63 protein-coding genes and 1 pseudogene (2 of these 64 only partly in view) are annotated in these 53,594 nt (G+C 64.1%); 30 read left to right on the forward strand and 34 right to left on the reverse strand.

Going from position 1 to position 53,594, the window contains the following annotated elements; all coding sequences use genetic code 11:
• The 6 genes from KBZ14_RS07925 to KBZ14_RS07950 form a co-directional block, all read left to right on the forward strand.
• A protein-coding gene (locus KBZ14_RS07925) for a primase-helicase zinc-binding domain-containing protein (RefSeq protein WP_255117782.1) crosses the window boundary here: on the forward strand, positions 1 to 868 show its end. It extends 1,805 nt beyond the left edge of the window; only the last 868 of its 2,673 coding nucleotides appear in the window; its start codon lies beyond the left edge, outside the window; its stop codon occupies positions 866 to 868.
• A 287-nt stretch (positions 869 to 1,155) separates the two neighbouring features.
• The gene (locus tag KBZ14_RS07930) at positions 1,156 to 1,848 is read left to right on the forward strand and encodes a hypothetical protein (protein WP_255117783.1); all 693 of its coding nucleotides are present in this window, start codon (positions 1,156 to 1,158) and stop codon (positions 1,846 to 1,848) included.
• Between the two features lie 58 nt (positions 1,849 to 1,906).
• Positions 1,907 to 2,329 (forward strand): hypothetical protein, encoded by a 423-nt coding sequence (locus tag KBZ14_RS07935; RefSeq protein WP_255117784.1) that lies wholly within the window; start codon positions 1,907 to 1,909, stop codon positions 2,327 to 2,329.
• Positions 2,330 to 2,333: 4 nt separating this feature from the next.
• The gene (locus tag KBZ14_RS07940) at positions 2,334 to 2,855 is read left to right on the forward strand and encodes a hypothetical protein (protein WP_255117785.1); all 522 of its coding nucleotides are present in this window, start codon (positions 2,334 to 2,336) and stop codon (positions 2,853 to 2,855) included.
• Positions 2,852 to 4,495: a phage terminase large subunit family protein gene (locus KBZ14_RS07945; protein ID WP_255117786.1), complete on the forward strand. Its 1,644-nt coding sequence runs from the start codon at positions 2,852 to 2,854 to the stop codon at positions 4,493 to 4,495. Before KBZ14_RS07940 ends, KBZ14_RS07945 begins: the two co-directional genes overlap by 4 nt.
• On the forward strand, positions 4,492 to 5,190 hold the full coding sequence (locus KBZ14_RS07950) for a sigma-70 family RNA polymerase sigma factor (RefSeq protein WP_255117787.1): 699 nt from the start codon (positions 4,492 to 4,494) through the stop codon (positions 5,188 to 5,190). Before KBZ14_RS07945 ends, KBZ14_RS07950 begins: the two co-directional genes overlap by 4 nt.
• Positions 5,191 to 5,200: 10 nt before the next feature.
• Here the strand turns inward: KBZ14_RS07950 and KBZ14_RS07955 are convergent, their stop codons facing one another.
• On the reverse strand, positions 5,201 to 6,094 hold the full coding sequence (locus KBZ14_RS07955) for a hypothetical protein (RefSeq protein ID WP_255117788.1): 894 nt from the start codon (positions 6,092 to 6,094) through the stop codon (positions 5,201 to 5,203).
• Between the two features lie 235 nt (positions 6,095 to 6,329).
• Between KBZ14_RS07955 and KBZ14_RS07960 the strand changes: the two genes are divergently transcribed.
• From KBZ14_RS07960 to KBZ14_RS07985, 6 genes are all read left to right on the forward strand, one after another.
• Positions 6,330 to 7,940: a DUF4055 domain-containing protein gene (locus KBZ14_RS07960; RefSeq protein ID WP_255117789.1), complete on the forward strand. Its 1,611-nt coding sequence runs from the start codon at positions 6,330 to 6,332 to the stop codon at positions 7,938 to 7,940.
• Positions 7,941 to 7,956: 16 nt separating this feature from the next.
• Entirely contained in the window at positions 7,957 to 8,454 is a 498-nt protein-coding gene (locus tag KBZ14_RS07965) for a hypothetical protein (protein WP_255117790.1), read from the forward strand.
• A 3-nt stretch (positions 8,455 to 8,457) separates the two neighbouring features.
• Entirely contained in the window at positions 8,458 to 9,630 is a 1,173-nt protein-coding gene (locus KBZ14_RS15835; RefSeq protein ID WP_255117791.1) for a LysM peptidoglycan-binding domain-containing protein, read from the forward strand.
• Positions 9,631 to 9,733: 103 nt separating this feature from the next.
• Positions 9,734 to 9,877 carry a chlorophyll a/b-binding protein gene (locus KBZ14_RS07975; protein WP_255117792.1) on the forward strand — a complete coding sequence of 48 codons (144 nt, stop codon included), beginning with the start codon at positions 9,734 to 9,736 and terminating at the stop codon, positions 9,875 to 9,877.
• Between the two features lie 246 nt (positions 9,878 to 10,123).
• A complete protein-coding gene (locus KBZ14_RS07980; protein ID WP_255117793.1) occupies positions 10,124 to 10,360 on the forward strand; it encodes a chlorophyll a/b-binding protein in 237 nt (78 codons plus the stop codon).
• Positions 10,361 to 10,479: 119 nt separating this feature from the next.
• Complete coding sequence (locus KBZ14_RS07985) at positions 10,480 to 10,662, forward strand: hypothetical protein (RefSeq protein WP_255117794.1); 183 nt, start codon at positions 10,480 to 10,482, stop codon at positions 10,660 to 10,662.
• On the opposite strand, the gene KBZ14_RS07990 is transcribed toward KBZ14_RS07985, so the two are convergent.
• Positions 10,646 to 10,882 (reverse strand): hypothetical protein, encoded by a 237-nt coding sequence (locus tag KBZ14_RS07990; RefSeq protein WP_255117795.1) that lies wholly within the window; start codon positions 10,880 to 10,882, stop codon positions 10,646 to 10,648. The two genes, KBZ14_RS07985 and KBZ14_RS07990, sit on opposite strands and share 17 nt — an antisense overlap.
• Positions 10,883 to 10,905: 23 nt before the next feature.
• Positions 10,906 to 11,184: a cupin domain-containing protein gene (locus KBZ14_RS07995; protein WP_255117796.1), complete on the reverse strand. Its 279-nt coding sequence runs from the start codon at positions 11,182 to 11,184 to the stop codon at positions 10,906 to 10,908.
• Between the two features lie 107 nt (positions 11,185 to 11,291).
• On the opposite strand from KBZ14_RS07995, the gene KBZ14_RS08000 reads away from it, so the two are divergent.
• Positions 11,292 to 12,173, forward strand: a complete 882-nt coding sequence (locus KBZ14_RS08000) for a hypothetical protein (protein ID WP_255117797.1) — start codon at positions 11,292 to 11,294, stop codon at positions 12,171 to 12,173.
• Positions 12,174 to 12,184: 11 nt separating this feature from the next.
• Positions 12,185 to 12,460: a hypothetical protein gene (locus KBZ14_RS08005; RefSeq protein ID WP_255117798.1), complete on the forward strand. Its 276-nt coding sequence runs from the start codon at positions 12,185 to 12,187 to the stop codon at positions 12,458 to 12,460.
• Between the two features lie 52 nt (positions 12,461 to 12,512).
• Here KBZ14_RS08005 and KBZ14_RS08010 read toward each other — a convergent pair whose 3' ends face one another.
• The 9 genes from KBZ14_RS08010 to KBZ14_RS08050 all read right to left on the reverse strand — a co-directional run bounded on the left by KBZ14_RS08010 (position 12,513) and on the right by KBZ14_RS08050 (position 17,557).
• Positions 12,513 to 12,731 (reverse strand): hypothetical protein, encoded by a 219-nt coding sequence (locus KBZ14_RS08010; protein WP_255117799.1) that lies wholly within the window; start codon positions 12,729 to 12,731, stop codon positions 12,513 to 12,515.
• A gap of 470 nt (positions 12,732 to 13,201) precedes the next feature.
• A complete protein-coding gene (locus tag KBZ14_RS08015; protein ID WP_255117800.1) occupies positions 13,202 to 13,762 on the reverse strand; it encodes a sigma-70 family RNA polymerase sigma factor in 561 nt (186 codons plus the stop codon).
• A 209-nt stretch (positions 13,763 to 13,971) separates the two neighbouring features.
• A complete protein-coding gene (locus KBZ14_RS08020; RefSeq protein ID WP_255117801.1) occupies positions 13,972 to 14,301 on the reverse strand; it encodes a hypothetical protein in 330 nt (109 codons plus the stop codon).
• Positions 14,302 to 14,304: 3 nt separating this feature from the next.
• The gene (locus tag KBZ14_RS08025) at positions 14,305 to 15,036 is read right to left on the reverse strand and encodes a L,D-transpeptidase (protein ID WP_255117802.1); all 732 of its coding nucleotides are present in this window, start codon (positions 15,034 to 15,036) and stop codon (positions 14,305 to 14,307) included.
• Positions 15,037 to 15,147: 111 nt separating this feature from the next.
• Entirely contained in the window at positions 15,148 to 15,345 is a 198-nt protein-coding gene (locus KBZ14_RS08030) for a hypothetical protein (protein ID WP_255117803.1), read from the reverse strand.
• A gap of 827 nt (positions 15,346 to 16,172) precedes the next feature.
• Positions 16,173 to 16,424, reverse strand: a complete 252-nt coding sequence (locus KBZ14_RS08035; protein WP_255117804.1) for a DUF1651 domain-containing protein — start codon at positions 16,422 to 16,424, stop codon at positions 16,173 to 16,175.
• A 7-nt stretch (positions 16,425 to 16,431) separates the two neighbouring features.
• Positions 16,432 to 16,713, reverse strand: a complete 282-nt coding sequence (locus KBZ14_RS08040) for a galactose oxidase (protein ID WP_255117805.1) — start codon at positions 16,711 to 16,713, stop codon at positions 16,432 to 16,434.
• A gap of 80 nt (positions 16,714 to 16,793) precedes the next feature.
• Positions 16,794 to 17,252: a hypothetical protein gene (locus KBZ14_RS08045; RefSeq protein ID WP_255117806.1), complete on the reverse strand. Its 459-nt coding sequence runs from the start codon at positions 17,250 to 17,252 to the stop codon at positions 16,794 to 16,796.
• A complete protein-coding gene (locus KBZ14_RS08050) occupies positions 17,249 to 17,557 on the reverse strand; it encodes a hypothetical protein (protein WP_255117807.1) in 309 nt (102 codons plus the stop codon). Before KBZ14_RS08050 ends, KBZ14_RS08045 begins: the two co-directional genes overlap by 4 nt.
• A gap of 97 nt (positions 17,558 to 17,654) precedes the next feature.
• Between KBZ14_RS08050 and KBZ14_RS08055 the strand changes: the two genes are divergently transcribed.
• From KBZ14_RS08055 to KBZ14_RS08090, 8 genes are read left to right on the forward strand one after another with little or no spacing between them, the layout of a single operon-like run.
• Complete coding sequence (locus KBZ14_RS08055) at positions 17,655 to 17,810, forward strand: hypothetical protein (protein ID WP_255117808.1); 156 nt, start codon at positions 17,655 to 17,657, stop codon at positions 17,808 to 17,810.
• A 60-nt stretch (positions 17,811 to 17,870) separates the two neighbouring features.
• Entirely contained in the window at positions 17,871 to 18,779 is a 909-nt protein-coding gene (locus KBZ14_RS08060; RefSeq protein WP_255117809.1) for a major capsid protein, read from the forward strand.
• A gap of 58 nt (positions 18,780 to 18,837) precedes the next feature.
• A complete protein-coding gene (locus KBZ14_RS08065) occupies positions 18,838 to 19,272 on the forward strand; it encodes a hypothetical protein (RefSeq protein ID WP_255117810.1) in 435 nt (144 codons plus the stop codon).
• A gap of 9 nt (positions 19,273 to 19,281) precedes the next feature.
• Positions 19,282 to 19,896, forward strand: a complete 615-nt coding sequence (locus KBZ14_RS08070; RefSeq protein ID WP_255117811.1) for a hypothetical protein — start codon at positions 19,282 to 19,284, stop codon at positions 19,894 to 19,896.
• Positions 19,883 to 20,077, forward strand: coding sequence for a hypothetical protein (locus KBZ14_RS08075; RefSeq protein WP_255117812.1), 195 nt, complete (start codon positions 19,883 to 19,885; stop codon positions 20,075 to 20,077). The genes KBZ14_RS08070 and KBZ14_RS08075 overlap by 14 nt, the downstream gene beginning before the upstream one ends.
• A 57-nt stretch (positions 20,078 to 20,134) precedes the next feature.
• Positions 20,135 to 20,815 (forward strand): hypothetical protein, encoded by a 681-nt coding sequence (locus KBZ14_RS08080; RefSeq protein ID WP_255117813.1) that lies wholly within the window; start codon positions 20,135 to 20,137, stop codon positions 20,813 to 20,815.
• A gap of 11 nt (positions 20,816 to 20,826) precedes the next feature.
• A complete protein-coding gene (locus KBZ14_RS08085; RefSeq protein WP_255117814.1) occupies positions 20,827 to 21,876 on the forward strand; it encodes a hypothetical protein in 1,050 nt (349 codons plus the stop codon).
• Positions 21,877 to 21,879: 3 nt separating this feature from the next.
• Positions 21,880 to 22,071: a hypothetical protein gene (locus KBZ14_RS08090; RefSeq protein WP_255117815.1), complete on the forward strand. Its 192-nt coding sequence runs from the start codon at positions 21,880 to 21,882 to the stop codon at positions 22,069 to 22,071.
• A gap of 54 nt (positions 22,072 to 22,125) precedes the next feature.
• On the opposite strand, the gene KBZ14_RS08095 is transcribed toward KBZ14_RS08090, so the two are convergent.
• Positions 22,126 to 22,455: a hypothetical protein gene (locus tag KBZ14_RS08095; protein ID WP_255117816.1), complete on the reverse strand. Its 330-nt coding sequence runs from the start codon at positions 22,453 to 22,455 to the stop codon at positions 22,126 to 22,128.
• Positions 22,456 to 22,780: 325 nt separating this feature from the next.
• Here KBZ14_RS08095 and KBZ14_RS08100 point away from each other — a divergent pair, with 325 nt between their 5' ends.
• Positions 22,781 to 22,981, forward strand: a complete 201-nt coding sequence (locus KBZ14_RS08100; RefSeq protein ID WP_255117817.1) for a Nif11-like leader peptide family natural product precursor — start codon at positions 22,781 to 22,783, stop codon at positions 22,979 to 22,981.
• A gap of 19 nt (positions 22,982 to 23,000) precedes the next feature.
• Here the strand turns inward: KBZ14_RS08100 and KBZ14_RS08105 are convergent, their stop codons facing one another.
• On the reverse strand, positions 23,001 to 23,237 hold the full coding sequence (locus KBZ14_RS08105) for a hypothetical protein (protein WP_255117818.1): 237 nt from the start codon (positions 23,235 to 23,237) through the stop codon (positions 23,001 to 23,003).
• Between the two features lie 168 nt (positions 23,238 to 23,405).
• Between KBZ14_RS08105 and KBZ14_RS08110 the strand changes: the two genes are divergently transcribed.
• Positions 23,406 to 23,927 carry a hypothetical protein gene (locus tag KBZ14_RS08110; RefSeq protein WP_255117819.1) on the forward strand — a complete coding sequence of 174 codons (522 nt, stop codon included), beginning with the start codon at positions 23,406 to 23,408 and terminating at the stop codon, positions 23,925 to 23,927.
• Positions 23,928 to 23,995: 68 nt separating this feature from the next.
• Complete coding sequence (locus tag KBZ14_RS08115) at positions 23,996 to 24,604, forward strand: HNH endonuclease signature motif containing protein (protein ID WP_255117820.1); 609 nt, start codon at positions 23,996 to 23,998, stop codon at positions 24,602 to 24,604.
• Here KBZ14_RS08115 and KBZ14_RS08120 read toward each other — a convergent pair.
• The 9 genes from KBZ14_RS08120 to KBZ14_RS08160 form a co-directional block, all read right to left on the reverse strand.
• Positions 24,601 to 25,347, reverse strand: a complete 747-nt coding sequence (locus KBZ14_RS08120; protein ID WP_255117821.1) for a hypothetical protein — start codon at positions 25,345 to 25,347, stop codon at positions 24,601 to 24,603. The two genes, KBZ14_RS08115 and KBZ14_RS08120, sit on opposite strands and share 4 nt — an antisense overlap.
• A complete protein-coding gene (gene pglZ / locus KBZ14_RS08125) occupies positions 25,344 to 27,374 on the reverse strand; it encodes a BREX-3 system phosphatase PglZ (protein WP_255117822.1) in 2,031 nt (676 codons plus the stop codon). The genes KBZ14_RS08120 and pglZ overlap by 4 nt, the downstream gene beginning before the upstream one ends.
• Positions 27,374 to 30,199: a DEAD/DEAH box helicase gene (locus tag KBZ14_RS08130; RefSeq protein ID WP_255117823.1), complete on the reverse strand. Its 2,826-nt coding sequence runs from the start codon at positions 30,197 to 30,199 to the stop codon at positions 27,374 to 27,376. Before KBZ14_RS08130 ends, pglZ begins: the two co-directional genes overlap by 1 nt.
• Positions 30,196 to 33,003, reverse strand: coding sequence for a DNA methyltransferase (locus tag KBZ14_RS08135; RefSeq protein WP_255117824.1), 2,808 nt, complete (start codon positions 33,001 to 33,003; stop codon positions 30,196 to 30,198). The genes KBZ14_RS08130 and KBZ14_RS08135 overlap by 4 nt, the downstream gene beginning before the upstream one ends.
• Positions 33,004 to 33,190: 187 nt before the next feature.
• Positions 33,191 to 36,919: a DUF6079 family protein gene (locus KBZ14_RS08140; RefSeq protein ID WP_255117825.1), complete on the reverse strand. Its 3,729-nt coding sequence runs from the start codon at positions 36,917 to 36,919 to the stop codon at positions 33,191 to 33,193.
• On the reverse strand, positions 36,894 to 37,382 hold the full coding sequence (brxF, locus tag KBZ14_RS08145) for a BREX-3 system P-loop-containing protein BrxF (protein ID WP_255117826.1): 489 nt from the start codon (positions 37,380 to 37,382) through the stop codon (positions 36,894 to 36,896). Before brxF ends, KBZ14_RS08140 begins: the two co-directional genes overlap by 26 nt.
• A 160-nt stretch (positions 37,383 to 37,542) precedes the next feature.
• Complete coding sequence (locus tag KBZ14_RS08150) at positions 37,543 to 38,640, reverse strand: tetratricopeptide repeat protein (RefSeq protein ID WP_255117827.1); 1,098 nt, start codon at positions 38,638 to 38,640, stop codon at positions 37,543 to 37,545.
• Positions 38,640 to 39,404 (reverse strand): hypothetical protein, encoded by a 765-nt coding sequence (locus KBZ14_RS08155; protein ID WP_255117828.1) that lies wholly within the window; start codon positions 39,402 to 39,404, stop codon positions 38,640 to 38,642. Before KBZ14_RS08155 ends, KBZ14_RS08150 begins: the two co-directional genes overlap by 1 nt.
• Positions 39,405 to 39,475: 71 nt before the next feature.
• Complete coding sequence (locus KBZ14_RS08160) at positions 39,476 to 39,886, reverse strand: hypothetical protein (protein ID WP_255117829.1); 411 nt, start codon at positions 39,884 to 39,886, stop codon at positions 39,476 to 39,478.
• 42 nt (positions 39,887 to 39,928) lie between these two features.
• On the opposite strand from KBZ14_RS08160, the gene KBZ14_RS08165 reads away from it, so the two are divergent.
• Positions 39,929 to 40,186: a hypothetical protein gene (locus KBZ14_RS08165; protein ID WP_255117830.1), complete on the forward strand. Its 258-nt coding sequence runs from the start codon at positions 39,929 to 39,931 to the stop codon at positions 40,184 to 40,186.
• On the forward strand, positions 40,183 to 41,250 hold the full coding sequence (locus tag KBZ14_RS08170) for a hypothetical protein (protein WP_255117831.1): 1,068 nt from the start codon (positions 40,183 to 40,185) through the stop codon (positions 41,248 to 41,250). The genes KBZ14_RS08165 and KBZ14_RS08170 overlap by 4 nt, the downstream gene beginning before the upstream one ends.
• Here the strand turns inward: KBZ14_RS08170 and KBZ14_RS08175 are convergent.
• From KBZ14_RS08175 to KBZ14_RS08210, 8 genes are all read right to left on the reverse strand, one after another.
• Positions 41,226 to 41,438 (reverse strand): hypothetical protein, encoded by a 213-nt coding sequence (locus KBZ14_RS08175; RefSeq protein ID WP_255117832.1) that lies wholly within the window; start codon positions 41,436 to 41,438, stop codon positions 41,226 to 41,228. The genes KBZ14_RS08170 and KBZ14_RS08175 overlap by 25 nt on opposite strands.
• Positions 41,439 to 41,961: 523 nt before the next feature.
• The gene (locus tag KBZ14_RS08180; protein WP_255117833.1) at positions 41,962 to 43,056 is read right to left on the reverse strand and encodes a serine/threonine-protein kinase; all 1,095 of its coding nucleotides are present in this window, start codon (positions 43,054 to 43,056) and stop codon (positions 41,962 to 41,964) included.
• A complete protein-coding gene (locus KBZ14_RS08185) occupies positions 43,053 to 44,120 on the reverse strand; it encodes a serine/threonine protein kinase (RefSeq protein ID WP_255117834.1) in 1,068 nt (355 codons plus the stop codon). The genes KBZ14_RS08180 and KBZ14_RS08185 overlap by 4 nt, the downstream gene beginning before the upstream one ends.
• A 9-nt stretch (positions 44,121 to 44,129) precedes the next feature.
• Complete coding sequence (locus tag KBZ14_RS08190; RefSeq protein ID WP_255117835.1) at positions 44,130 to 45,293, reverse strand: PP2C family protein-serine/threonine phosphatase; 1,164 nt, start codon at positions 45,291 to 45,293, stop codon at positions 44,130 to 44,132.
• A 251-nt stretch (positions 45,294 to 45,544) separates the two neighbouring features.
• On the reverse strand, positions 45,545 to 46,417 hold the full coding sequence (locus KBZ14_RS08195) for an RAD52 family DNA repair protein (protein WP_255117836.1): 873 nt from the start codon (positions 46,415 to 46,417) through the stop codon (positions 45,545 to 45,547).
• A 35-nt stretch (positions 46,418 to 46,452) separates the two neighbouring features.
• Positions 46,453 to 46,665 carry a hypothetical protein gene (locus KBZ14_RS08200; RefSeq protein ID WP_255117837.1) on the reverse strand — a complete coding sequence of 71 codons (213 nt, stop codon included), beginning with the start codon at positions 46,663 to 46,665 and terminating at the stop codon, positions 46,453 to 46,455.
• A gap of 85 nt (positions 46,666 to 46,750) precedes the next feature.
• Entirely contained in the window at positions 46,751 to 47,374 is a 624-nt protein-coding gene (locus KBZ14_RS08205; RefSeq protein ID WP_255117838.1) for a siphovirus Gp157 family protein, read from the reverse strand.
• A 69-nt stretch (positions 47,375 to 47,443) separates the two neighbouring features.
• Positions 47,444 to 47,890 (reverse strand): SLOG family protein, encoded by a 447-nt coding sequence (locus KBZ14_RS08210; RefSeq protein WP_255117839.1) that lies wholly within the window; start codon positions 47,888 to 47,890, stop codon positions 47,444 to 47,446.
• 517 nt (positions 47,891 to 48,407) lie between these two features.
• Here KBZ14_RS08210 and KBZ14_RS08215 point away from each other — a divergent pair.
• Positions 48,408 to 50,020 (forward strand): annotated as a pseudogene (locus KBZ14_RS08215) (IS3 family transposase).
• Between the two features lie 929 nt (positions 50,021 to 50,949).
• On the opposite strand, the gene KBZ14_RS08225 reads toward KBZ14_RS08215, so the two are convergent.
• Together KBZ14_RS08225 and KBZ14_RS08230 are read right to left on the reverse strand one after the other, a co-directional pair.
• On the reverse strand, positions 50,950 to 51,165 hold the full coding sequence (locus KBZ14_RS08225) for a hypothetical protein (protein ID WP_255117841.1): 216 nt from the start codon (positions 51,163 to 51,165) through the stop codon (positions 50,950 to 50,952).
• A gap of 39 nt (positions 51,166 to 51,204) precedes the next feature.
• Positions 51,205 to 51,468: a hypothetical protein gene (locus KBZ14_RS08230; RefSeq protein WP_255117842.1), complete on the reverse strand. Its 264-nt coding sequence runs from the start codon at positions 51,466 to 51,468 to the stop codon at positions 51,205 to 51,207.
• Between the two features lie 95 nt (positions 51,469 to 51,563).
• Here KBZ14_RS08230 and KBZ14_RS08235 point away from each other — a divergent pair, with 95 nt between their 5' ends.
• Both KBZ14_RS08235 and KBZ14_RS08240 read left to right on the forward strand, forming a co-directional pair.
• Entirely contained in the window at positions 51,564 to 52,085 is a 522-nt protein-coding gene (locus KBZ14_RS08235) for an AbrB family transcriptional regulator (RefSeq protein WP_255117843.1), read from the forward strand.
• A gap of 106 nt (positions 52,086 to 52,191) precedes the next feature.
• Positions 52,192 to 52,596 (forward strand): DUF6554 family protein, encoded by a 405-nt coding sequence (locus KBZ14_RS08240; protein WP_255117882.1) that lies wholly within the window; start codon positions 52,192 to 52,194, stop codon positions 52,594 to 52,596.
• Positions 52,597 to 52,974: 378 nt separating this feature from the next.
• Here the strand turns inward: KBZ14_RS08240 and KBZ14_RS08245 are convergent, their stop codons facing one another.
• On the reverse strand, positions 52,975 to 53,594 hold the end of the coding sequence (locus tag KBZ14_RS08245) for an SNF2-related protein (RefSeq protein ID WP_255117844.1). It continues 955 nt past the right edge of the window; the window shows 620 of its 1,575 coding nt (coding positions 956-1,575); the start codon falls outside the window, past its right edge — the gene reads right to left on this strand; its stop codon occupies positions 52,975 to 52,977.

The raw sequence follows: 53,594 nt of genomic DNA on the forward strand, positions 1-53,594 counted from the left end.
GGCGATCCTCTCGTTGGCGCGAGTGGCCAGTAGCGAGAGCAGCGCCGAGATGCTCAAGGGTTCCCCCAGCGGTGATGTCAGCCGCTACAGGGTGCGCTCGATGTTCCTGATGTCATCGATCGCCACCGCCCTCAGGCAGGGCGCCGACAAGAGCCGCTTCGCGCAGTTGACCCTGCGCAGCCCCACTGAGATGGCCAAGGAGGAGCGAGAGGCCCACTGGCAGAGCCTCGATCGCGACCTCGAACGCCACATCACCCCGGAGCTGGCTCAACGGCTGATCGCCCGCACCGTGTCGCTGATCCCAGTGATTCGGCAGTCGGTCGTGGTGTTCTCCTCTGCTGCGGCCCGCCACTTTGACTCCCAGCGCCTCGGCGATCAGTACGGCACCTTGATGGCCGGCGCCTGGTCGCTGCTCAGTGATGCGGTGCCCACCCAGCAGGAGGCGGAGGAGTGCATCAATTACCACAACTGGGAGAGCTACAGCCAGAGCACTGAAGTTCCCGATGAGGCCCGCTGCATCCAGACGATCCTGCAGCGGCAGGTGCGGGTGGAGACCGATGACAAGCCCGTCACCCGCACCATCGGCGAACTGGTGGAGCTGGCCGCCTGCCACAGCAGCTGCATCGACGTAAGCCCTGGCCTGGCAGCCCAGACCCTGGGCCGCCATGGCCTGCGGGTGGATCAGGAGCGCCTGTTGGTGAGCAACACCGCCAAGGCCATCGAGCAATTCCTCGCCGAGACCGCCTGGCAGAACAGCTGGCCGGTGGTGCTGCTGCGCTTGGCCGGCGCGCAGCGGGCTGGACCGGTGCGCTTCTGCGGCGCTGGCATGGTCAGCCGTGCGGTCGCCATTCCCCTGAGCGTGGTGTAACCAGCAGCCGTTACAAAACGGCCAGACATAACAGCAGCGGTCACGCCCAAATCCGCTGCCCCGCAGTCGCTTTTAGCCGCTGTAACGATGTAACGCTTTTTGGAGCACATAGAGCCTCTTAGATATTTACAGACGAATGCACACGCTCTTGGTTTGGTACTGCTGCTTGCTAATGCTTCTATATCTGAAAAAGGGTTACATCGTTACAGGCACCCCCAGAAACCACTGCCGGCCGGCCATCTCGGCTGTTACGTCCACCGTCACACCACGTCACAACTGAAACGGCCATGCTCACCACCACATCCACCTGGCTCGATCCCATCCCCGGCCTCTGGCGGGATGAGGAGGCCCATCGCTACTGGCTGGGGGATCACCTGTTCCCGGTGTCGATCACTGGAGTGCTGGCCCATGGCCTCAGCGAGACCGCCAAACGGGCGATCGAGGCCAAACGGCCGATCTGGGAGCCGCGTGGCACCACCGTGCACGCGGCCCTGGAGCACTACAGCCAGGCCCGCTTCCTGGTGGGCCACAGCACCGGCGATGCCCTGCTGGCAGTGGAGGAGCTCCCCGGGCATCACCAGTACCGGGACTGGATCCTGCCGCTGCTGCAGCTGCCGCTCTGGGAGGAGGTGCAGGTGATCGCCAGCGAACGGCTCACCTGCTGCCTCACCCGCAACGTGGCCGGCGCCTTTGACGGCGCCTACATCTCGCCGGCCCTGAGCGAGCGCCATGGCCATCAGGTGCGGGTGCTCTATGACCTCAAGACCATCTCGGCCCACGGGCGGCCCTACTCCACCGCCGCCCAGCTCGGCGGCTACATGGTGCTGGAGGCAGCCCAGGGGAACCGCTACGACCTGGGCCAGACGATCTGGAGCAAGCCCGGCGAAGCGTTCACCAGCACCTTCTACAGCCGTGAGCAGTGCCTGGCCGCCTGGGCCGCGGCCTGGAGCCGCTACTGCCTCGCCCACAGACCCTTCTGAGAGCCCCGGCGCAAGCGAGGCAAGCGAGAGGAATGGCTAGCAATCCTGAGCCGCTAGATTGACCTGGCTCGGATTCATCCGGCTTCATCGCTTCTGTTTCCTGATGGCGGACCTTCTTCTCGTTGCTGCGCCCCAGGAGCCGGCCATTGATGCTGCGGCCGATGTCGACGCCCTGCTCGATGCCATCACCGCGATCAAGGCCCAGCAGAAGCAGCTGGAGCAGCAGCTCGAACCGCTGCTCGACGTCCTCAGCGAGGCGATGGCCACCGGTGAGCTGGACCCGTCTTTCTCCCACAACGACTGGGCGTTCAGCCACAGCCTCGGCCGCTTGAGCTACGACTTCCCGCCGGCGGTGCAGCAGATCGAGCAGCAGCTCAAAGCCGCCCGCGATGCGGCGATCCAGCAAGGCAGCGCGACGGAGAAGCGCGGCAAGCCCTTCTGGACCATCCGAGCGCCCAAGGCACAGGAGCTGCCGTTCTGAGCTCATGTCCCAGCGTTCCCAGGCACAGGCCCCGTCTGATCCGGTGGAGGAGCTGCGCTCCGCACCGGCGCAGCAGGATGACGACGGCCATGGCGTCTGGACGCCAGTGGCGGTGGATCCCACCCGCCCGATCAGCCAGACCAACCCACCCCGCCGGGCACCCCATCACGCCCAGACCCCCAGAGCCACCGCCGGAGAGGTGGAGCGCCGCATCGCCGAGGCCCAGCTCTGGATCGCCCAGCGGCTTCCCCTGCTGCAGATCAGGGCAAATGCAGGCGAGAGCTGGGGGGTGAGCAATATCAAGACGGTCAATCGCTACCTCGACCTGGCGCGGATGCGCATGGTTGAGGAACTGATCACCGACCGCCGCCGCCATCAGGCCGAGCAGATTTTTGCCCTCAATGAGTGCGCCCGTCGGGCGATGGATGCCGATCAGTTTTCAGCAGCTGTCGGTGCCTTCCGGGTGATCGCCGAAATCGGCGGGCTGCTGCGGGCCCCGATCAAGCCCCCGGAGCCACAGGCATGACGGTGATGGCCACGGCAGAGACCATGCCAGCGCACGTGCTCGATCCCGCAGCCAGCGATGGGGGCGGACTGCTGTTGCCTGAGCTCGACCCCTGGGGCGACGCCGGCCTGCTGCACCTCCCCAGGACCACCACAGCTGCGCCATCCGAACCCCAGACCCTGCGCAGCTTCATCGCCGAGGCCTACCCCCGCTATGGCTTCCACCGCTGGGCTGAGCTGCTGATCGAGCTGCTGCAGCAGGTGGCCGATGGCGAGCTGAGCCGGCTGATCGTGACCTGTCCGCCGCGGCTGGGCAAAAGCCTGCTGGTCTCGAAGCTGTTCCCGGCCTACTTCCTGCAGCGCTACCCGCATCTGTTCGCGGCGATTGCGTCGTACTCGGCGGAGCTGGCCTATGCCCACAGCCGCGAGGCGCGCCACTTCTATCGAGTGACCGGCCACCTGCTGGCCCGCGACTCAGCGGCGGTGGGCAACTGGCTGACCCGCCAGCGGGGTGGCTGCATTGCCGCCGGTGTGGATGGGCCGTTCACGGGCAAGGGCTACAGCCTGGGGATCATCGACGACCCCTACAAGGGGCCGGGCGATGCGGCGAGCCCGGCACTGCGGGAGAAGTTGATCGACTGGCTGCGCTCGGTGTGGCTGACGCGGGCCGAACCCGCCTCGGTGCTCGGGTCTGACGGCCAGGAGCACCCAAACCTCTCGGCCCAGGTGGTGGTGCTCACCCGCTGGGATCACCAGGACGTGATCGCCTGGCTGCTGGAGCAGGAGCAGGGCGAGGCGCCGCAGGACTGGACCGTGCTCGACCTGCCCGCCATCGCCGAGGAGCCGGCCGAGCGCCCCCGGGTGCCGCCCACCTGCACCTTGATCCCCGACTGGCGCGAGCCAGGGGAAGCACTGTGCCCGGAGCGGTTCCCCCTGCCGGAACTGCTCAAGATCCGGGCCCGTCTCGGTGCCTACTGGTGGGCGGCGCTCTATCAGCAGCGGCCCAGCCCAGCCTCGGGCTCAATCTTCCTGCGCCAGTGGATTAGGCCGCCCTTCCCCCGCGAACATGGCAGCCAGCGGCAGTACGCCCTGCTGGCACTGGCCTGTGACCTGAGCTTCAAGGGGGAGGCGGAGAGCGATTACTGCGGCTTCTGCCTGGCCGGGCTGCTGGCACCGCCGGCCCGCTCTGCCATCCCCCGATCGGGTGATTCTCAGGGCCCATCGGGGCCAAAGGAGCTGGAGATCGAGGTGCTCTGGGCCGCCCGGCACCGCTTTGGCCTGCCGGAGGTGATCCGCTTCCTGCTCGACTGCCTGCAGGCGCTGGAGCAGCAGGGCCTGCGCCCCAACGCCCTGCTGATCGAGGACGCCGCCAACGGCCCGGCCGTGCTGCAAACCCTCCGGCGGCGCGTACCGGGGATGCTGCCGATCACTGCGCGGGGATCCAAAGAAACCCGAGCCCATGCCGTCGCCCCCCTGGTGGAGGCCGGCCAGATCCGTTTCCACCACCGCGCCCAGCCCCTGGTGGAGGAAGCGATCCGCTTTCCCAAGGGCAGCAAGGACCTGGTGGATGCCTTCTGCCACGGTGCCCTCTGGCTGGAGGGCCGCTACTGGAAGGCCCAGGGCATCCAGCCGGTGGTGACGCCACTGCTGGTGAGCCGGTGAGCAAGCCGCTGGTGTCCGCGGTGCGGGAACGTTCAGCGCCATCGCTGCTCGAGAGCCCTGCACCAGAAGCGCTGGCGCCGGTGGTTGTGCAGCTCAGCCTGCCGCTCACGGTGGTGCTGGTGGGTGATGCCGCCGAGGCGGAGCGGATGCTGCGACAACGGCGCTACCGGCGGCCGGCATGCCATGTCCGAGCGCAGCAGCTGGAGATCAACCTGCACGCTCCAGTGCGTCACCACCCCAGAGCCCAGGTCCAGCATCCGCGCTGCAGATCCCGGCGGCAGCGGCCAGTGCGGCCCCACGCCGCTGCCGACGCACTGGCGCTGGAGCATATGGATCTGGCGGAGAAGATCGCAGGCAACTTCGCTCGGCGCACTGTCCACCAGAAGGAGGACTTGTTGCAGCTGGCGATGATCGGCCTCATCAAAGCGGCACGTCGCTACGACCCTTCACGGGGGCCGTTTCGTCCCTACGGGCGCACCTATGCCAACGGGGAGATCACGCACTTTTTGCGGGACAATGGCTTCCTGCTCAAGGTGCCGCCCACGTGGCGAGAGTTACATGCGCGGGGGCAGCGATTGCTTACTTCGGGAGTTGGCGTGGGCGAGATGCTGGAGCGAATAGGGATCAACCGCGAGCAGTGGATTCAGATCGTCGATGCATGCACAGTACGAGTGGTTGCCTATCAGGCTGAGTGAATGATTGGGCCTAAACTGCAGGCTTACAAGAAGTAATACCATCGACTTGATTCCCTTGCTCGACGTCAAGACTCTCTTGCTCGACACCAGATTGCGAGTCTGACGGCCACTCGGTTTCACTCACGTCAAAACTGTCAGGATCAAAAGCAAGAAACCTATTTCTCTCATAAGCCAGTAATTGACGGCCACCAAACGCTATTTGGCCAGCCGCCCTTGACGGCCAGTAGACATTGTATGGAAGCGTATTCAAGTGCTTATAGATCTTGTATATCTGAGGCGATCCGCCAATGGACGGCCTCTTGTCGTCTCGAATGAACTCAACCAATACTTCAAATGGTTCCATTACAAGACCAGCACTTTTGATTCTCTTCCTTTCTCTAAGGATTTCGTATACGCGCTCATTGGCCAACCCGGAATCATCTCCAATAAACATAAAATACTTATTGCCGCCTCCCTTCTTTACTTGCGACGAAGCTTCTTTGAATCGAAATTCGTTTACCTGTTTTTGGAAGGAGATAGACCATATCTTAAAAGACTCACAGCGCCATGAGTACCCAGCAAGAATGAAGCGTGCCCCCGCGGGGTCAGGAACTTTCTGGCCCCGTGGAAGTGAGGAGATGCTCCGCCACATTGCATTGAAGATGCGAAGAACGTGCCCTTTTAAGTCAGTTAAGTCATACGCTCTGGACGCAAGTTTGGGGTGCATTATTACGGCGGATTGAAGCTGTAGCATTAGAGGATATGCGTCGGCCGTAGCGCCTGCAAAGGCAATAACTGAATCACCCCGCCCAAGATCGAGAACCTTGGTTCCGATATCCCATGCGCGACCGCCATTTAGCCTTGAATCACTAGCAACATAAAGCTCCGACGTAGCCCTGTGATGCCTTACCCAGGCTGCGACCAAGGTCATAGCAAAAGTTTATCCAGCATTGGTCAAGGTTAATTGGGCGAAGCCTCGCCACAAGGCAGCAAATCGGGAGAAAGAAGACCTTCTGCCCTGCATTTTCAGAGTGCCCTGACGAGGCCCGACATGTGTAGGGCCCGAAATCGTTATTAGATACCACGCTTTCACCAGGTCTTATGCAGGCTTTCGTACTGCATATGGTTGTCTCGTCACAATTCCTGGCCCCTGGCAACTGTTGGAACGCCACCAGCAGCCAGTGCCCACCAACCGCCGCCGCAGGACAACCACCCCCAGTGGACCCTTCTCCCCACCAGAGACGGAGCCTCAAGCTCCTGCCCAGTCCCCCTGGCTGGAACACCCCACCCTCTCTGGCCTGAGGGACCGCATGCAGCTGGTCTACGACTGCTGGACCCTGCTGGAGCTGCCTGACGGAACCAGCCGCCGGCCGGTGTATCTTCCCCGCGGCATCGAGGAACCCGAGACCTGCTACACCAAGCGGCTGGAAGCGGCTCGCCCCACGGGCTTCTACCGCGATGCCCTGCGCACCTACGCGGGGATGCTGTCGCGCTTGAGCTGGCAGGAGCTACCCGACTCCCTGACCCGGGTAGCCACCGATGTGGATAGCCAGGGCACCGACCTGGGGGTGTTCCTGTTCCTGGCCGATCTGCTCACCCTGCGGGATGGCGGCTGCCTGATCCTGCAGCTACCGCCCCAGCACCGTTGGCCCTCAGAAGGCGACCGGCTGGAAGCCCTCGCCAAGGGGGACCGGCTCTCGCTGCCGCGGTTGCAGCTGGTCCCCCGAGGCGACCTGCTCAACTGGCGCCTGCCCACCGGTGCAAACAGCGCCGCGCCGGTATCGGGACCGGTGGAGATCGTCTGGCGCGAACCGCGCCGCCAGGCCTTGCCGCCCCGGTTCGCCAGCGGCAACGCCGCGGTGCTCACCGTGGTGCTCGACGCCCACGGCGGCCTGGTGCCTGATCCACAGGCCTGGCTCTACCGCAGCCTCTCGGTGACGGATGACGGCCTGGTGCTGCGCAGCTGGCAGGCCAACCCCAACCCTGCTGCGGTTGATGGTTACGACGTGGTGCCGGTTGGTGAGCCGGAGCGTATGGCGCAGCGCTTTGACCTGCCGGCCCTCTGGTACTCGGTGGATGGCACCGCCTTTGGCGAGGGCGATCTACCCCATCTGGGCCTGGCCCATCAGTACCTCAACCACTACCGCTGCCGCAGCGAATACGAAGACCTGCTCTCTCGCACCGCCCTGCCGGTGGGTGTGCGCACCGGCCTGGTGGATGCCTACGGCTTCCGCCGCAGTGATTGCGCCCTCGGTTCAGGTGCTGCCACCGGGGGGGCAGAAGGCCAGCGTCCGCAGCGGCTGGTGCTCTCGACCTCCTCCTTCATAGACTTGCCCGAGGGCGCCAAGTTCCAGTGGGTCGAGATCGAGGCCCGTTCGCTGGCGGAGCACCGTGCCTACCTGCAGCAGCTGGAGGAAGCGATGCGCCGCGACGCCCTGATCCCTGCTGGTGGTCACGGTCCAGCCCGCACCGAGCTGGAGATTTCCCTGACTGCCGGCCAGAGCTTTGCGGTGCTGCAGTCGCTGGCAGGCCAGAAGAGCTCGATGCTCAACACCCTGCTGCGCCAGTGGACCCGCCTCACTGGCGAAAAGCTGGCGGATCTACCGGCCTGCAGCGTGGAGATCTGCCCGCTGGTGCCCCCGCAGCCACCACGCAAACCCCAGCCCTCGGTGCAGGAGTGGCTGGTGCTGCATGAGCGGGGGGTAATCGACGTGGCCGAGCTGCGCAAGCAGCTGGGGCTGGGCGAGGCCAACGGGACCAGTGGCGGCTGAGCTGGCAAGGGATGGCATGCCCCAGCCCGCCCCACCCACCTGCACCTGGCGCCCCGATGATGCCGAGGCCCTACGCATCGCTCTTTCCATCCCGGTCACCGCTGCAGCCCTGGCGGCCCTGAACCGGGAGATGGCCCAGCTGCAGACCCACTACCCAACAGGGGTGTGCACGGCCCAGGGCCATCTCGATGCCATCGCGGCGCTGAATGAGCAGCTGGCCGCACTGACGCCGGCAGAGGTGAACAGCCCGGTGCGCAGCCGGCGCAAAGGCGTGGCCGGTGGCGTGGTGCCGAACCCGCTGCCTTTGAGCAAGTTAGCGGTCGTGGAGTACGCCACCGAGCTGCTGGTCGAGGAAACCGAAAGCGAGTGGAATCCTGCGGGGCCGTCACCGGCGGTGGTGCTGAACAAGCAGAGGAGCCAGCACATCGGCCAGCTGGCGCTGCTGCTGCCGCGGCTGCAGAACTGGCGCCAGTGCAACCCGGACCCCTTCCGCGGATCACTGGTTCGGAGTTGAGCGGTGGAGCAGCCCCTCTCACCGCTCAACCAGGGCCTCAATCCCCTGCGCGCTGCGCCGCTTTGGGGTCAGCTGGTGTCTTTTCCTGCTGCAGCCCCTGCGATCGACAGCCGGGTGGCTCAGCCCGCGGTGGCCGCGCCTCTCTGGCTGGCGCTGCAGCCCTACGCCAATGCCCGCCTCTGCCTGTTCGAGGTGGACCGGCCCGAGAGCCGCAACCCCATTCTGATCCGCCGCCATGTGATCGACTGCTTCCTGGAGCAGAGCGGCATTGTCAGCGGCTACAACGACACCGCCCTCACCGACCCCGGCGATGTGCTGCTGCGCGGCTACCTGTGCCGGGCAGCGATCCTGCCGGTGAGCCCCAGCAACACCTTCGACTGGCTGGCCGCCGAGCTCGATTGGGCCACCCCCGGCTTCCGCGATGAAGCGCCGCTGCCCTGGGACCCAACGCTGCTGGGCACAGTGCAGGCGCCCTGCCAGGGGGCGATGTGGCTGGGGGATCTGGCCCTGCTGTCGCCTCAGGGCGGTCTGCCATCAGGTGGGCGGGCCCAGTTCGCCGGTTGCCAGGTGCAGCATTTCGGGGCGGACTATGGCCCAGGCGGCATCGGGCTGCTGCTGCAGCCGCTGCTGGGGGAAGCGATCCAGCTGGTGCTCAGACCCCACAGCGTGCTGGTGCTCAGAGCTGGTGACACCTTGAACCTGATCGCCGAGCGCTACGGCACCACCGTGGCCACCTTGAGGCGGATCAACCCCCAGCTGGAGAGCACCCAGACCATCACCTCCATTGATGGGGATTCGCTGGCGGTGCTGGCTGGCCGCCATGGCACTACCGAAACCAAGCTGCGCAGCCTCAACCCGCTGCTGCAGCAGAGCGAGGCTTATGTCACCGGTGAGGGCGAGACCTTGAGCAGCGTGGCGGCTGGGCAGAACCTCAGCCTCTCCCTACTGCGCCAGTTCAACCCGGAGCTGAGCAGTTGGCCCAGCGAGGAACCGCTGCCGGCTGGCACCACCCTGCTGCTGCCCGCGTACCGGTCCACCACCCCGATTCCTGCAGGGTTGGAGCTGCTGGTTCCGGGTTATCTGCCATCGACGCCGCTGCCGGCAGGGGAGTGGATCTATCTGCCGTCCCGGCGCTCGGCGCCGTCGTTGGAAGAGGTGGTGGAGACCCTGGACTGACGGCTGGTGCAGGGCCCCCGCCACTCAGGCACCCATGCGGGAACCCGCCATGGCCCAGTCGCTTCACATGCCGTTACAGTTCTCGTAACGGACTGAAACATTCATGGCTGATCCCACTCCCCGCTTCGGGTTTGTTGAATTCGCCGAGACCTGGAACGGCCGTCTGGCCATGCTCGGCTTCGTGATCGGCCTCGCCACCGAGCTGCTCACCGGCCAGGGCATCCTTCAGCAGATCGGGCTCGGTTGATCCCATGAGCACCGACTACACCCCTGCCATCACAGCCGTCGTCGCCCTCGTGGTGCTGCTCACCGGCATGACCGTCTTCGTGCTGAGCCGCCCCAGCGACCTCGCCCCCACCACCAACCGATGACCGGCCTTCTCGCCCTGATGCTGATCGGCGCCTGGATCACCGGCGCCCTGCTGCAGCCCCGACCGGCCGCCTGAACCGTTCGCCCACGACCACGGCCCCATTCCCACCGCTCCGGAGCTTCCATGACCAACACCCCCGCCAACGGCCAGTGGGTCCAGCACCGGGCTGAGCAGCTCATCCACATGGAGCAGCTCAAGCGCGTTGAACTGTTCAACGGCCGTGCCGCCATGCTCGGGATCGTGATCGGCATCGTTGTGGAAGGCCTCACTGGCGCCGGCATTGCTCACCAGATCGGTCTCGGCGCCCTGGTGGATGGCTATGCCGCCTGCCGCACCCAGTTCCTGCCTTTCTGCTTCTGAGCCCCCGCTCAGCTAAAGCACCCATCACCCCCGGCAACCCCGGGGGTTTTTGATGGCCACCGCTGCATCTCCGCTCCCATTAGGGCAACCTCCAGGCCATCGGCTTCCTGTTCAGCTGGGTGCTGTGCTGGGGGATCGGCGGCTCGCTCATCGATGCCGGCCTGATCAACGCCGGGGTCTATTCGCTGGAGGGCGGCCAGCTCGGCACCGCCGCCACCTTCAGCCTCTGGAGCCTGCTGTGGGGCGGCGGCGGGGTCTGGCTCTACCGGCGCTGGACCCGGCCCGTCACTCCGGAGCGTTGATGCGCTGCGGCCGCCGGGCTGTGTCGATCAGCAGGTTATGGAGCAGCTCCTTGCTGCAGATCAGCAGGTGGGCCATCCAGGTGCCCGTCAGCTTCGGCTCGGCGACGAGATCGCCCCGGCACCGTCCCATGGCCTGCTCGATGTCCACCAGCTCCCGGCCGATGTTGCGCACCATCGCCTCGGTGGTCTCACGGGGCGTGGGGCGAGGCGGTGTCTGCATCAGCTCCACTCTGGCGGCAACGCTCAACCAAAGCGGTAGTGCTTGCGTACCGGGGCGTGCACGTCCCAGGTGCAGCTCAGCCCGGCGTCCAACACCACCAGATCCCCGGCCCCAAAGCGCACCGGCTCCCCACCATTCGGGGTGACAGTGACATCACCCTCCAGCAGCAGGCAGGTTTCCTGCTCGTCGTAGGTCCAGGGGAAGGTGCTCACCTCACAGCCCCAGGTGGGCCAGCCCGTCACGCCCAGGCTCTCCAGCTGCGCTCGATCCGGGTTGGAGGTGACCTTGATGCCGGAGGCCATGGCTGTCTGCGTGAAACCCAGGCGCCATTGTCTGCTCCCAGCCTGGCAACAGGGAGAGCGAGCGCAGCCCGGACGGGGCGCCCGCAGCACCACAGCCGTGATGGGTGATGCCCTCTTCCTCTCTCCACCGATTCGGCGCCGACACCGGCGCCTTCCAGCCCCAGCTCCAGCAGCAGCCCAACCAAGGCCCCGCCGCTGCACCGCCCCAGGAGCCCGAAATGGCTCCCCTGGAGGACGACGAGCTCGACGAGGCTCCACTGGCCACCGATGACCCCGAGCCCCCCGGCAGCAGCGACAGCGACGATCCCCCGGCTGGCACGGCTCCGATCCCCGGGGCGGATCCGCTGCGGGCCGAGCGACGCCGCAGCAACCAGCTCGAGAAAGAGCTGCGCAAAGCCCGCGCCCAGCTGGCCCGCTTCTCGGAGATCAACCCCGATGAGTACGCCCGTCTGCAGGAGGGCGAACGCAAGCGGGAGGAGCAGGAACGCCAGTGGAACCTGCGCGAGCAGGAGCTGAACAACGCCAACCGCCGCCGCGTCCAGGCGGTGGAGAAGGAGCGCGATGACGCCCGCGAGCAGTCGCTCAGCCTGCGCAAGGAGCGGTTGCTTGAACGCCTGTTCGTGGATGCAGAAGGCCGGGTGGGCGGCGATGAGCGCAGCACATTCTTTGACACCTTCTGCAAGCTCTGCGGCAGTCAGTTCCGCCTCAGCCAACAGGAGGGCAAGGAACGGCTGGAGCCGATCGATGCCGCCGGACAGCCCTATGCCCTCGATGGTGTGGCGCTCTCTGCGACTGACTACGTGGAGGAGTTGCGCCGCCACCCGGTGTACAGCTTCCTGTTCCAGCAGCGCAGCGGGCTCTATCAGTCGACCGCCGAGGGCGGCTACGACAGCGCCGGGGTGCCGGTGAACCTGCAATCGATGAGCACCCGGGAGCTGTACATGGAGGCGATGCGCTCCACCACCCCACGGGTACCGGCGCGCAACTGAGGCCGAGTGCGATGGCCTGGTACCTGGTGTTCTGGCGGAATCGATCCACTGCAACGGTGGTGCCTGCCGCCAGCGCCAGCCAGGCCAGACATCGGGCCCTGGCCAAACAGAAGCGCGGCTACGGCTCCGTCACGGCTGCCCGCCGCGCCAATGCCGCCGACTCCCAACTGATCCGCAGGGGCGTGTGGGTGCGTCGGCGCCGGGACGGCAGCAGCCCTCAGTTCGGGTCCGCACAATCCAAAAAGCAGGCCAGGCGGCAGCGGAGCCGCTATCGGCACTGGCTCTGAAAGCGGCAGGACGGCCCGGCCCCAGGCAGGGCCGGGCCTGAGCCCGCGGGGCTCAGCAGACCGAAACGGTGCAGCCGGGGGTGCCCTGCAGCTTGCGGGCAAAGGCGAACGCCTTCTCGGCTGGGATCAGCCGCATCTTCTTGACGGGCTTGCCGCGCCGGCCGAGGTGCTCGACCGCTACGGGAAGACTGCCGCTCTTGATGGTGCCTGGCTCATAGCGGTGAATCATGAGCAGACGGAGTTCGCAGATGGGGCCTTGGGGTGCTGCCATGGCTGGCTTGGTGCGGAGAACACCGGCCCAGCTCCCCGCGCGCGCAGGGCTGGCCCGAGCACGTGGGGAATGCTGAGGACCGTGTTCCGCGCCGGGCCTGCCAGCAGTGCTCCACCAGGCAACGGTGCACGATCCGCTTGGTGCTCACCGCGCCAGGCCAACCCGAGAAGTGCTCTCCCCAGGCCGTCAGCATCTGCGGCTCATCCGTCGAGGGAATGCGGTCTGCCGCGTTGCGGCTCTCTAGCCGGCAGCACTGCTACACCCCTGAGACCCCATGGCTGCCATGCCTGGCGCCGGGCCTGGCTAACCCGGCTGGTGCCGCGGAACCCCGAGCGGGAGTGAGCGGGTGGAGTCGCGGCTGGATGCACAAGACCAGCTCCTGGCTCCAGGTGGACCCTGGGCCCGAGAGCCTCTTCCACCAGATCGCAATCTGCTGAATGAGGGGGCCGGGAGGCCGGCCCCACTGGCGCTCAGGCCATCTGCGCTCGCAGGGTGGCCAGCGCCCTTTCCTGCAGACGTGACACCGAGCTGTGGCTGATGCCCAGAGCCGCGGCCGCCTGCCGGAAGGACTGGCCACCCAGGATGCAGAGGCGGATGGCGGCGGATTGCTGGGCGGGCAGCCGATCGAGGAGGGATTCGACCAGCTGCGGATCCAGCTCGGGCTGGTGCTCCACCTCAGCGGCGGTGATGCACTCCAGCAGGGGAACGCCGGTGGCAGTGGGGGCATCCAGGCTGGCGATGTGCCAGGGAGCACCAGCTTCATGGGCCCGGCGGGAGACACGGATCGTGCGGCCGTGATCGCGGAAGTGATGGAGGATCGCGCCCCGGATGGTGGCCCTGAGATAGGCGGGGGCAGTGACCGGATCGGTGATCTTGTGGCAGGAGAGCCACAGCTGCATGCGGGCCACCTGCCGGGCATCCTCGAACTCGATCACCTGGGAGCCGGAGCGGAAGAAGCTGCGGGCGATGGCATCGGCAAGGGGAAGGAACTGCTGAAAGAGGGCATCGGCCTGGGAACGGGTGCGGGCCATGGCCTGCTGGCGTAGAACGCGCGACCCACGGCCCCGACGCAGGAGGAGGCCAAGCTGAGCAAGGACAAGCAGGCGGCCAGGCCGTATCCGATCCACCTGCCTCGACAGACCCACCTGCCTTGAAAAACGTGGCCCCGCTGATCCACGCCAGCCTTCTCGCCTGACGCGGACCGATCGAGCGGATGCCAGGCGGGTCCCGCTGCTGCTGGCTACTTCGTGGCCTCACCGACCGCTCTGCCCCCCAGCAGGGCGAGCAGGGTGTTGAGCGCCACCGCGAAGGCCGCCTCGAGGCTGCTGTCGACCCGGTGGCAGAGGCTCGTCTCCGGCAGCGGCCGCCGCTGTGCCAGAGCGATGCAGGCGGCAGACGCGAGGGTGAACAGCAGCACCTCGGCGATCAGGATCACGGCCACCAGCCGCAGCAGGAAGCGCTCGCGCTGGAAGCCATCTCTGCTACTGGTGGAGCCCCCGCCATCGGCTTGCGCCTGCGGGTGATCACCAGACCGCTCGGCTTGGCGCCCCGGTTCCGGTGGCCCAGCCACGGCTCAATGCTCCTGGAACACCCCGACGTAGACGGTGCCCTTCCGGTAAAGGGGCAGCACCTTGTCGCGCAGGTCGATGTTGTGGAGCCGCACGCAACCGAGTGTCGGCAGCAGCTGCTGATTCGCCGCCCAGGCGCCGGGCCAGCCGCAAGCTGATCCACCGCCGTGGAGCATGATCCCGGCCCGACCGACCGTCACCTCCTGGTTTTCCAGCTCGACCATGTCGAAGCTGAACCAGCCATAGGACATGGCGGTATCGCTGCAGGGCGGATTCGGGTTCTGCTCGTAGTCGGGATAGAGCTGGCCGAGCTTGTAGAGCCCTGGCGGGGTGTCGGTGCTGGTGCGGGTCCAGTCCGTGTCGGCACCCTGCCCCCGCGCCAGGCAAGGCACCTTCCACAGGAACGTGCCGGTGTGATCAAACGCCTCCATGTCCTCGTCGCGGTCGTTGACCAGCAGGTACGAGTCGCCGGGTTTGACCGGTGCGGCCTTCTGCGGCCCGGCCATGCCGGCCTCCTCTGAACCTCGCGGATCCAACCCGCCCGAGCTGGCGGGGGGTGACGGCGGCTCCGAGCTGAAGGTCACCGCCCAGGTGGCCTGCTCATCGAGGATCTCGGCGGCGCTGTTGGTGCTGCTGATCGCCTCATGCAGCTCCTGTACGCCCTGGTGCTGCTGGGGCTGGCCCTTGTAGAAGCGGAAGCGGTCCTCGAACCGCTCGGCGCTCATCGGGGTGGTCATGGCTGGGGTTCTGCTGAGCCCTGTTGCCAGCGGCGGCGACCGGCAGCCGGGCTGCGGGCAAAAAGAGAGCCCCGGCCGCAGCCGGGGCGAAGGGCCCAAAGGATTTGCCCCTCAGAAGGGCAGCTCGCTCTCGGGGAACGAGCTCACCAGCGGCGGATTGAGCCGCTGCCGATCGAACAGGAGATCGGCGCAGAGGCGCTCCAGCCGCTCCAGGGGCGTGGGGAGATGGGCGGAGGCCTCCTCGCAGAGCAGCTCCAGGGTGCGGGAGCTGAGGAGCTGGAAGGCGCGGATCCGGGCTGCGGTAGCCATGGCAGGCGTAGCGGAGACCCCGAAGCAGGCCGGGCGGGGTCAAGGGGCAGCCCCCTCCGACATGCGGAGCGCAGCGGAGCCAACGCCACAGTCCGGCTGACTCGCGCAGCCCTTGAGGCCGCCCGGACCATGAGGAGGGCTGCGCGTAGCCGATCCACTGAGCGCCGGTGGGGCAGGGGCTGGATCAGCCCTCTCTGGCCTGCAGCATCTGCGGCGAGAAGCCCCGCATGACGATGCGTTGCCGCTGGTAACGAGGGATGTTGATTCCGCCGCCGCTCTTGCTGTCTCAAGCCGCCGGATCCATCGTGGCTGCAACGGGATTCGGAGGCTCCATCGATGGAAGACACCCCCCCTGAGCACCAGTCAGGAGTGCGCTGACGATCCGGCCCCTGCTCCAACACTCTCGACGGATCTCTGACGTTCCTGGCGTGTCAAGCCAGTCGCCGTCCATTGCACCGCCACAGGTGCCCCGGACCCAACGGAACGTCCCGATTGACACCTGGCCCCAGGTGCCAGCGCCGGCAGCTCCGACCACAACTGAAGACACCCTGATCTGCAAACGATCAACCGACCGCGCAGCTGCGCCCGACCCCCTTGGGAAGGCACCACGGCTGAGCAGGCAAACGCCCGGGGCCAACGCTCCGGGCTTTGTTGTGGGGGTGTGCTCTCCCAAAGGGAAGGGCCCCCTGTGCTGAGGGCCCTACCGCTGCGCGGAAGACTTCGTCTAGCGACCGGTTGCGGGAGCAGTTGGTGAACTCCTGGTCGGGTGTTTACCCATGTAGTCACCCTTCCTTCCCGTGGTCTCAGTACGTCAAGCCGCTGCCGGCTCACCACTGCGGCTCACAGGGTCGCCACCCCTCCTGCCGCTTCTGGCGCCAGAGCGTGATCGCCTGCTCACGGGTGAGCTCCTTGCGGTGTTTGAGCAGCGGCACCGGCTGATCCGGCAGCAGCTCTCCGGTAATCAGCACCAGCCGCTGCGCCCAGCGATCCCAGTGGACTGGCTTGAACTGCAGCACCTGCCGGCCATCGCTCAGCCAGCCTTCCTTGGGGGAGAGGGGCGGACGCTTGCTGGTCGCCATGCCCGGCTCAGGCCACCTCGGGTGCCCAGCCCTGCTGGCGCACCATGTCGTCGGTCCAGCCCTGGCAGCGGCTGGTGAGGTGCTCGCCCTGGGCGATCAGCCCCTGGTGCAGCTGACAGGTGAGCAGGGGGATGCAGTTCACCCCGGCGTGGTGGCGAAACCAATGGCAGGTCATGCAGACCTTGCGGCTGCGCGCCGGCACGAGCACCTCACCGTCCAGATAGGGCCATTCCTCGATCGGGGCATCGAGCCGCTGCCCCAGCGATGAGGACCCCCGACTCCCAGCCATTCCCATGCGGCCCCTCGATGCGTACGCCTGTACTAGCACGGAAGGTCTGGGACGGCGGCGGCTCTGGTCGGCCGCGGGCTTCAAGCGCGGAGCGCCTCGATGCAGGCCGGCAGCTCCTCGTAGCTGATGCCTGGCCCAAAGGCCCGGATCAGCGGTTGCAGGCCGATCGATTTGCGTCCTTCATGCAGCTTTCTCATGGGGACCACCCAAAACCGCCACTGGCTGAGGTCCTGAGGATCCACCAGTTCGGGGTTCTGCTCCGCCAGCAGGCAGAAGACGTAGGCGGTGGCAACCCGCTGCTCGATCGGGAAGCTGATCACACTGGGCCCTGCCTGCGGCCACGACTGCACATAGGCCGCCGACTTCACCTCCAGGGTGATTTCCCCATCGGTGACATCCACATCCGCCCACTCGATGCGGTGCTCCCCGGGATCGAGGACCAACGCCCGGTGGACCAGCCACTCGGCATAGGCGCCTCGGGTGCGGTTCTCCAGCAGATGGCCGGAGTTCCAACGGAGGAAGGCGTCGAGGTCATTCATGGCCGGTTGGTTTCTGGTCGCAACGGCACAAAGATCAGGTTGCTGTTGGCCTTGTTGGTGAACACGGCATTGCCCTGCACGTAGATCTCCCGCTCCCACAGCCCGCCCAGGCTGTCCCGCAGGGTGGAGAGGGGGAAGCCTTCCTGGATCAGGCGGTAGGTCATCGCCTTGCCGTCCTTCCAGACGATCCGCACGCTGCCGTCGCTGCTGTGGCTGTCGCGGCAGGGGATCGGTCGGTCGTTGTAGGCGCAGTCCTTCCAGGGTTCGGCGCGGCTGGGGGCGGCGCCGATCAGCAGGGTCGCCATCGCGGCGATCCCCCAGGCCGACCAGGCACCGTGGCACCTCCCAAGCGCGGAAGGGTGGCACCGCAGCCGTTCACGCATCAGCGCCACCATCCCTCGCTTGCACTTTCCCCAGGATGGATGCGGTTGGGCTGGGACGGGAACTGTTCTCGATGCGGTGCTCGCCGTGGGGAACGGCCCGATGTTGCGTGAGCTGGTGCTGGCCATCGGCATCCCCTTGGCTCAGCTGCTCCTGGTGGTGCGGCGCAGAACCTGATCGCCTCCAGGACCTGGCAACAGGAGGTGATGTGTCTGGGGCCAGGCCCCGGGAGTGACCATGGGCCTCACCCTGCTGGAGGCAGCCAAGTACGAGAAGCGGGTTGAGCGCCTGGCCGTGCTCAAGACCTTCTCGGAAGGGGAGCTGCTGCGCCGTCTGCCGTTCCGCAACCTGATCGGCGGCTCCCTCTCCTTCCCCGCCGAGGTGAAACTGCCGCGGGTGGGTTTTCGGGCGGTCAATGAGGGCTACCGCCAGAGCTACGGCGTCATCCACAACGACAGCGAGTTCGTGCACCTCTTCGGGGGTGATCTCGATGTGGACCGCTCGATCGTGGATCTGCAGGGCCCCGAGGCCCGTGCCGCCCAAACCGAGATGAAGGTGCGCTCGATGCGGCTGACTCTTGAGGCGGCGATCATCAATGGCGACGACACCTTCGATCCGCGGGCCTTTAACGGGCTGAGCAAGCGCCTGGTGCCGGGTGAGGCCCAGACGATCGACAACGGCGGCGGCACCCTCAACCTGCTGGCGGTGGAAGCGCTGATCGACAGCGTGGTGAGCTACGGCGGCGACAAGGTGCTGATCGGCAGCAAGGCCGCCCGCCGCCAGCTCAGCACCGCCTCCCGCCAGGCCGGCGGTGACCTCTACGAGGTGATCGACGGGCGGCATTTCTTCGAGGGGGTGGAGTTCCTGCTGGTGGAGGACGACGCCGAGGGCCATCCGGTGCTCGGCTACGACGAACCCGGTGACAGCACCTCCCTCTACTGCTGCGTGCTGGGCGATGCGGCGGTCTGCGGCCTGCAGGGGCCCTTCGAGGGGCGGTATGGCATCGCGGTGCGGGACTTTGGGGAGGTGCATGACGCCCCGGTGTTCCGCACCCGCATCGACTGGTACGTGGGCTTTGCGGTGTGTGACCGCAAGGCCGCGGCCCGGCTGTACAACGTCGCCCCCATGCCGCTGGCCACCCCCTGAGCCGCACCCGAGCGCAGCACCAAGCACTGATCGACCACCCCACTGCAGGAGAGACCCCATGACCACCCAGGCCACCCGGCTGCTGGATGCCCAGACCGTGCTCGTCGGCTGGATCAACCACTCCGCCACCGACTGCTACGAGCACATCCGCACCAGCGGCGAGATCATCAACCTCGGCACCGACCTCGAGACCAGTACCTCCTTCGTGCTGGTGGCCTCCCACCCGGGCCACAGCGAGGCGGTGACCGTGACGTTGGAGCTGGCGCCGCTGCTCCCTGACGGCAACGCCGGCACCTGGATCACGGCTGCCGCCGTGGCGATCCCGGCCGCCGGCGGCAAGGTGGAGGCGACGATCGCCGGCCAGGGGCTGCTGCCCAACCCGGCCGATGCCGGCACCGCCGAGCCACCCTGCATCCGCCTGGCCCGCGCCCTGGTATCCCCCAGCTCCCCGGAGGGAATGCTGGTGGCGCTCACCGCTACTCAGGGGCTGTGAGGTGCCGCGATGAGCCAAGCCCCTCTCACCGGTGGTGCTCCCCTGCCCATGGCGGAGCCGCTGCCCCTGGACCTGCTGCCGCCGCTGGAGCCCAGCCAGCAGCTCGCCACGCCCAACCCGCCGGGCGGGGAGCAGCGCTCGGTGCTGCTGCTGGATGACACATCAGGCAAGGAGCTCGATCCCCTGCCCTCCCGGCTGCTGATCGGCAAGGACGGCGCAACCCGCTCGATCTGGCCGGTGCATCTGGCCGGCTGGCAGTCCCTGGGCTGGCAGCTGCTCACCCCCGCCCCACCGTCCACGCCGGAGCCGATAGATCCAGACCCGGTGCCGACGGAACCGGACCCTCCTGCCGCAGAGCCCGTACCCGTGGAGCTGAAGGAACTACTGGTGGAGCTTCCCCCTGCTCCTGATCCGGCGGCCGGTGAGGCGCTGCTGGCCGAGCAGGCCCCGGACTTCCAGGCCATGACCAAGGCCGAGATCGTGGCGTTCTGCTCCGCCACCTATGGCGTCAGCCTCGATGGCGGCATGACCAAGGCGGAGCTGGTGGAGCAGGCCACCGACCTCCATGCCAACGCCGGGGCCGAGGGCACTTCGTTGCTGGAGTTGCCCGATGACCTCCTCTGATCGGCTCGAAGGGGTGGTCTTTCTGGGGGAGGCGCAGTGGCAGGGCACTGCGCCGCCGCCCCCTGCTCCCGAGGACGCCATCAGCGCCGTGGAGGCCCAGCCACCACTGGTGAGCAGCGAGCGGGAGGGCGTGGTGAGCCTCCACCTCGATCTGCAACTGCTCGACCCCCTGCCGCCCTGACCACCACCGCGGCCCCAGTCGGGGCCGACCCATTCCCCACTTCTCTCCAGCTCTTCCATGGCCAGCACCGTCACGACCACCGCGGCCACCCCAGCCGCCACGACCCAGCCCACCGACCTGCTGCTGGTGCAGCGGGGAACCACCGCCCACAAGGCCACGGCCGAGCAGGTGAAGGCCTACATGCTCACCCCCGCCACCCCAGCGGCGGTCGGTGGCATCAAGCCCGGCACCAACCTCAGCGTTGACGCCGACGGCACCCTCCATGCCGACCTCCCCGGCGCGCTGCTCTACAAGGGCGCGATCGACCCCACCACGACAGACGCCCCGGCCGATGCGGCGGTGGGCGATGTCTACCTGGCCAGTGCGTCTGGGGTGGCCCTGGCCAGCTGGAGTGGCATCGGCGGGGACGCGATCAGCCAAGGGGATCTGCTGCTCTTTGATGGCAGCAACTGGAGTGCCAATGCGGCCCTGGGCCCTGATGGCGTTGGGGTGGTGCGGGTCCATGGGGCGGCACCGGTGACGGTGGACGAGAGCGATCCGGCCCAGCCCCTGATCGGCGTGAGCGCCGCCACGACGGAAGCGGCCGGGGTGGTGCGGCTGGCTGGTGCCGCGGATATCAGCGGAGGCACGGCCGGAGCCGTGGTGGATGCCGACCAGCTGGCGGAGGCACTGACCGCAACCCAGCCGGCCGGCAACTACATGCCCCTGGACATCAGCAGCCTGCCGGCCCTGCCCTGAGCAGCCCCCTGATGACGCTCCATCCCGATGACCGGCTGGCGATCACCCGACCCAGCGGCCCGCAGACCGGCACCTACCAGCTGCCGGCATCAGCGCTGGCGGAGCAGCTGAGCCCGGCGCCGGTGCTGGGGATCAGCGGAATCCTCTGGGCGAGTAGCCGTTCCGCGGCGGACAACAATTGGCAGGCGGTGTGCTGGTCGCCGGAGCTGCGCCTTTTTTCCTGCGTGGCGAACAGCGGCACGGGCAACCGGGTGATGACCTCCGCCGATGGATTCCGCTGGAGTTTTCGAGCGGCTGCTGCCGAAACCAGCTGGGTGGCGCTCTGCTGGGCCGCTCAGCTGGGGTTGTTCGTGGCCCTGGCCGACAGCGGCAGCGGCAACCGGGTGATGAGCTCTCCGGATGGCCTCAGCTGGACGGCGCGGCCGACCCCGGCGGACAACAGCTGGACCTCGATCTGCTGGTCTCCCGAGCGCGGTCTGCTTGTGGCGGTGGCCAGCAGCGGCACGGGCAACCGCGTGATGACGAGCCCCGATGGCCTGACCTGGACCGCGCGCCCTGCCGCCGCCGATCAGGACTGGCGAGCGGTGTGCTGGGCACCGCCGCTGGGTCTGTTCGTGGCCGTGGCCAGCACCGGGAACGGGCAGCGGGTGATGACCTCCCCCGATGGCAGCCTCTGGACCTTGCGCAGCTCCGCGGCCGACAACACGTGGATGGCGCTCTGCTGGGCAGCGGAGCTGGGGCTGCTGGTGGCGGTGAGCAGCAGCGGCAAGGGCAGCCGGGTGATGACTTCTGCCGATGGCATCAGCTGGACCAGCCGGGCCTCGGCCGCCGACAACGCCTGGACCTCCCTCTGCTGGGCGCCAGAGCGGGGACTGCTGGTGGCGGTAGCCAGCAGCGGAACCGGCAACCGGGTGATGACCAGCCCCGATGGCCTCAATTGGAGTGTGCGCAGCTCTGCGGCTGATGTGGGCTGGCGCTCGATCTGCTGGTCGCCGCAGCGAGGGCAGTTCGTGGCGGTGAGCAACAGCGGCGCTGGCAACCGGGTGATGGTGAGCCCCTGAGCCATGACCACCAGCCCCACACCCCTGCCTGCGATCGGCGTGCGCTGCTGGCGGGACGTCATCAGCCCCAGCACCGGCGCCACGGTGCTCAGCCTCGATGCCAGCGGCCCCGAGGATCCGATGGTGGAACTCGGCTACGACGAGGGCGGCGGCGGCTGGTGGCCGCTCAGCACCCTGGTGTTCGCTGCCGACTGAGCCCTGAGGGCAGCCAGGGGGCCGGAGCCCCCCAGCTGGGATCAGGAGCAGGGCTCAGGCCTGCACCAAATCCAGCTGAGCCATGCGTTCGGCCTCGATGCGGGCGATCTCGGCCTCCTGCTGGGCCTGCAGGCGCTGATCCAGCTCCTCGACACGCGCCAGGCACTGCTGGATCGCCGGGATCACCTCCTCCTCCAGCAGGGTGATCTCCTCCTCGCCATAGGGCTGCTCGATCCAGGTGCGCCGCAGCGGCAGCCCTCGGCTCCGGCGCAGGATCTCTTCCATCGAGCGCAGCGTGGATTCGAGCAGCAGGAACGGATCTTCCTCGGGCCGGCAGAACGGGGAGCGGGAAACAGACGAGGCGCTGGCAGTGAGCATGGCCATGACGATCGGCGCCGAGAGCGGCGCAGCGACGGGACCGATCCCAGTGGAGGCCCGACGCCAGGAGGGCCTCAGACTGGAGAGGCCCGGAGCAAGCCCACTGGATGGGGCGCCATGGGCCTGAGCTCAACAGGCCGACTGCGGTCGCAGGGCAACTGGGCCTGCGGTTGGAGGCCTTCACCGTCAGCTGGGACTGGCACAGCGCTGCCGGGACCCTTGGCTGGTGCGGCAGCGGTCAGTTCTTCTAGGACGGGCCTGGCTGTGGCCTGCGGACCCTGGCGACGGCTGTGTGGGTCAGCGATGCTCGATGTGCCGGTGGGTTGCGCCAATGAGCTGGCCTGAGCTGGAACGACTGGTGGCCGACGCCGAGGCGGATCCAGCCCTGCGGCGTGCCCTGCGCCAGTGCCGCACCCGCGGGGAGCTGATCCTGACGGCCAGGCGGCTGGGCTACCGAATCTCCCGGCTGGATCTGCAGCGGGCCCAGGCGGAAGACCTGCTGGAGGAGCGGGCGATGGCTTCTGCCGGCTGAGGAACGCTGCGATGACAACTCAGGGCGACGAGGACTTCTCCTGGGGCTGTGCGCCACCAACGTCGAGGCCAAGGAGCCACCGCAAGAGTTCCGGGTCGCTGGTTTCCAGCTCCCAGAGACCATCGAGCCAGGGCCTGAGCGCACCCCGACGGACCAGCCCATCGAAAGCTGCCTGGGCCTGCTCGGGTGTGACCGCCGTGCCGATTCGTTCGGTGATCCACTCGAGCATGTGAGGTGGACGCAGGAAGACAGCCACGAGGTTGAGCGGGTTGCGGACCCAATGCTGATGCCTCCAGCACATGCATGCCTTAGCCGCAGAGTCACGGCCTGGCGTCAGTTCGCGGGAGTACAGGAGGTGAGTGCCCGTCAGGCCCTGGCGCTCCGTGGGCCACTCGTGGATCCTGTTGGCAGCAGTTGAAGGGCAATGGCGACGGGACGCAATGATTGGCTCCGGTTGCCGGTGGTGACTGCCGGCTCGGAGTACCTGGTGATGGGGCACCTGATGCGCCGAAACATCCTCACCTACAAAGCACCACCAGGAAATGAGGGCTATGACCTGATCAGCATTCACCCCGATCCACGGCATCAGCCAGGACCCGAGGAGAAGGCGCAGATCCGGGTGCAGGTCAAGAGTCGCTATGCAACGGACTGCGATCGGGGTTTCCCCGTGAAGGAGAGAAGCCTAGACGCCTTCGACTACTTGATCGTTGCCTTCCTAAACATCGGAAACTTCTACGGCAAGAACGATGGCAGCACTGGTGCCGAGCAGCCCGAGTTCTACACGCTGTCCCAAGAGTTCATCAGAGAGCATCACGACTCAAGCTCAACCTGGGAAAAGGTCAAACTTAAACGGTTACAAGAAGAGATTGAGCCTTTCAAGAATGAGAAGGGATTTGAGCTGATCGCAATCGACCTTGGCATCCCTCTGCCAAAGAAGAACCGCTGATCAGGACCTGGAAGACAGCAATGAAGTTCAGGCTCATCCAATCAAACAACCGAGGACTTGTTACCCGAGTGGGTGACCGGACCTACGCACGCAGCCGCCCAGCAAAGGGAGAGGAGCACTGCGAGCTGCCGACATTGTTCATCTGGGCAAATAAGCCCAGACGTCTTGTGGCTCGCTGCTGGACCCGCTGGACAGGAGAGAAGCTCGAGCGTGACTTCATCTATGAGGTGACGCGCTTTCGAGACGTCATCGATCTTCGAGGCGATACCCGCTATCACCAATGGTGCTCTCAACAGCTTCGGGAGCAGATGTGGAACATGAAGGAACCGGTTGCGGATGTCAGCGAGGAGCGCTGTCCTGAGCCCGAGACTGTTCATGAGCCTGACCGGCACAAGACCACGCGTTATCTCGAGCGAAGAAAAACACGACTGAGAACCCAGACGCCTTTGCTGACAGAGGAAGAAAAAGGGATCATTTCTGATCTCTATCAGCTCAGGGACTCACTCAATCAGGCTGCAGGCTATATCGCATACCACGTGGACCACATTAAGCCGCTAGCCCGGGGAGGCCTGCATCACCCAAGCAACTTGAGAGTAACAACATGCCGCGAAAACATGACCAAAGGGACGAAAGAATGGGAGGTGCCTCCTCCTGATCATCAAGTGATCGCTGGCTAGCTGGCTTGCGGTGCCTTGAGTTCAACCATGTCACCATCGACTCCTTGGCGATGAAGGTCGAAGACGGGCTCTTCTCTGAGGTCTGCCATGGTTAGCGAGTGGGTGAAAGGGAATAAGGCTGCATGATCCAGAAGCTGATTGGCAGGCAGGGAATGATGCTCATTGTCGAGCAGGAGCGCCTCGCACAGCAGTAGCGCAATCTCTTTGGAGACGGGCAGAGACTTTGGAGCTCGTCCATAAACGCCCCTGGTCTCGGTGTCTGCAAGAGCTCCCCAGTCCACAAGCGAACGGATGATCCGCTGCGTGGACTTCACCAGCACTGGACGCTCAGACCATTGCGCCACCATCCTCTTGGTGAGCTGGGCGAGGGAGAAGGTGTCCTGCAGTGTGAGCAGACGCCCTGCAGTTGCGACGACATCAGAGAAGACGGGATAGCTGGCGATCGCCATCGCCCAGTGCAAGGCGAGATGGTCACGCACTTTCGATACCTGGAAGGCGGCTACCGCCCGTGTCTTCAGGGGTTCAACAGCAGGAGGAACCTTGCCCCAGATCCTGGTGAGGACCGTCATGGTCTTGCCACGATCGCTATTGCATTTTTCTCCGCTCACCTTCCCTTCGAGGTAGTCCCACATTCCGGCCCTGAGTTCTTCCAGGGAGTCTCCGGCTGCTACCCGGCTGGCTGTCACCTCCAGCCAGTCGAGCGCCAGACGCCGATCAAAACCAATGATTTTGCGCCTGCTCATGCCGGCTCCTGGATGCGCACGAAGGGAACCAGGACCTCTTCCAGCGCGATCCCTCCATGGCCGAGCGTTTCCTTGCCCTGGGCGAGAAAGGCATCCACCCCGCGGGGAAGCAAAACGGAATAGTCAGTGGGCAGGCCGGGTCCTGGCCACAGGAGAGCGCTTGGTAGAGCCTGCTGCACCTGCGCCCGCAGCACGTCGTCGCGGAACACCCAGGCCCGCTCTCCCTTTTCCTCCGGAACAGTGCCCACGTTGGGACGACCGATCCCCTTGGCAGCAACGTTGCCGTGATCTGCGGTGACGTACACGGTGAAGTCCTGCACCAGCAGGGAGTCGATCAAAGCTCGGAAGGCCCCCTGCTGGCTCCACTGGCGCACCTGCGCATGCAACCCTCCGAGGCCGGTGACAACGCCGTGCAGCATTTCATCAACCTTGCCGACGACGATGCCAAGCGCCCGGCAGGTTGGGCGAGAGGCGAATTCCTTGACCTTCTCCAGCAGCTCGCTGTCGGCCTCCTGCGACCCCTGCCTGACGTAGGCCACAGCCGGACCCAGCAGGCCCTGCTCACCCCAAAAGCGCTCCCAGTGCTTGGGCTCCTTGCTGGTGGTGCCAATGCTCTGGGGGAAGAACATCGGGGCCTCTGCCGCGAAGATCGTTTGCCGGGAGACGGAGGTGATCGTGGGCACCCAGGCCCAGCAGACGCTCTCCTTGAGATCGAGCCCGCCAAGGGAGTCGCGCAGCAGCAGCCACTGGTCGAGGGCGAGACCATCGACGACCACCAGCGCGAGCCGCTTGGAGCCGCCGGCCTGCTGGTGAGCCAGGAAGTGAGCGACCTTGTCGAGGGTGATGGGCCTGGGGAGGGCCGGCAGCGATGACAACGCGCTGTAGCGCTGGAGCATCCAGCTCCCAAAGCCCTCCTCCAGGGCCAGCTGCAGGCGATCGAGCTGGGCGCTGGTCTCCGGGCTGAGGGAGCCACTGAGCTCGGTTCGCAGCACCTGCGCCTCGGCCCAGCGCAGAGCGAACAGCTCCCAGTCGCCGTGGGTGGCAGCAGCGCCTGGCAGTTCCTCCTCCAACAGCGGCAGCAGACGTTCCAGCCGGAGAGCTGTGTTCTCTTCCTGCTTGCCCACCACGCCGAGACGCATCCAGCCCGCTGGCACCGCGTCGGCAGCAATCGCCGTGGTGGGCTCCAGCAGGCCCTCGGCAAAGAGGTTGTCGATGAAGACGCGTATGTCGTCGTGATCAAACGGCAGCAGCTCGGGCCCGGGGAGCTGCGGAGCCGGCGGCTCACGCCCAGGAACCACCGCACACCCCTTGGCCTGCAGAAACACCGGCCAGCGCTCCTGGAGGAAGGAGAAGAAGGCTCCACGGTTGGGTAGCAGGCGCTCGAGGGGCCACTGCCGCCACTGCTTCTGGAGGCAGAGCTGCTCCAACAGGCGCTGATCGAGTAGGGGCGGGAGTTGTTGCTGGCGCAAATGGCGCCGCAGCAATAGGCGGAGCAGATCGACAGGTTGCCGGATCTGGCCAGGCACCACCTCGTAGAGGTGGTTGAGAAGGAAGTCCTGGGTGGCGTTGGCCCCCAGCTGCCCTGGGTTGACCCGCTGCAGGGCTTCACTCAAGGCATCGAACTGGCTGGGCTCGAGCTGGGAGAGAGCGTTGGGGTCGAGGCTGGGAAACAGGCTGGGCAGGCTGAAGCTGAACTCACGCTGGCTGGCGCGGGCCTCAGACAGGAGGTCGTAGGGGAGAACGGTGTAGACGGAGGCCTCGCCGCCGTTCACGACAACAACATGCAGCAGCTCTCCTGCCTCCCAGCGGGGCCGGCAGCGATGCTCAAACAGGTAGCGAAAGGCTACGGGGTCTTCGTAGGCCAGCAGCTCATAGCCCCGCTCGGCCACAACAGAGCGGAGGACAGGTTCGGCGAACAGCTGGTCGGGATCGTTGACGACCGTGAGCCGGCTAGCCGTGGCGCTCTCGACGGTGAAGCACTCCAGTAATGGCTGGCGCCAGCTCGAGGTCGGGTCGAGGTGTCCCATCAGGCCATAGCGGGAGCCAGGGAGACAAGCTGAAGCAGCGTCAGCGAGGGCAGGGTTTCCTGGCGCCGCTGGAACTCCTGCCGCCACTGCTGCTCCTCCTGCTCCAGCTGGGCGCGGCGGAAATCGCGAACCTGGGGAAGACCGAGCTGCTCGATCGCGCGCTGGCGGGCGGCAAAGGCCAGCTCCTGTTTGCGCCGCTCACGCTCCAGCCTTTGCTGGTGTTTGGCCTGCAGCTCATCGAAGAGGGGTCTGCCGTGCTGTTGAGCCAGCTGGTGGGCGTTGTCGTAGGCCTGCGCAGCCTCCAGCGGGGAGAGCTGGCCCTCTGGGAGGAGCTGCAGCTCCACCTCAAGGCTGATCAGCCGCTCCCAGATCAGACGAGCCGTGGGCTCCAGCACCCTTCCTTCCGTGGAGAGAAAGAGCGGGAGCATGCGCTGGCTGCGGCCCTCACTGGTCTGCACGGCCACCCGCCAGAGCGACCAGAGACCAGACACCTTGCCGGCGAGTTCTGGAAGGTGCAGAACCGGCACGGTCATCCCCGGTGCCCTGGGCGGCAGCGCTGCCGTGAGGGCACGCAGCCTCGGCTCCTCGAGGCTGAGGTGCAGCAGCCCCGCCTCTTTGGCGCTCTGCCGGCTGAAGGTGGCTCTGAGGTCACGGTGCCCATCGGGCCAGCGCAGATCCAGGCCACCAGCGGGGTTTGGCCGCACCTGTGCACCTTCCTCGGCCTGGGTTTGCAGCCAGGAGAGGGTCATGCGCTCGGTCCAGAAGGGCATCAGGTGGCCGGCAACGCGCTGGGCCGCCTGGGGATCGAGTTCCTCCGAGCTGGAGAGCAAGGAGGCGCCGTCATGGGCGGACTGGGCTCGGGCGCGGATCGCCTCGGCGAGAGCTGCCGCGCGGGCCTCCGCCTCTTCTGGGGTCAGAACGGCGTTGACGTAGAGCTGCTGGAAGTCGAGCCCGTTCTCTTCGGAATCGAGCACATCGGAGAGCTTGTCGACGCCAAACTCCTGCAGGATCCGCTCGAGCTTTTCTTCCAGCACCTCCCGCACCCTTAGCTCGACGGTGTCCTCCAGGGCGAAGTTGAGGGCCCGCACCACATGAGCCTGGCCGATGCGATCGACCCGGCCGATGCGCTGCTCCAGCTTCATCGGATTCCAGGGCAGGTCGTAATTGATGATCACGTGGCAGAACTGCAGGTTCAGGCCCTCGCCGCCGGCATCAGTGGAGATCAGGATCTGGGCCTCATTCGCGAAGGCCCGCTGGGCGCCCTTGCGCTCCTCCAGGTTCATGGAGCCGTTGAGCACCACGACGGGATAACCGCGCTGCTCCAAGATCTCCGACAGCATCTTCTGGGTGGGTACGAACTCGGTGAACAGCAGCACCTTGAGGGCTGGGTCGTTCTCGTCCCGCTGCAGCTGCTGGATCGTGTCGAGCAGGGCCTGGGCTTTGACGTCGATTCCCCGGGCCTCGCAGCGGCGGGCAGCGGAGAGCAGCAGCTCCACCTCGGCGCGTTCATTCTTGAGCTCCTTGAGGCGGCTGTTGAGCAGGGTTTCGAGCTGTTCCTGGCCCTCCAACTCAGCCCAATCCTCACCCACATCTTCCCCAAACAACGTGAGCTGGCCGGTGGGCAGCTCCAACACCTGCAGGCGCCGCTCCAGGGCGGTGCGAATCGCAGCGGTGCTGGAGGTGACCAACCGCTGCATCAGGATCATCAGGAAGCCAACGCCGGGCTGCTTGTCGCGCAGGGCCTGGTTGTAGCCCTCACGCACGTACTCGGTGACGGCGTCGTAGAGCACCCGCTGCTCCAGCCGGGCGCTATCCCAGGCGACGGAGACGAGCTGGGTATGGCGCGGCTGAAAGAGTGGCTCTCCCTTGTCGTTGATGGCCCGGCGCTTTTCGGTGCGGATCACGTAGGGGGCGACGTTCTCCCGGGTGACCGAGCTGTCGTCGGGAAGGGCGTCGGGATCGAGGAAACCGAGCAGGCGGCGGAAGGCATCGGTCTTGCCCTGGTGCGGAGTGGCAGAGAGCAGCAGCAGATAGGGAGAGGCTTGGGAGAGCCCCTGCCCGAGGCGGTAGCGGGCCACGGTTTCGGTGGAGCCGCCGAGGCGGTGGGCCTCATCGATCACCACCAGATCCCAGCCCGCGTTGATCAGGTCGTCGAAGCGTTCGCGGTTGTAGCGAGCCACCTGATCAGGGCTCCAGCCGCGGCGGGAGTCCATCGGTTTGACGGAATCGAGGGTGCAGACCACCTGGTTGTGCTGCTTCCAGAGGTTCTCCTCGGGGCCGACGCCCAGCAGCTGCCGCCAGGCAGCGAAGTTTCCGGGCTGCACCAGGTGGAAGGTTTCGTTGAAGTGGGTGTCGAGTTCACTCACCCACTGGCTCACCAAACCAGCCGGTGCAATCACCAGAGAACGCTTGACCAGCCCGCGGACTTTGAGCTCTCGAATCACCAGGCCAGCCTCGATGGTTTTACCGAGGCCCACTTCATCGGCCAGCAGGTAGCGGACGCGATCACCGGCCATGGCGCGTTGCAGCGCCTGGAGCTGGTGGGGCAAGGGGATGACAGAACCTTCCAGTGGGGCAACCAGGGCGTCGTGCTCAAAGGCATCGAGGATGCGCGACGCAGCTGCAACGAAGCTGAGCTGGTGAAGGCTGGTGGGGCTGGCCTGCTCCAGGGTTTGCAGTCGCGCGACCGGCAGACGAACCACGGCATCGCGACGGGTCAGCCAGACCTGGGCCGTGGGGATGCCCCATAGGTCTTCCACAGCGATTAGCCGGCAGGGCTCGCCGTGATCCAGCGAGTGACACCAGTCGCCGGCTGCGAAACTCATGCGTCGTCGCCAAGCCGGGTCTGGGCGTTATCGATGTACATGAGGAGCTTTTCGTCCTCCTGCAGCACCGCCTCTGGGAGCTTGGTCGCCACCCTGACGATGGTGGCGTAATCCCGCTCCTGCCAGCAGGCCTTGAAGCCAGCCCGTACTGCTTCCGTACGGAACTGCTTGATGCGGCGTTGGTTGCTCTCTTTGATGTCTTCGAACTCCTTGAGCAGGGCACGCTCACGGATCTGATCGAGGTCGGCCTGCTTATTCGGATCTGGCACGTACCAGCGATCACGCGCCTTCTCTACCAACTTGGAATCCCCCTTGTCCAGATTCCGCAGATCTTTGAAGTTGGTCGAGAGATAGCTGTGGATCTGGCTCGGCACCGGGCCGCGCCCGTCGTAATGCAGGAAATTCTGCTCAAGGATCACCTTGAGCTCAACGGTCTGCTCATGCTTGGCCCAGGCTTGAAGCTCGCGCATGAACTGTGGCTGCAGATCCTGAAAGCTCTGCGGCTTGTCTTGCAGCTGCTGCCGAATCCACTGAATCGCACTGTGCTCATCATTGACAAAGAAGCTGAGCTGGCGCAGCTGAGTAGCGGTGGTGCGTTTGCGGTCGTATTCCGTGACCTGATCCGGAAGGAAATACATCCCATCACGCTCAGGGAAGCGTTGCTGTAGTCCCTGGAGAAACTCCGGTCCTGAAAGAGGCACGCTGATGCCACGCTGAACATGGAATGCGATCATGCGGTCCAGCAACATCTGAGCCGTACGCTCCACCACAAGCTCAACCTCGCTGTAGCGACCCACAAAAACAGGCACGTTGTGAAGATGCTCTCGAACAAATGCCCAGGCTCCGTCAGTGGATGACTGTCCAATTTCAAATCGCTTACGAAGCTCCTCAGTAGGCTTGTAGGCGGAGATAACGAGGTCTTGTTTTACCGCAGAACTTGTGACCTGACGGTATGAACCCTGCTGTTTGTCAAGTGTTCTCACATCCGCGACAACAAAGCCAGCTGCTCCCATCGCCTCTTGAATAGCCCGCCAGATCCCATTGCTCGAGTTACTAAAGACAACTGTCATCCAATGACCAGGCTTGAGAAGCCTGTTGTATCGCTCAAAGCATTGGCGCATAAGCAACTGGTAGTCACTGGATCTCTTGTGTTTGGCTTGATCGACAATTGCCTCGCCCTCGGAGGCAGTTGTAACCCCATGCCAGGATTCGACCAAGAAGTTGAGATCTGCGTAATAGATATTTTCCCCAAAAGGAGGATCGGTAAATATATAGTCTACCGAGGATTCAGGCGCTGCTATTCTAGCGCAATCACCGGCTTGCAAAATACTTCCGCCAAGACATGAAGGCATATGCTCGAATGCGCTATTCAAGCGGCCCAGCTTTGTGGTTTTTCGCTGTTGATCATGAAGAAGGTACCAGGGCGACACTTCGGCGTGCTGAGAGGCGACATAGTAAACTCCGTTTAGCGCGCGATTTACCTGAGAGAAATGGGAAGGGCTATATCTATTTAGCAATGACATTCCCCAGATTGACTGCTCAACAAACCACAGAAGCATTCGCCTAGTAGAGGGGTCGCTCGACGCTGATGCTTTGCGCCACAGAGCAGCTAGTGAGTGAATTGCTCTGGGAAGAAACAAATGATGCGTTCGAGAAAACCCCTTTGGCTCAAGTCGCGAGCCATGAGACATCTTTGCAATTGGGAAAGGAAGGCTCGCAGCATCAGCAGGATAGGGCAGGTCTTCAATCTTTTTGATGACCTCGATATCTGCATCAGCTACTGGGCGCTCGCAGGTATTCGCTCCTATATTGTAATTTATAAACGCAGGCCGCAAGCCTATCCTTTTCCAAGGCTCTTGCGTGATCGGATCAACACGGTTTTCAAAAGTGCGCTCAACCCTGTCCTTGTTAAGCTGCGATCCACAATGGGGACACGGGAATATTTCCCTGGTTTTCTTCGTGGCCAGATCTAGCGCCTCCTTTACGAAGTTGATCTCTCCAGCACATTCAGGGCATGTAAAGATCTCACTCCACACTGTGAAGTTGATTCTCCCCTTGCTTTTGCCATCTGTGTGAAGGACTTCATACATCCAGCCAAGCTCGGACAGGAGCTCATCGAGTATTCGCCGGGCTTCTTGATCAAATCTCGCTAGATCAAAAGGCAGGTTGTACCCCGAAGCAATAAAAGATGCTGCTGGCCCAAGGTCATTTAGGAGCGCACGCCGTACACCCCATTCGGGAGGTTCGTGGCCCTGCGCCTGCCAAAGGGCCTCAAGTTCATGGCGGTAAGTAAGAGGAGCAGTCCCACACCACTGAGCCGCAAGTCCTGTCATCCCAGAGCCGCAAAAACCGTCGAGAACAATGTCTCCTGGCTTGGTGTAGTGCAGGATCGACGGAACGATCGCTAGGTGCGGCACTTTGGTGTGATAACCGTGTGCCTTGTAGAGCTGGTCTGTTTTGCCGACGCTCACGTCAACGGCGAAGGGCTCCCGCTCATAGACCTCATCAGGGTCATACGGCTTGCCGTAGCAGCGGAAAAAGTCTTCTAGGAATGGATTCGGGCAGGCGGTGTAATACGGCGGATCCGACATCCGTAGAATTGCTTCATCGCTGCCTTGAGGAAAGCCGGGTATTTTTCGGAACTCATGATCCTGGAGCTTCTCCTTCAGCAGCGCCAAGAAGTGTTCCCGCCGCGCCTGCTCGTTCTCAAAGGTGAGCCCAAGGCATTCCACCGGACCGGTCTCCTTCCTCCCTTGTCGGAGCTCCAGGGTGCCTTGCTGTTCCTGTGCCGTGGTGCTGGTCATGGCTGCTGGGTTGAAAGCGGTGGGTTGAGGGCGTGACTTGCTGGCCCTAGAGGTGTGTTCAGTACTGACCTTGCTCTGGTGGAGTGGATCGGCCCCGGTAGCCCACAGGCGCTCCTCGACTTGCTCGGTGACTTGCGCGGTCACATGGCCGGTGACTTGCTTGTTCTCTGATCAGCACGGACATCACCTACTCCAGGACCAGGCGCACCTTGGCCTTGTCCTTGCCCTTGGTGCGTTCGTTCAGGTAGTCGGCAAAGCGATCCTTCAGTTCCTCAAGGGTGCAGGGCAGCCCACCTGAGGTGAGCGCTGCCCGCAGCTGCTCCTCGGTGAGCACCACCTTCTCCAGGCCCTGAAGCACCTCCTGCAGGGCCTTGAGCAGAGCTGGTTCAATCGGCTCCGGCAGTTCCCGGCTTGCCAGAAGTTGCTCCAGCGCAGCTTTGCCGCTGCTGTCGGTGACGAGCTGCAGGTTGCCTTCCACCGTGGGGTCTTCCAGGTTGCTCAGCAGCCGCTGGCACCAGTCGGCCACCAGGCTGTCGAGCCGTTCATCCAGCCCACTGATCAGCTGCGTTGGCTTGGTGGACACTGCTGGCTCTTCCGCTGGACGGAACTTGCAGTGGGGGCAGACCGGACTCTGCTCCAGATCAGGGCGCCCGAGGCTGAAGCAGGTCTTGAGACCGAAGAGGGTGTTCTCGAAATCGCGGAGCTGCTGGGCGGGCATCATCTCGACCTTGGCCAGCTGCTGCAGCTGCTTCAGGCGCGGGTCCTGGGTGAGGCGCACCTTGCGCTGGTCATCGGCTTGGTTCAGGCGCGCCTTGGCGTGACGGTCGAGGTAGTTGTCCTGATAAGTGGCCTTGAGCTGGGCCAGGCTCTGGCCGAGCTGGCGTTGGAAGCCGGCATCGGCGCGGTGCTTCGGGCTGGTGATCTTGGCCAGCAGCTCACGTTTTTGCTCGGCAACCCCCTGCACCCAGGCATCGTCTGAGGGCAGCACCGCCTCGGCTGTGCCCAGGTACGCGGTGAGCGGCCCCACATGCTGAACCAGGCTGAGCAGCTCACCGACCTCGCGGACCAAGGCCAACGGCGGCTTCTGGCCGGTGATGACCTCAGCGGTATGCGGGAAGTTCTTCAGCTTGCCGGAGGAATTGAAGGGCTGCAGCGACTCCAAAAAACGCTGGAGGTTCTGCAGCGCCGTGCGCCACTCCCCCTGTTCTTGTTCTGAGAGCAGGGGCCGCCCCCAAAGCGCCAGGTCACCCAGCTGCCCCTGAGCGGTCACGACCTTCTCCACCAACGAGGCCACCGTGGTCTGCAGCTGGGCAACCGCCTCATCCCGCTTCGCTGCGTTGGCGATCAGACCCGGGGGCAGGCCGATCAGCTCGAACAGCTCCTTGAGCGGACCCAACGGCAGGTCCCGGGGTCGCTCCACATGCTTGAACTGGAGCAGCTCTTTGACGCTGGTCTTACTGAACTGGTCGATCTCGCTGGCATCGATCTTTTTGCCGGTGATACTCAGGACCAGATCACCGCTGTGCACCAGCGAGGCGAGCACCACGACCAGGAACTCCGGCTCCAGCCGGAAGCGAGTCCAATACTCAATCCCCGCTTCCTCGCCGACCAGCTCTGAACGGTTCAGCACCTGGCCGTCTCCCTTGTCGCTGAGCTGCTTCAGCGCCTGCTTGGCGTAGCGCGAATCCCTGGGGCGGAGCTGGTCACCATCCAGCAGCTCCAGGGCATCGAGCACCGAGGCCCCGAGCTTCCCCTTCACGCTGCCCGCGATCCAGCGCAAAGCGTCCTGGGCCGCTTGCTCCCGATTGTCCCGGGTGATCGTCGTTGTGAATACCGGGTAATCCGGGCACTGGTTCTCGAAGCAGGCAGAGAGGCAAGAGGCTGCAGCTGCATCCACCGCATCCTTCACGCCGCCTCGATCGCCAGAGCGGGCCAGGCCACCCTTGAGGCGTTCGCCCAGCAGCTGCGCTGTGCCCTGGTGGGTGACCTCACAGCAGCTGGACAGGTTCAACTGCAACCACTGTGTAAGGGAACGCAGCTGCTGCATCGCCTTGTCTTCGTAGATCTTCTTGTTGCTGCCCGAGGCAGTAAGCGCCATTTCGCGTGCACCGGCGTAGAGCTTCACTGCGCTGTGGAAGTTGGCGTCATCGCCTGGCTTGAGGCGGAAGAACACCTCATCGGCTTTCCTCTCATCCTTGAAATACGGGGGCTCGTAGGGCTGCAGGAAGTAGAGGTAGAAGTCGCGTGGCGGCTGGGCTGTGGAGCGCTCATTCGGAGCGCCAAAGAACAGGTAGCCGCTGCGACCAGCGCGGTGCTCACGCCACTCCAGTTCGTGCTCCCAGATGCGGTAGCCCGTCACATAGGCAGGCGCATCGGGCTCTTCAAGAATGACTCGCCGCAAGGCATCAAAGTAGTATTCATCAAGCTTGCTGTCATCAAGTGTCTCGGCTCGCTTGTCAATCAGCGAGTCGAAGTCGATGTCTTTTTTGAGGTCAAGATAGTATTGGCCGTTCTCTGCGTTGAATGACAGGAACTGACCGCTGACCGTTTTCAGGATCTCGCGGAGAACGGTCTCAACGGTTGATTTGAGGAAGTCCGCGTCCTGCTCAGGAAGTGGCAGCAGCAGGCAGAGATCATCACGGAGTTCCTCTGCCGTGGCCCCCATCGGCGTGAAGATGTCGCCAGTCGTGAGTCGATGCACGGAGAGAGCGTGGATGATCCTCAGGGCCGCCGGCCTGTACTGCGGCCTTGTAAACGCCTGCTGGATGCGAGCCTCCAGCACATCACTCTTCTCGATGACATCGCGGATGTCAGGCACAGAGCGGAAGGAGGGGTTGTCCTTCAGCGTCATCCAGTACGAGTCGTAGGCAATCAGCCCTGGATCATCACCAGGCACCTCCTTATCTAGTAGCGAGCGGATGGCCGAGCTGAGGGTCTTGAGGACCTCCCGCTTCTCGGCCGCATAGACCCGCTCAAAGGTGTCGAGATAGGCAGGATGAACCGGGTAGAGCCGGACGAATTCTTCCAGCCGCTCATTCATCGTCGCGTACAGCTGGGTGAAGCCCTGCAGGTGCTCACGTACTAAGGCCTGCTGCTTGCTGTCTTTCTTCAGAATCCGCTGTGCCACCACGTAGGCCACGTCTTCACGGGCGATCCGCATCTGCTCGAAGCGATCCTTGACGCGCCGCAAGCTGTCCGCCGCGAACTGGAAGTGAGGATTGTCGAAAAGGCTTTCCTGGACGCCACCAATGAAGCGGAAGCGTGAACCCTTGCAGAACTCCCCGATGGCACGCAGGAAGTTGAGGTTCCGCATCAGCTCCTGCTCCCGGTTGGAGCGCAGGTAGTCGAGCAGCTCGTCGAGAACAAACAACAGGCCCTTGTCGGGGAAGACCTTGGTGAACTCCGCCATCAAGGAAGCGAAGACCTCCTTGTGATTCTTGACCTGGTCCTCTGGTGGGATCTCAAAATGGACACCACGCTCCGCCAGGGCCTCCTGAAGGCTCTCCAGCACAAACTGGCGGAGCGACATCGAGGAGTTGATCTCTGCGCGGACAACGACAAACTGTCCCGCAATCTTCTCGGCTGCTTTGGCAACACCAGGGTTTGTCAGCTTCTCAGCCAGTTCTGCCTTCTCTGCCACAGAGGAGATCACCGCCAACTGGTGCGACTTACCTGTACCGTAGTTGCCGACAACCAGAAGCCCCTTGTTATCCGCAGGCTCCTGGAATTGAAGTTGCTGGAAAATCACACTCTCCAGCTGCTCGCCCATGCGATCAGAAATCACAAAGGTCTGCACCAGCCTGAGGGCTTGGTCGTCGCGTTCAGCTTCGTTGAGCTGAACGACCGTTTCAATCGGATCAAACTGAATCAGGTCTGAATATTTCATGTCTTCACGCTCCTGCCAGGCCGTGAGCATCGGCGGTCAGAATCTGAACGTCCTTGACGTCGAGGCGTCGATACTCTGGGTGGTCAGGAGTGCCGTAAATGAGCTTGCTAGCGCTGTACTCTCCTTGCCAGGCCGCGATCACGGTGTGATTTCGAGATGCTCGTTGGAGCGCCATCATCGGCTCTTGCTGCAAGGCGGGGTGAAAGAGCAAGCCAATGTTGTCCAACATGCTCACCGTCTGCTTGCCTTGCTCTTCGATTAAGTCCCTGACGATGTCCGCTGTTCGCAGTCGTCTTTGTTTGCTCGTGAGATCCAGGAGCCGCTCGGAAAGGTCTTTGTTGAGATTCAGAAGGCTCCAGCCCTTGGCTGATTGGAGCTCATTGAAAGCCTTGGTCTTCCCGCTCCCAGGGGGACCAGCCACCACGACCAGACGGTAGAAGCTCCTCGCTGCGATCTCGGCTTGCTCAGCGATGGCGCGGGCCAGGTCTCTCATGGGCAAGGGTGGTGCAGCCTATTCAGCTGGGACTCATGATGAGCGGCCTTTGTGTAGTCCGCTGCGCCCAGTTTGCCGCCAGCACAGCGCAGGTGCAGCGTGGCTTCTCCCGCTCCCACCCGGTCACGCCCAAGTGATGCAGCCCGTGCATTGTTTGCGTCTACCGGACATGCAGCCTCGCCGCCTCCTCGTACTCCGCCTCGATCCCCAGCCCTGAGTCCTCATCCGGCGTCAGCCGCTTCATGCCCACATGGATCAGGCAGGCCAACGCCAGGTCGCTCCAGCTGCCGGGCAGGGTCTTGAGCGTGCGGGAGCTACCGGGTTCGTTGATCTGCAGCCCGCCCTGCCCCACGGCTGCCACCTCGCTGAGCACCGCCATGAAGCGCTGCTGATCCATCCCCTCGAAGAGCTGCAAGGCCTGGAGGCAGTAGCTCACGGCGTCCTGCCGGAGACCCTCGGGCTGATCGGCCCGCAGATCGCGTGCGGCGATGGTTCCCCGGAGCTCCTTGGCCTTTTCGCCCAGCTCGCTGTAGGGCTGGGCCTCGATCACCCGCAGCAGCAGTCGGTCTGCCTCGACGCGGTGCTCGTCTGGATCCAGCGCCAACAAGGCCTGGGCCAGGTTGTAAGTGGTGATCAGGTCGTCTGGTGCCACCGCCAGCGCCTGGCGAAACCGCCCAGCCCCAGCGGTCAGGGCCCCGGCGATCACCAGCAGGCTGCCGAGGCTGCGCAGGGCAAAGACGTTCTGGGGCTCCAGCTCGATTGCGGCCTCCAGGGCCTGGCGGGCTTCTGCCTTGTCGCCCTGGCGTAGGGCGGCCAATCCCAGCGCCACCTGCGCATTGGCCTGCGCGTGGGCATCGCCCGCGTTGGCCACTACGGCCCGGCGCAGCAGCTGCCGGGCCTCCTCCAGCTGGCCCTCCTCACTGGCGAGCACGCCGAGGTTATAGAGGACCTCTGGGTGTTCGGGCTGCAGCTGCAGCAGGGTTTCCAGCAGGGGCCGGGCCTCAGCGAACCGGCGTTGCTGCAGGAGCGGAACGATAGAGGCCATCGCCGGTGCCTCCGGCGGCGCCGGCTCCCAGGCCACCTCGATGCGGCCCGCGGCGAACACCACCGATAGCTGCCCTCCCATGGAGGCGTAGGACGTCTGGAAGTAGTCGGTCACGGCCCGGTGGAAGGCCTCGGTGCCAGGGGTGCGGGATCCCTCCGGCAGCAGGGAGGCATCAAAGCTGGCCTCTTCGATCGAGAACGCCGTGCCTTCCATCAGGGCGTCTTCCAGACGTACCAGCGCGAGAGCCCCAGCTTCTCGGCCCAGCCATCGACGATCTCCCGATCCGGGTCCGCCGTGACGGGCTCGGCGCGGCTTATGGCGATCAGCTCCCTGGCCAGAGCTTCAAACCCTGCCGCCTGATATGGGATCGCCAGAGGCGGGATGCCGACCAGCTCAGCGGCCTGGAAGGCATAGGCGGCATTCATTGCCCGGCTGGCCTTCACCACGTCGGCGGGGCTCATCTTGTCGACTTCGGCGTTGAGGCAGGGCACGTTCTGCTGCACCTGGCTCTGCAGCACCGCCGTCTGCAGGCCGCGCAGCTCCGGCACCTGCTCGAACAGCCAGCGATCGGCCCACAGTCCCGGCCCCGTTGAGCGCAGCTGCACCATCAGCCCGTCGTAGAAGCGCAGCCCCGCCTGCCGTGCCTGGGCCAGGCCGAGGCGGCCCTTGAACAGCTTCTCCACCTGCGTCACCACCTTTTCTTTGGCCTCCCGCTTCTCGGTGAGGTTCACCCGTTGCTCGCCCGGCACCTGCACGATCCGCAGTAGCAGGGCGGCCTCAAAGGCCACGTGGTAACTGCTGGCCTCATCGGCATCGCGGTAGGTGATCAGATGCGCCTGGTAGTGGGCCGTGGCCGGCCGCAGGGTGGCCAGGGTGGCCAGGTCGCTCTGCTGGGCCACCGCCACCCGCAGGCCGCTGGTCTCCTCCACCTGCTGCAGCAGACGGTTCACAGCTGGCAGGAGTGCATGGGCAGGCATCGCCAGGCCGTGAGGAGATCGGGGGAGACCCCACGCTATCGGCGGCCGTGGGCCCTCCCCCAGAGCTGTCCTCAGCCGAAACCCTTGGCCGGTCCCCGGCTGCCCGGCGGCAGCAGCGGGATCTCGATCACCGCACCCTGCTCCACCGGGTAGCCATCCACCTGCAGGTGCAGGTCGCTGCAGACCAGCGTGAGTGGTGGCTCCAGCTCCAGGGCCTCCATGAACACCAGCACCACGTCCTCACCAGGGCGGATCGCATCGGGGTGGCGCTTGACGTCCTGCTGGAAGCGCAGCGCTGTGTACTTCTTGAGGTCGGGCCGGGCCGAGAGCACGTTGGTGCGCAGGAAGCGGCCATTGCCGTACTCGGTCTGGTTCACGAACGTGTCGTAGGGCTGATCGCCATCGGGCCCGGGTAGCTCGTCCTGGGTGGTGATCCGGATGTCCTTCACGGCAGGGCTGGGCGTGGGCAGTGCACCCAGCATCCGTGATCCGGCCAGGATGGGGCAGGCCTGTCAGCAAGCACCGTGAGCGCACCCCTGCAGATCGGCGACACCGTTCGCTTCTCCCGCGCCTTCCTGCAGTCGATGGCCATGGTGAGCGGCCCTGACGCCCCCACCAGCAGCGGGCCCTTTGCCAGAGGCACCGTGACCGCCATCGCACCGATCACCCCCAACAGTCCGATGGTGCTGGCGACCGTGAGCTGGGCCGATGGGGCCACCACTCAGGTGAACGTGACCAACCTCGAGCTGCAGCCCGGCAACCCGCCGCTCACGCCTCGATGAGCCGGCTGACACCGGAAGCGATCCGGGCCAGCCAGACGGAGCTGCCGCCGATCGCCGCGGTGATCACCGAACTGCGCCGTCAGGACCCATACATCCAGCAGGAGCAGCACCGCTACCGCTCTCCGCGGGGCTTCCAGAGCTGGCCCAACCACCTGGCCTATGCCGCCCTGATCGAGGCGGGCCTGCAGGTGATGGACAAGCTGGATGACCCGATCGGTTTCTGGGCCGCCACCACCTGCCGCTGGGCCCGGAGCGTGGAGGCCCCGTCTCGCTTCCTCGCGCCGGAGCTGGCCGAGGCATTCCGCCGCACGCCCTCTCCCCGTCTGGATGAGGACTTCCCGCAGGTGCTGCCTTGCTTCCGGCTGATGCTCCCGGATGGCGCCCTGTTCACCGAGGACAGGGTGCCAATCCCGGTGGTGATCGTGGCCGACCTGCGGGTGATGGCCGACTGGCTCCCGCCCCAGGCGCAGCGGATCGGTGGCATCAGCTGCGTTGGTTTGGCCCTCGACGGCACCAGCTACCTCACCCGCCATTCCTTCCAGCAGATCGGCGAACGTCATCCCACCGCGGGAGACCTGAGCCATCCGGCCTGGCAGTGGGATGAGCAGGCGGTGCAGAGCACCAACCAGAGGAAGGAGGGCCTGGCGATCAACGCCCTGCTGGTGCAGCTCTACCAGCCGGAACTGCTGTCCACTGGCCCCGCGGCCAAGGTGCGCAGCGGCAAGGGCTTGTCGGTTGGCGGTGCCGAAGAGAGCGGCGCTGTGAGGCCCCAGGGTCCGGTATGGATCGGCAAGGACTTCCGGCTAGATCGCACACCAAGGGCTCCATCAGCCGGGACCGCAGCTGGCACCAGCAGCAGCACGCCGGCCCCACTGGCGACGGGGCCATTGGCACACCGTGCTGCATGGCGAGAAGCGTCAGAGCCGGCGGATGCAGTGGTTCCAGCCGGTGTACGTGGGGCTGAGCTGAGCACATCGACCCGGACGCGACCCACACCCCAAAGGAGAAAACCCGGCGGGGATGCCGCCGGGCAACAACCTCAGAGCACCTGCACCCTGGCCTGAGGCCCGAGCAGCTGCTGCTGATTGGAGGCAAGGATCAGGGCCTCCTCACGGGGCACGTAGTGCGGCTTAGCCGAGATGTGCCCCTCGCGATCGAGGAAGAGAACCCTGAGAAGCCGGCCAGCGGCATCAAGCAGATGCACCGAGACGATGCGGATCGGGCAGGCGCGGCTGAAAGGAGTGGCGGCCATGGCTGTGCTGGCGAACGACACCGCCGTCAAGCCCCGGCGCCGCCTGCGCCGCGCAAGGGGCGCGGAGCGCAGCGCAGCGACTCGCGTCAGCCCTTGCGCGGTGCGCAAGCCGGGGCAGGCAGGGTGGCGTGATCGCCAGGGCAGCTGTCCCGACTAGTACCAAACCGCCAAGGCAACGAGTGCGCTACGAGGCAATCGACGGGAGCCGGCCTTAGCCCGGAGCACCCCCTTGGACAATCTGGATACCTGTCTTTCTTCGAGGCTTTGTCTTCTCCTGAGTGGGCAGCAGGATGAAGTTGGCGCGTTTATTCAGACGCTTAGTGAGCTGACGCAGCGTTTCCAGCTCACCCTGGCCATTCTCGAAAGCATGGAGGGCCGCCGAGACCTTCCTAATCGCCTGAGGCTCAATGCCCCTTGATCTGGCCTTCGCGATTACAGCTCTACAGTGAGCCGTGAAATTAGAGTGACTTGACATATCCACCCGGCGGCCGCCTGGAGATTGAAGCAAAGACCAAAGCCTTAATCAAGATCGATCCTCCTGGTTGAGAAGAAGAACAGGATGTGCACGAGGATTGGGGTGACCAGGAAAGCAGGAGAAACAGACTTTTGTGCCAACAGTCAACTTGGGACCGTAAACGCTCTTGTTGTTAAAAAAGACCTTGTTGCCATCTTCATCCCGAATCTCTCCATAAGCCCCAGATGGGTGAACGAAGATGCACTCCCCGAATCTTCTCTCCGAGACCGTGTAGCACAAATCAGCGCATCTAGCAGACAGCTCCTGTGCGCTTGGTCGGTCTCCCGGACTCGGGCTCAAGCACTGAACAATAATGTCAGCGAGATCATTAACAAGCGGATTAAACTGCGTCCTCCCAGGAAAACGAATTGGACGCTCAGGAATCTCCGCTTGCTGGATTTTTCCAACAGCGCCAAGGCCACGGCCGTACGGAGGGTCGCCCGTCAGCAGTTCATAGATCATTGCACCTACAGCCCAAATATCAGAGGCCATTCCTGCGCTCCCATGAGGCTTAAGAACCTCAGGGGCCATATACGGAAGAGCGCCAACTACAGTTTTGGATGCGGACATTGTCTCATCACCACCCACAACAGCATCATCAATTTCTTCACTGGCCATCTTTGCGATGCCGAAGTCAGTGATCTTAAGCTCGTGCACTTCGGGGCCACCAACAAACATTACGTTGCTGGGCTTAAGATCGCGGTGAATTACATCAGCACGGTGCGACGCCGCCAAGCCTTTTGCCAGGTGGTGCAGAATCTTTGCGACAAGTGAAGGATCAAGCGCAAAGAAGGGCTCAAGCAACCCCTTCTTAATGTCTAGACCATCGATAAACTCCTCGACAAGATACTGAGCATCTCCGTCATTTAAGTAGTCTAATGTCTTTGCTACGTTCGGGTGATTAACTCTGGCGCTGACAACCGCACTTCGCCCGAATCGCTTATCGGCTGAAGTATTCTTTGGGGTCTTAATGGCAACATCACGATGCAGATGGAGATCCCTCGCAAGATAGACTTCCTGCATGCCGCCCTCCCCCACATAGCGAGCAATCCTATAGCGTTCACCAATCAGGTCGCCTGATGAATGCAATAACCTACTTTTCATAGCACCACCTCTGGATTTGAAACGTCAAAAGTAGCGAATGCCCTTTTGTCCCCATTACCTCCTAGGGTGATCACACAACTCTTCGGAAGTGTCTCCCCTGCGGAAACAAGTCGATTGTTGACAAGCACATCAGCTGTCACCTCTTTGACGACAAAGGCAAAACCGTTGTAGTGAATGCCAATTACCCACTCATTACCGCCAGGCTTATCGCTGAGAACAAGCCGAACTGAAGCGTGGCTGGCATCTATGGTCCTAACGCTATTAGAGGTGACTAGTAAGCCCTTGTGACTACCTTTAAGCAAATAGGCTTCCAAGGCCCCTCGAAGTAGAGAGATTGATGGCCTGGCGGTCGGCTCAATCGCAAGCGCTCCATCCAATAGATCGCAAATATTGGGAGGTATCTTAAGGGCCAAAGAAGAAAAACTTGGCGGATTTCCCTGTCGCACAGGTGCGAGGCTAGATGGCGGATCCTCACCGGACAGATACCATGCAAGTATCCCGAAGGCATAGACATCAACAGCAGTAGTAAATCTCGCATCACCTGGATAAAGCTCAGGCGCTGCATAACCAAACGTGCCCGCAAAGCCTTGCGTCTCACTGTTAACCTCTGAAAAGCGTGCAAGACCAAAATCAAAAATCTTCACGATGCCCGACCCGTCTTCCCTGATGTTGTCCCGCTTGATGTCGCGGTGGATCACTCCTTGATTATGGAGGTCCGACAAACCAGACGCTACCTGGTACAGAATAGAGACGTATCTGGCAAGAGAGTCTTCACCTGCACCAGCGATACTGAGCTCAGGACCCTCTAAATATTCTAAAACGATTCCATAGCATGGAGCACTCTCATCTCTGAACACATCGTAAATCTGTACGACATGTTTTGATCTGACATTCTGGAGAGCAGATATCTCGTCAAGAAGACGGCGTTCATCCTCCGGATCATCAACAAACTTGATTGCTACCTTTCTCCTCAGAAGAGTGTCCTTACAGATATATACACGACTCATCCCGCCACGCATGGGCCTCTGTAGCGGTTCATATCTGGTGGGTATATGTCTCTCCATGGCTAGCCCCTAGTCCTCCACGACCTCGATGAGAAGCTGGGGCTGACCCTTATTGCTGCCTTCATGAAGCAATGATGGGTCGGTGCCAGCATTGTCTGATCGAAGCTCAACAGACTGCTGCCCCTCAATGGACGAGGCTGGGGTTTCTGATGAGCTCCTGGAAGAAACCCTTTCAGGCTTCGATGGGGTTCGACGCCTGCTTCTCCGTACAGGCTCTGAGTCCTTACCTCGAAAAAAGGCAGCACTTTCTTGCCTAGTCGTGAGTTCGTACTTGCCCTGCACACCCCAGATCTCTAGAGATCCATGCCCTTCATGAACTCCATTATGAAGGGAATCAGTCGTTCCATCCCAAATGGCAACTGTTGCATTGTCTTTGCCCCCAGTCCAGTCTGCAAGAACCGTCAAACGCTTGGCAAGCTCAACAACGTTTACCGAGTTCTTGACAATGTCAGAGAACACCTTGGCGTCTATTCCATGAGCTCCATCGCTTGTCAAGAAAATACATTTGAAGGAGCTTAAAGTAGAGGATAAGTCAATGGGATGGGGAACAATTCCTTTGCCCATTCCGACAAACTGCAATAGCTCTCCCATTCGACCGTGCAAGCTGGCTGCAGAGTCCTCAGGAAGGAGGTTGGCCAGGGTGTCATCCTTTGAATACTGTTGCAAGCCGCCATCTTTCCACACCCCATAAATGCGGCTATCCCCAACATTCACGCCAGCCAGCTCACCGCTTCCAGAAGCGGCGACCGCCGAGAGAGTGGATCCGCCACGGCCTCCAAAACGACGATAAACGTCGTCATTGGCTACCTGGACAGCCATGCAGAGCTGGTCAACAAGCTTTCCAGACTTTTTGGCCGAAAAAGCCGCTACGAATGAACTCAGAGCAAGCTCTGCGGCGGTCGCACCATCGACCATGCCACCCATCCCATCGCAAAGCACGAGGGCTTGCACCGCGGGCCACTCAGGGGCTTGCGGGCGCAGCCTTAGGAACAAAGACCTGTCTTGGTTCTCTTCACGCTTGCCGATAGAGCTTGAGATAAAGGCAAGTCTTTTTTCTACTAGAAATGAACCCGTATTTTCATTCTCCCTCAACCATCGGAGCACAGCCGACTTGACTTCTTCTCGGAAGGAGCCGGCTACGGCCACACTTGCTGGAGCATAGGACCATTCCATTTTAACCGTCCTGAGGTGAAGTGGGAAGTGCGCAACGGTTCCCCTGCCGCCAGGCTTGTATCGCCAAGCGTTTATCTAGTCAGGCAGCAAAGATCGCCGGGCGCAATCTGCACACAGCTGAAACACTGCTATCTCGCACGAACTTCCGGTTTCTGAACACAGAGGCTTGCGCACACGTACTGAGAAAGTCTTTACAAGCCATCATGACCAAATCCATCCTGGAGAGCAGCAAAGGATGGGCCAGCTTTCCACTAGCCTTGGTGATGCTGCACCAAAAATGCCTCGATCCAGTCGTGATGTCGCTGCTGGCAGATTCGATCAGCTATCGAGGGAGCATCAGCCGGTACTTGGAAGCGCTTGCGGAACGCCTTGCTGAATCCGTCCAGCATCGGGGCAGGCAGGGTTCGGATGGTGGCATGCAGCTGGCGAATTCTGGCCGGATCGAGGGGTGCCAGGCCTGGGTCGAGGCCTGGTGGCGGGGCTGTCCCGGCAGGGTCCGTTAAGGGTGGCTCAGTTTTCGCTGTCGCCTGGGACTGTGATCCCAGGCCGTGGGTTCTGACCGTTGGCGGGATGGCAGCTGGCGGCACTACACGCAGCGGCGTGGTCCTCGGCCGGCTGGCCTGGCTACTGCTGGAGCGATCCCCAGAGCTGCCGGCCCCGCTGGTGACCTCGCGTTGCTGCTTGTCGTAGAGGGCAAGGCCGAAGGGGTTGCCGAAGGTCATCAGCGCCCGCTTCATGGCATCGGTTTCGGCCTCCTTGAGGGCGGATTCATGGGCCTGGCCCAGGTCGGCGTCGATGCCGTGGCCGGCCCCGCAACCCTCCCTGATCACCGCTGCTGCACTGGTGGGGCCGCCGACGGTGACGCGGACCCGGGCGGTGTAGGTGACGCCCCAGCCGGGCCTCTGGTCCCGCCCAATGGTGCGCTCAGCCTGGCTGACGCAACGGACCTCGATGGTTTCCCGCTGCCAGCCATCGAACCCGAAGATCCGATTGGCTTCCGCGATCACCTGCCACCCCTCCAGGTAGCTGACCTTGGAGCGGCCCTGCTCGCGCTGCTTCACCTTGGCGCGATCGAGGGGGGCGGAGAGGCAGGCGATCTGCTCGGTGGAGAAGGTGCACGTCATGGCTTCGAGGGGGTGAGTGGGAACAGGAACCGGGATCAGTGGGTGGAGGTTTGAGGCGGCAACGGCTCGATCAGCACCCAGCAGGGCGGCTCGCTGCAGTGGATGTGATCGGGCGAGGGGCGGCGGCCGGGCTTGCGGGTGATCGGTACCACCCAGCTGCTCAGCCGTGTGGACCAGATGTGGCCCCTGGGCCGCGGGCTGGTGGGTGTGGTGGTGGAGCTGGCGCTGCCGTAGGTGGAGAGATCCATGGCTTTTGAGGTGGTGAGGATTTCGACTGGAGGCGTGTCTGGGCCTGCCCCTGCAGCAGGCCGATGAGGAGGGGGCGCTGCCCCGTCAGTGGATGCGCCAAGAGCGACGGGAGACGAGCTGGGCGCCAGGGATGAGGTGACCGGCTTTGAGGGCCTCCTTGATGGCGGCCTTGTCCGGCTTGCTGGTGGTGGTGACAGTGAGCCACTCGGGATCGAGGGCTTCTTCGTCGTCGATCACCACCGCTTGGGCCTTCCTGCTGCTGAGCTCGTGATTCGGGAAGGAGAAGCGGGTGGCCGATGGCTGCAGGCGGGAGAGGACCAGGACGAGGGAGTCCTCCAGGGCATCGGCCCGGGAGGCATCGGAGCGAGACAGATCGGTGAGCCGCTTGGCCTGTTGCTGGCGGTAGGCGGCCTGGCCGCGCAGGTGCTCGATCACCCAGCAGGTGGCGTCGGCCTTGGCCGCAAGGGCCTGCTTGTTGCCCTCTTCGGCCAGCAGGGCGGCCTCCAACTCAGCGAGGGCCCTGGCGCGGGTGTCGCCGTCATCGGATTCCAGCTGCTCGGCGAGTTGGCCGATGGCGGTGGTGAGCTCCTGGGCCTCGATGCCCAGCTGCCAGAGGGAGCCGGAGCGCTGGAGGGAACAATCAGGACCAGAGGCTTCCGGGGCCGAGGCAGGGGCGGCAGCGGTGGGGAAGGGGGTGAGAACGGCCATGACGGTGAGAGGAGGGATAGGGAATGGAGCGGGAGGCGCCACAGAACGCCAAAGACTTGTGGTGGGTGATCAGGAGCGGACATCGCCAGCCGGCACGGCCCAGAGCCCGGCCGATGGGCTGACCTCGGCCACCGCGATCGGTACCGGGGAACGGGAGGCCATGCAGCGGGCCTGCTGCACGAGCGAGGCGGTGCCAGGGCCACCGGGGAACGCCACAACCAGCACCGAGGCGTTCGAAATCGGGGAGGTGTGGGCCACGGCCCGGGCAATGGCCTGCTCGAGCAGCTCCCGATTGCGGATCGGCCCAGCCGCCCGGCCATGCCGATCCCACTGGGCTGGCATCACCACGGAGGGCCAGCCCAGCTGATGGGCCGCGCGGCCAATGGCGGCATCGGCGCCGCGGGCCCCGCCATGGAGAACCAGATGTACCAGCCGGCCGCCAGTGCGGGCCAGCAGCTCAGCGGCAACCCGCTGATGGGGCCAAGCCAGATCCCGGCCGCCCCCTGCCGCGATCACCAGGGATCGAGCCGGTGCAATCTCCGGACGTGATGGAATACATAAAGCCATAGATTCGGCTGCCAAAAGTGACAACTGATCGGGGCATCACAACCGCTCAGGCATACGCAGCGGTGATGGCGAGACCAGGGATTAGGTTGCCGCCGGCGATGGGCTTGGGGCCTTTGGCGCAGCCCTTATTCTACCAGTACAGGTGCACTATGGAAGCAGCAGAGCAGCTGCAGTGCAATGGATCTGAATGAAGCCGAGCCCAGGGCGGACAGAGATAGAAAGTACCGATGAAGCCCGCCAGATTCGGCGCCCAAGATCTCAGCTCGCGCAGTCGCGCGTGGCAATTTGACGCCTCACTTCAGCCCCGCCTTACAGGCAGAGGACAGCCGCGCCACCGCAGCCGCGGGAAAACGGCCTTGCCCGCCACCTCCCATCACCGGCCCTGGAGCGGAGGGCGGCGGCCCCCGGGTTCAGGAAAGATGTCACCCCTTTCATCCGTACACCCGGGGGCTTGAGGACATGACCAATGCGTCGTTACAGCGAGGCCATCAAGGCTGATGTGAGGAGGCGAATGAGCCCGCCGTACAGGCAGAGCGTGGCCCGGATTTCAGAAGAGCTGGGCATCCACGTGATCACCCTCTACAAATGGAGGAAGTCCTGGCGGTTGCAGGGAGAGGTGGTGCCGGCATCCGAAAAGGACCCTGACGGCTGGAGCGCCGCCGACAAGTTCACGGTGGTGCTGGAGACCGCCGGTCTGAATGCGACTGAGCTCAGTGCCTACTGCCGCGAGCGTGGTCTCTTTCCTGAGCAGGTGAGCCGCTGGCGTCAGACCGCTCAGGATGCCAACGCCAAGCCGGTGCTGACGATGGCCGAGCAGAAGGAGCTCGAAAGGTTCCGTGCCCAGGACCAGCGGGAGATCAAAGCACTCAAGAAGGAGCTGCAGCGCAAGGAGAAGGCCCTGGCGGAGGCGGCGGCCTTGCTGGTGCTGCGAAAAAAGTGGGATGCCTTCTGCTCGGAGGACGCGGAAGGTTGACCAGCGCCGCGAACCGGCGACAGGTGATCGAGCTGATCGGCGAGGCGAATGCCGCTGGCGCAGGCCTGGTGAGCGCCTGCGGTGAGATCGGCATCTGCCTGCGCACCCTCAAACGCTGGCGGAAGGCCTTTCTGGGTGATGGGGACGGCAAGGACCGCCGTAAATGCAGTCCCCGCCATGTCGCTCACCGACTGAGCGAGGAGGAACGCCAGCGGATCCTGCTGACGTGCAACCAGCCGGAGTACGCCTCGCTGCCACCAGGCCAGATCGTGCCGGCCCTGGCTGATCAGGGGCTGTTTATAGGTTCAGAGAGCAGCTTCTATCGGGTGTTGCACCAGGCGGGGCAGTGCCACCGGCGTGGGCGTGCACGGCTTCCGCAGGAACCCCGCTCCGTGCCGCGCCTGATGGCGGATGGCCCAAACCGGGTTTGGAGCTGGGATATCAGCTTTTTGCCGACCACGGTGCGGGGTGTGTGGCTGTACCTCTATCTGGTGGTCGACGTCTGGAGCCGCAAGGTGGTGGCCTGGGATGTGGCCGAGGTGGAGTCGGCTGAAATCGCGGCGGATCTGGTGCAGCGGGCCTGTCTCAAGGAGCGCTACCGGCGGCCCAGCGGCTTTGGCAGCCACCAGTGCCACCAGCCACTAATCCTCCACGCTGACAACGGCAATGCTATGCGTGGGGCCACGCTGGAAACGCGGCTGGAGGAGATGGGAGTGCTCAGATCCTTCTCCAGGCCAAGGGTCTCCAACGACAACCCCTACTCGGAATCCCTGTTCCGAACGGTCAAGTACCGGCCCGACTACCCCAGACGGCCATTCACCAGCAAAGACGAGGCCTGCGAGTGGGTGGTGGCATTTGTGGACTGGTACAACCACCGGCACCGCCACAGCGGTATCAAATTCGTGACGCCCCATCAGCGTCACAGCCGAGCCGCCAAGGCCATTTGCCAGCACCGAGCCGATGTCTACGAAAGGGCCCGGCAATCCAATCCAACACGCTGGAGCCGGAGCACCCGCTGCTGGCGCCAACCAGAAGACGTGTGGATCAACAAGCCACCAGAAGAGCCGGAACCGGCCCAGGCGTTATCCTTGATTCAGGCCGCCTGAGTGGCAGCCAAAGAGTGACAACTTTCCTGAAAGTCACCGCGGCGGCTGGCCGATGCACGCCACGGCGCAGCCGTGGCACGCTGAAGGACGGCCGTCGCCGACCGAAGCCACTGCTGAAACCGCAGGGGATACGACGTTGGCTAACCCATGCAGCCAATCTCTCGCCACGCTGGAATCAACTTTCTGATCTTGCTTCTACCTCGCGGTCTCGGCAAAGATTTTCCATGGACAAAGGAATGCTGGGCTTGCGTAAAGAGAACGCCCTTCGCAGAGCAGCCCACGCCCCTTTGCCCCATGCCCACCGGCTCCAGCCTGCGCCTTCTCACAGCAGGAGAGAAAGCAAAAACCTTCTCACAGACCTTCTCACATCCAAGCCTGAGGGTTTATGAGACTCACGGGGGCGCAAGCAGTTCGGCCAATCAATCGAGAAGCTTCCCAAGCTGAACGTCGCCGGTTCGAGCCCGGTCACCCGCTTGGCCACACCAAATAACTCCAGTGATGCCCCACTTGGTCATGGCTTGGGGCTCTGAGAACTCAGCCCCTTGGCTTGATCAGTTGCAGCACTTGGGGGCCAATACTGCCAGCCCTGCGCTCGCAATCGAGAGCCATCAAAATGCGGCGAGCCGATTCCGCCACATCTCCAGAGGCCGCAGCTGCTTCCGCCACAGCTTCGTGGCCGGCGGCTTGCCGGATGAGATCGGCCCGACGGTCACCGGCAACCGCAGTGTTGATCGATTGCATCAGCTGGAACGTAGCGTCCGAAAAGAGAGCAAGGGGCTGTGCAGCACTTGGCTGCCGAACCATGGTTGGCGAGAACCCGACAGGGAGCCACAGCCAGAGCCGAGAAATCGCGGCTTCTTGAAACTAACTTAAGACCTGGTCTTCAAAATACGAAGGCCAGGCCAGCAAAGCTGTTGCGAAATCGACACTCAGGTACCAGGTTCTTCCCGGTTGCCACCAAGGTCGGCGATCTGATCCCTCAACTGATCCACCCGCTGCTGATCACCGCGGGTGATGGCAACGGCGAGGGCGAATTCAAGCTTTTCGAGCTGGTGCCCACCATCGGCATAGCCCCGCTGCTGACAGGCCGGGGTCTGAGGGGTTGCGGAGCGAGTAGCAGGGCGATGGCTGTTGAGGTTGGCCATGGTTCGCTTTCTTCCCATTCTGTCACCGTTGGCCAGCTCTTAGGCGGCCATGGGCAACTCGGCATCAGCATCTCCCGACTCGGCCAGCAGCGAACGGCAGTCCGCCAGCAGAGATTCCACGGTCTCGAGACTGCGGAGCTCATCGGCATCGGGCTCGAGCGGCGTGGCCATCCCATCCAGCTGCAGCTCCAGGGCAGCCAAGCGCTGCTCCAGCTTCACCAGGCGGTGGGAGAGAGCTGTCACGGTCTGGGCGAGATCTTCAGTGGTGCGCGTAATCCGAAAGGACACCGATTGGCTGTTCATCCGCCCAGGGCAACTGCGCCGATGACACCACACAACGGGGCCTGACTCAAGCCATCCGCTCCCAGACTGAGCCACGTCTGCGGAACTGACCCCCCATGTCACCCCTCCTCACCCTGCTGGTGTACGTGCTGGCCGGCCTGGGCGGAGGTCTGCTGGCCCTGCGCACGGGTATCCCAGCCGCACCCCTAGCCGGCGCCCTGCTGGGGGCCGCGCTCGTCAGCATGAGTGGCCGACTGGAGGTGGCCCAGTGGCCCAGTGGCAGCCGCACCATGCTGGAGATCGCCATCGGCACGGTCATCGGCACAAGCCTCACCAGCACCGCCCTGGCCGAGCTGCGCGAGCTCTGGCGCCCGGCGGTGTTGATCACCGTGACTCTGGTCATGACCGGCCTCGTGGTGGGGCTGTGGTGCAGCCGACTGCTTGGTGTGGATCCCGTGGTGGCCCTGCTGGGAGCCGCACCCGGCGGCATCAGCGGCATGAGCCTGGTGGGAGCCGAGTTCGGGGTGGGGGCGGCCGTGGCCGCACTCCATGCCGTGCGCTTGATCACTGTGTTGCTGGTGCTGCCGCTGATGGTGCGCCTGGTGCTGGGGAATGGCGGCGGCTCACCCCCTGGATAGGGGGCGCGGGCATCGATACGGTGGGCCCGCAGGATTTGTGCCCATGGCCCGCATCGCAAGCTTCCGCTCCCTGGCCAAACGCCTGGCCCGCAGCCTTCCCCTCTGCATGGTGGGCGTGCTGGGGGTGCTTCCGGCAGCAGCACAGGCCGCCGATGGCACAAACAGCCCCGGCGGGAAAGGGGCCCAAGTGTACTGCTACATGCGCAGTGCGGGCAACAACCATGAGGTGAGCTGGAATGCCGCCTATGCCCTGATCAAGCGCCAAAGCGCGAGCATGTTCAAGACTTCACCCGAACACGCAGCCGTGATGATCACCGAGGCGGTGGTCCAGAACCCAGGCAGCTTCCCGGACTGCGGCAAGTACCTCGGCAGCCTGTTTGAGAAATCTGCAGCCCGTGAGGCGACTACCAACTCCGCTAGATCTGGTTCTGCTGCGGGTGAGGCCAACCCATCAGCTCCGGTGAGCGGCCAACCGAGCTCCACCCCTCGCTCAGACCGCTACGCCTACTAAATCCTGTGTCCCGATCCTCACCGCTGAGCCCCTGGGCCATCCTGGCCTTAGCGGCGCCGATGCTTCTGGGGGGTTGCTACGACCCGGCCCCCGACCCACGCAGCAGCGGACCTGGGGTGGATGACTGCCTGCGAAATGTGCAGATGGACCAGCTGACCGAGGCCATCGGCCGCTGTGATGCCGTAGTGAGCGCCCATCCCAATGCGCCCCAACCCCGCAATGAACGCGCGTTGTTGCACAGCCTCGCCGGGCAGACAGAGGCCTCCTGCATTGACAGTCGAGCGGCCGCTGCCTTACTGCAACGCCAGCACAAGGGAGTCAGCCAGGACGCGGTGCTAGTGGAGGAGATCCACCTGCGCATGCGCAGCTGCCAACCCCTCACCAATCCACCAGCAGCTGGCGCACCATCTGGGCAAAGGTCTGGCGTCGCAAGGCCGTAGTGCCCTGCTGCAGCAGCAGATCGATGCGCTGGGCCTTGCTGGCGATCAGGCCATCCACCAGTTGATCGGCCACCCCCAGCTGCAACCAGTGACACTGCAAGCTGCCCTGCATTCCGATGCGATGGCAGCGATCCTCGGCCTGCTCGGCATCCCCGGGGGTCCAGGGCCGCTCCAACAGGACCACATGGCGAGCACGGTGCAGGGTGTAGCCCAGGCCACCCACCCCAAAGGTGCTCACCAGCAGGGTGTCCCTCCCGGCCTGAAAGCGGTCCACCTGCCGCTGGCGATCGGCGGGCTTCAGCCGGCCGGTGAGCAGACCACCCCCCAGGCGCGCCTGCAGCAGCTCGGCGGCGGCCACGTAGGCCGTGAACACCAGCACGGAATCGCCCCCGCCCAGCAATTCCTCCACCAGCTCTGCCACGGCCGGCAACTTGTATTCCGCACCGATCTGGCGCAGGGCCGTGAACACCGCCAGGGCTTCGGCATCGCGGCGCACTAGACCAGCCGCTGATCGGCGGCGATAGTCGTCCACCTTGAGCTGCAGGCGATGCTGAAAGC

The organism is Synechococcus sp. HJ21-Hayes (genome assembly GCF_024345835.1).
Classification (GTDB): Bacteria; Cyanobacteriota; Cyanobacteriia; order PCC-6307; family Cyanobiaceae; genus Vulcanococcus.

Bases quoted from the DNA above. Each gene is read 5' to 3' on its own strand.
- KBZ14_RS08205 (WP_255117838.1), bottom strand. From the start codon at position 47,374: ATGGCCGTTCTCACCCCCTTCCCCACCGCTGCCGCCCCTGCCTCGGCC.
- KBZ14_RS08155 (WP_255117828.1), bottom strand. From the start codon at position 39,404: ATGCCTGCCCATGCACTCCTGCCAGCTGTGAACCGTCTGCTGCAGCAG.
- KBZ14_RS08110 (WP_255117819.1), top strand. From the start codon at position 23,406: ATGGCGACGGGACGCAATGATTGGCTCCGGTTGCCGGTGGTGACTGCC.
- KBZ14_RS08230 (WP_255117842.1), bottom strand. From the start codon at position 51,468: ATGAACAGCCAATCGGTGTCCTTTCGGATTACGCGCACCACTGAAGAT.
- KBZ14_RS08030 (WP_255117803.1), bottom strand. From the start codon at position 15,345: ATGGCTACCGCAGCCCGGATCCGCGCCTTCCAGCTCCTCAGCTCCCGC.
- KBZ14_RS08070 (WP_255117811.1), top strand. From the start codon at position 19,282: ATGAGCCAAGCCCCTCTCACCGGTGGTGCTCCCCTGCCCATGGCGGAG.
- KBZ14_RS08185 (WP_255117834.1), bottom strand. From the start codon at position 44,120: ATGGAGAGACATATACCCACCAGATATGAACCGCTACAGAGGCCCATG.
- KBZ14_RS08040 (WP_255117805.1), bottom strand. From the start codon at position 16,713: ATGGCTGGGAGTCGGGGGTCCTCATCGCTGGGGCAGCGGCTCGATGCC.
- KBZ14_RS08015 (WP_255117800.1), bottom strand. From the start codon at position 13,762: ATGGCCCGCACCCGTTCCCAGGCCGATGCCCTCTTTCAGCAGTTCCTT.
- KBZ14_RS08180 (WP_255117833.1), bottom strand. From the start codon at position 43,056: ATGAAAAGTAGGTTATTGCATTCATCAGGCGACCTGATTGGTGAACGC.
- KBZ14_RS08005 (WP_255117798.1), top strand. From the start codon at position 12,185: ATGGCCTGGTACCTGGTGTTCTGGCGGAATCGATCCACTGCAACGGTG.
- pglZ (WP_255117822.1), bottom strand. From the start codon at position 27,374: ATGGGACACCTCGACCCGACCTCGAGCTGGCGCCAGCCATTACTGGAG.
- KBZ14_RS08120 (WP_255117821.1), bottom strand. From the start codon at position 25,347: ATGAGCAGGCGCAAAATCATTGGTTTTGATCGGCGTCTGGCGCTCGAC.
- KBZ14_RS08130 (WP_255117823.1), bottom strand. From the start codon at position 30,199: ATGAGTTTCGCAGCCGGCGACTGGTGTCACTCGCTGGATCACGGCGAG.
- KBZ14_RS08075 (WP_255117812.1), top strand. From the start codon at position 19,883: ATGACCTCCTCTGATCGGCTCGAAGGGGTGGTCTTTCTGGGGGAGGCG.
- KBZ14_RS08095 (WP_255117816.1), bottom strand. From the start codon at position 22,455: ATGGCCATGCTCACTGCCAGCGCCTCGTCTGTTTCCCGCTCCCCGTTC.
- KBZ14_RS08085 (WP_255117814.1), top strand. From the start codon at position 20,827: ATGACGCTCCATCCCGATGACCGGCTGGCGATCACCCGACCCAGCGGC.
- KBZ14_RS08240 (WP_255117882.1), top strand. From the start codon at position 52,192: ATGGTGGGCGTGCTGGGGGTGCTTCCGGCAGCAGCACAGGCCGCCGAT.
- KBZ14_RS08140 (WP_255117825.1), bottom strand. From the start codon at position 36,919: ATGCTCACGGCCTGGCAGGAGCGTGAAGACATGAAATATTCAGACCTG.
- KBZ14_RS07965 (WP_255117790.1), top strand. From the start codon at position 7,957: ATGCCCCAGCCCGCCCCACCCACCTGCACCTGGCGCCCCGATGATGCC.
- KBZ14_RS07945 (WP_255117786.1), top strand. From the start codon at position 2,852: ATGACGGTGATGGCCACGGCAGAGACCATGCCAGCGCACGTGCTCGAT.
- KBZ14_RS07990 (WP_255117795.1), bottom strand. From the start codon at position 10,882: ATGCAGACACCGCCTCGCCCCACGCCCCGTGAGACCACCGAGGCGATG.
- KBZ14_RS08000 (WP_255117797.1), top strand. From the start codon at position 11,292: ATGCCCTCTTCCTCTCTCCACCGATTCGGCGCCGACACCGGCGCCTTC.
- KBZ14_RS08010 (WP_255117799.1), bottom strand. From the start codon at position 12,731: ATGGCAGCACCCCAAGGCCCCATCTGCGAACTCCGTCTGCTCATGATT.
- KBZ14_RS08225 (WP_255117841.1), bottom strand. From the start codon at position 51,165: ATGGCCAACCTCAACAGCCATCGCCCTGCTACTCGCTCCGCAACCCCT.
- KBZ14_RS07995 (WP_255117796.1), bottom strand. From the start codon at position 11,184: ATGGCCTCCGGCATCAAGGTCACCTCCAACCCGGATCGAGCGCAGCTG.
- KBZ14_RS08065 (WP_255117810.1), top strand. From the start codon at position 18,838: ATGACCACCCAGGCCACCCGGCTGCTGGATGCCCAGACCGTGCTCGTC.
- KBZ14_RS08190 (WP_255117835.1), bottom strand. From the start codon at position 45,293: ATGGAATGGTCCTATGCTCCAGCAAGTGTGGCCGTAGCCGGCTCCTTC.
- KBZ14_RS08135 (WP_255117824.1), bottom strand. From the start codon at position 33,003: ATGACCAGCACCACGGCACAGGAACAGCAAGGCACCCTGGAGCTCCGA.
- KBZ14_RS07940 (WP_255117785.1), top strand. From the start codon at position 2,334: ATGTCCCAGCGTTCCCAGGCACAGGCCCCGTCTGATCCGGTGGAGGAG.
- KBZ14_RS08160 (WP_255117829.1), bottom strand. From the start codon at position 39,886: ATGCTGGGTGCACTGCCCACGCCCAGCCCTGCCGTGAAGGACATCCGG.
- KBZ14_RS08200 (WP_255117837.1), bottom strand. From the start codon at position 46,665: ATGGATCTCTCCACCTACGGCAGCGCCAGCTCCACCACCACACCCACC.
- KBZ14_RS08100 (WP_255117817.1), top strand. From the start codon at position 22,781: ATGAGCTGGCCTGAGCTGGAACGACTGGTGGCCGACGCCGAGGCGGAT.
- KBZ14_RS08195 (WP_255117836.1), bottom strand. From the start codon at position 46,417: ATGACGTGCACCTTCTCCACCGAGCAGATCGCCTGCCTCTCCGCCCCC.
- KBZ14_RS08050 (WP_255117807.1), bottom strand. From the start codon at position 17,557: ATGGCGACCCTGCTGATCGGCGCCGCCCCCAGCCGCGCCGAACCCTGG.
- KBZ14_RS08025 (WP_255117802.1), bottom strand. From the start codon at position 15,036: ATGACCACCCCGATGAGCGCCGAGCGGTTCGAGGACCGCTTCCGCTTC.
- KBZ14_RS08150 (WP_255117827.1), bottom strand. From the start codon at position 38,640: ATGGAAGGCACGGCGTTCTCGATCGAAGAGGCCAGCTTTGATGCCTCC.
- brxF (WP_255117826.1), bottom strand. From the start codon at position 37,382: ATGAGAGACCTGGCCCGCGCCATCGCTGAGCAAGCCGAGATCGCAGCG.
- KBZ14_RS08080 (WP_255117813.1), top strand. From the start codon at position 20,135: ATGGCCAGCACCGTCACGACCACCGCGGCCACCCCAGCCGCCACGACC.
- KBZ14_RS08175 (WP_255117832.1), bottom strand. From the start codon at position 41,438: ATGGCCGCCACTCCTTTCAGCCGCGCCTGCCCGATCCGCATCGTCTCG.
- KBZ14_RS08045 (WP_255117806.1), bottom strand. From the start codon at position 17,252: ATGAATGACCTCGACGCCTTCCTCCGTTGGAACTCCGGCCATCTGCTG.
- KBZ14_RS08035 (WP_255117804.1), bottom strand. From the start codon at position 16,424: ATGGCGACCAGCAAGCGTCCGCCCCTCTCCCCCAAGGAAGGCTGGCTG.
- KBZ14_RS07980 (WP_255117793.1), top strand. From the start codon at position 10,124: ATGACCAACACCCCCGCCAACGGCCAGTGGGTCCAGCACCGGGCTGAG.
- KBZ14_RS07930 (WP_255117783.1), top strand. From the start codon at position 1,156: ATGCTCACCACCACATCCACCTGGCTCGATCCCATCCCCGGCCTCTGG.
- KBZ14_RS08235 (WP_255117843.1), top strand. From the start codon at position 51,564: ATGTCACCCCTCCTCACCCTGCTGGTGTACGTGCTGGCCGGCCTGGGC.
- KBZ14_RS07975 (WP_255117792.1), top strand. From the start codon at position 9,734: ATGGCTGATCCCACTCCCCGCTTCGGGTTTGTTGAATTCGCCGAGACC.
- KBZ14_RS08090 (WP_255117815.1), top strand. From the start codon at position 21,880: ATGACCACCAGCCCCACACCCCTGCCTGCGATCGGCGTGCGCTGCTGG.
- KBZ14_RS08060 (WP_255117809.1), top strand. From the start codon at position 17,871: ATGGGCCTCACCCTGCTGGAGGCAGCCAAGTACGAGAAGCGGGTTGAG.
- KBZ14_RS08170 (WP_255117831.1), top strand. From the start codon at position 40,183: ATGAGCCGGCTGACACCGGAAGCGATCCGGGCCAGCCAGACGGAGCTG.